Source organism: Myxococcus qinghaiensis, assembly GCF_024198215.1.
GTDB lineage: Bacteria > Myxococcota > Myxococcia > Myxococcales > Myxococcaceae > Myxococcus > Myxococcus qinghaiensis.
In genome coordinates this window covers 1-56,170 of sequence record NZ_JAKCFA010000026.1, presented here as the reverse complement: position 1 = coordinate 56,170, position 56,170 = coordinate 1, and the positions used below count along the sequence as shown (strand labels likewise).

Here is a 56,170-nt window from a genome sequence, read left to right as displayed (position 1 = left end):
CCGGCGGCCGTGGCGCGCGCGTGTCCGTCCACGTCGACGTAGCCCATGACGACGAAGGAGGACACCGCGAGCAGCCGGACGCAGTGCTCATCCAGCGCGTCCCGCGACTTCATCATCACCCCGAGCGGGCGCGAGCCGACGAGCTGCTCCAATGCCTCGACAGTCTGGACCTGGGACATGGCGCCAGTATGTCACCCTGAGATTGATTTGCAACTTCACTGGCTACCAGGGGCTGGGGGCAACCAGGCCCGTGTTCGCGGAGACCTTGGCGACATCGTCCCAGTCGATGAGGAGGTTGCCATTGATGTCGCGAGCGTCATTCGCGCTCACCGGGGTGGGAGGCTCCGTCACGCAGGGCCCCACGAGCGAGACGTCGTTCCAGTCGACGTCATTGTCTCCGTCCAGGTCTCCCGCGAGCAGCGTCACCGGGGGCACGTAGGTGTTGGAGGCCAGGGCGACATTGAAGCTCTCTCGCTGGGCATACAGGTGCTGGGGACCGGTGGCGGTGATGGAGATGGCGCCCGGAGTCACATCGAACGTGTAGTTCCCCAAGGCATCCGTCGTGGTCGTGGCCAGCACGGTGCTTCCTCGCAGGGCCCGCACGGTGAGGCCACCATGCGCCGGCTTGTGCTGGCGTCGCACCACGCCGCGCACGTTGGCCGTGCCGACGCTGAACTTGCGACACGCGTCATAGGGGGTGGGCGGAAGGCCGGTGCCACCCCACGGGGGCCCTGAGTCCACCAAGGTGTACGGCAGGTTGTTGAGCTGGATTCGGATGTTCGTGCCCGGCGGCAGGTTGTAGAGGGCATACGGCCCGGGCGTGGTGATGGGCGCGGAGATGACCTGGTTGGGCGCGCTCGCCACATTCATGCCCAGGGTCACGAAGCCTCCGAGCGTGTTGTAGAAGTACGTGGGCTCGAAGCTCAGTTTGATGCAGGCCGCCACTCCCGGTGACAGGACGAGGTTGAAGTCCCACGCCGAGTTCACGGCGAGGCTTCCCACCAGCGCGGCGCCGGTGTTCCTGTCGGTCAGCCTTCCCGTGAAGCGCTGGGGCTGCTGGGCCACTGCGGCGGAGCCAAGGCCCAGACACAGGGCGACGACGAGCGCGGGAAGGCTCCCGAGAGAGTGCTTCAAGGTCTGCGATTTCATGTGCGTCCCGGAGACAATCAAAAGGAGCTGCCTCATGGCGTGAAAACGGCGGGCACCTCTGGACGGCGACACTTCCTGTCGTGAGGCGACGCTTCGAGACCAGGGGGCGGCGTCAACATGTCGGAGTGGCACGTCGAGCAGCTGTCCCCGAGGAAGAGCTTGAAGTCGCCGCATTGGGTTCCATAGCTGTCGACGATGATCTGCACCACCTGCCCCTGGGTGAGGTTGAGATTCAGCCTGGAATCATGCGTTCCGAGACTGTGGTCGTCATTGCAGCCCAGGGACTGGGTCGTGCTGTTGTAGGGGCGGACCTCCAACACGGTATCGAAGTTGGGGCTTGCCGCCGTAAGGGTATACATGGTGGTGCGAGGGGCGGTCCAAAGGTAGACGAGGTCTGGCGCGGGGGGACCCAGGGCGCAGCTCGGCCTGTAGTCACTGGTCTTCCCACAGGTGCTACCCGTCGCGATGGGGTCTCCGACTCTTTGACCCAGGTCGCCTCCATACGCCGCCTGCGCGAGGCTCTTCAGCCCGAGCCCGTCCTCCTCATCACCCGCGTCCGAGGCGCGACCACAGGCTGCCAGCGCCAGGGCACCGCAGGTCAGCAGGCTCGCCAGCAGGAGCGCACGAGAAGGCCACATTGTTTCCTCGATGTCTGGTTGGGAGTTCATGCGGCGGACCTTCGAGAAGGCGAAGGGCCTCATGGGGTGATGGCGGTGGGCATGTCTGGACGGGGCCCGCGCCTGCCTTGCAAGGATGCGTGCGGAGGCGTGCCGTCGGAAGGCATGGCCATCACGGTGGGATGGCAGAGGTTGCAGTTCTTCCCGAAGGTGAGCATGTAGTTCCCGCACTGGCTTCCGTAGCTGTCGACGATGATCTGCACCACCTGTCCGCTCGTGAGAGGGACATCCACCACGGACTGCTGGTTTCCAGGCCCGATGTCGTCATTGCAGGCCAGGGACTGGGTCGTGCTGTTGTAGGGGCGGACCTCCAGCACGGTATCGAAGTTGGCTCCGAGCGTGGTGAAGCTGAACATACCGGTGCTGGGGGCTCTCCAGAGATACACCATGTCTGGCGCGGCGGGGCCAAAGGCGCAGCTCGGGCTGTAGTCGCTGGTCTTCCCACAGGTGTTGCCTGTCGCGAGCGCCTTTTCGGTACTTCGTCCCAGGTCACCCGCATACGTGGCCTGCTCGACGCCTCCCAGCGTGGGCCCGTCCTCCTCGTCACCCGCGCCCGAGGGGTGACCACAGGCCGACAGCGTCAGGGAACCGCATATCACCATGCACGTCCACATCGCCGCGCGCGAAAGCCACATCTGTCCCTCGATGCCTGGATGGTTTTTCAATGGTCTGGATTTCAAGAGTGGGGAGATGCCGCGCGTGGCCGGAGCTGCCATCCCGGCCACGCGCTCACTTCACTTCAACGGCGGCTACCAGATACGGGGGCCGACAAACCCACCGTTGGCGGAGGCCTTGGTGGAGTCATCCCAGTCGATGAAGCCGTTGCCGTTGACGTCACGCGGGTCGTTCGAGCCCACCGCCGTGAGGGGGTTCGTCACCGCCGAGCCGATGGCGTTGATGTCGTTCCAGTCGATGTCGTTGTCGCCGTCCGTGTTGCCGGCGAAGAGCTGCACGGTGGGCAGCTCCATCGTCGCACCCGCGGCGAGACTGAAGGTGGCGCGCTGCGCGGAGAGATAGCCCGACCTGGCCGCGATGACCGACGTCGTCCCGGCGGACACCTGCACGGAGAAGTTGCCAGCGGCGTCCGTCACCACCGAGCCCACCGGCGTGCTTCCACGGTATGCCGTCACCGTGACACCGCCATGACTCGTGCGGTGCTGGCGCAGCACCTTGCCCTTCAAGGTACCCGTCTGCACCGTGGAGGCATTGATGTTGAGCATCTTGCCGTTGCACACGTCATAGGGATACGTCGGGGTCCCCGTCCCGCCCCACGGCGCGCCCGTGTTGACGACTCCGTACGGGACGTTGTTGATGAAGACCTCGACGTTGGTGTGCGGCGGCAGGTTGTAGGTCGCGTGCGGACCGGGCGTCGTGACGGTCCCGCTGCGGCTCTGGGCCGTGCCGACGACGTTGAGGCGGACATTCGCCGAACCGCCCAGCGAGGCGTAGAAGAACGTGGGGTCGATGGCCAGCTTGATGCACGCGGGGGCCGCCAGCTTGATGTCGAAGTTCCACACCGTGAAGTGCCGCACCTGACCGGTGGCGACGCCATCCGTCACGGTGCCCACTCCCTCTTCCACCCACACGCCCCGGGTCTGGTCATACCACCAGAGCGGCACCGCGCCGCTGAACGCGCTGCCTGGATCCGCGCGCAAGCTGATGCCAGCGGAACGGCCACTGGCCAGGTTGTAGAACGTTCCCGCGGAGTCGCGGAACTCCGCCGAGAAGGCACCGACACTCACCAGGGCGACGGGCTGCCCATTGGAGTCGATGGCGCTCATGTCGCCCACCATCTGCTCGTTGCGCAGGTCATAGGTGTACAGCTGGAGCTGCACGGAGGACGGGGCCGGGCGACCCAGGGAGTCCACGAGCGATCCGGCGGGAATGGTGATGCGGGTGCCCCGGCTGTCGGTGACATCGACGTTCTGCGTGGGGTTGATGGCGAATGTCTCCGCCTTCGTCAGCTGTACCTCCAGATGCTCTGGCGGCAGGCTGGTGTGGATGAGGGAGGTGGGGATGTAGCCATTCAGGCTGGCATCCAGGACATAGCGCGCGGCGGTCGGAACGTAGATTTCGAACGAGCCGTTCGAAGTCGTGGCCTTGCGCACGCCGTTGACGCTGATGGTGCTCACCAACGCCGCTCCGGTGTTCTTGTCGGACAGGCGTCCAGCGAAGCGCTGGTACTCCTGTGCCATGACGGACGAGCCAAGGCCCAGACACAGGGCCATCACGAGCGAGGGGAGATTCCTGAGGACGGCCTTTGTCGACAGCATTTGCATACACGCCTCCAAGGCCGCGAGGCGAAGTGCCTCGCGGAGTTTCCTGACGGGGGGTTGGGTTTGCGACGGGGGCTACAGGGGTAACAAAGGTCTGACAGCGCCATGTGTGGCGCCCGGGGCGGAAGGTCCGCGGGCCACGAGCTGCATGCATGCGCATGCGCCCAGCCCGCTCCGAGCTGCTGTTCGTGCGAACCGTGTCATCATCCCCCCCATGCCGCGGGACCGGTAAAAGCTTCCTTCCAAGAATTGACAGCCAGTATGAGTTGTCTGTTCGTTGGCCGTCAATGGGGGGTTGTTGTAAGGGAATACCCTGTGTATGCCTTGGGCGGTGAGAGGTATTGGTCGTGGCGCGTGGAAAAATGCAGTTGGAGCCGGGTGTCGCGGATGACGCGGTCCAGGCCTGGCCGGCCAGGGGCCTCGGTCGACGGGCCTGGACGCGCGGTGAGCCGGTGAACAGGTGACATTGTCGTGTTGTGTTTGGTTGTGATTGACCTCTTCTGGAAACTCGTTCCGTGGAGATCCACACGAAGACCTGCCCCGGGAGGTCAGAGACCGGCCTTCCAGAAAAGACTCTCATCAGGCCTTTCCGCCTGAGAGGTCGTCCACATGAGCAAGCTTTCGGTGTTCGTCGTCGTGGTGGGGTTGGGCCTGAGTGCGTGCAAGGATGACCCCGAGGAGCGGACCCAGGAGCACATGGAGTCGCTGAGGGGGAACCCCACCGCGCTCGCCGCCTTCCTTCGCGACATGCCCAAGGGCGGCGACCTGCACAGCCACACCTCCGGCGCCATCACCACGGAGAAGCTCATCCAGTGGGGCGCCGAGGATGGCGCATGCGTCAACACCACCACCTATGTGGCGAGCAATCCCTGTGAGCAGGGGGCCACGCCCCTGTCCAACACCGCGACGGACCGCACTCTCTATGACGCGGTGATGGGGGCCTGGTCCATGGAAGGCTTCTCCGGTCCGCTGCTCGCCGCCCACCAGCACTTCTTCGATGCCTTCGGCAAGTACGGCGCGGTGCAGACCGATGCCCGCAACGACGACAGCTACGCGGACATCATCTCCCGCGCGGGCCACCACAACCAGGTGTACGTGGAGCTGATGCAGGGCTTCGGCGCCAGCACCGGCGGCCGGCTCGCGGAGCCGCTGTTCTCCCCCACGGATGTCTGGGATGCGCCGACGCTGCTGGCGAAGCGCGAGCTGCTCATCGCCCTGCCGGACTTCCAGGCGGCGCTGGAGCGTCAGGCCGGCAGCATCGCCAACACCCTCTCAGGGAGCAGGCAGCTGCTCCAGTGTGGCACGCCCCAGGCGGACCCGGGCTGTGACGTGGAGGTGCGGCTGCTCGTCTCCGCCAACCGCACGGCGGCGCGGGCCAACGTCTTCGGCCAGTGGGTGTATGCCTTCGAGCTGGCCCAGCGCGTGCCTGAGATTGTCGGCGTCAACCTGGTGTCACCCGAGGAGCACGCGAACTCGCTCGCGTACTACAACGACGAGATGTTCGCCCTGGGCACGCTGGATGACCACAATGACAACACACCCGGCCGCAAGGAGGTCCACGTCTCCCTCCACGCGGGCGAGCTGATTCCGGAGGTGCTCAAGCCCGAGGACCAGGGCCACCTGCGCTTCCACATCCGCAACGCCGTCAAGCTGGCCCACGCGGAGCGGATTGGCCACGGCGTGGACGTGCTGGGCGAGACGGACGGGGAGGGCGTCGAGGCGCTCCTGCGCGACATGCACGAGGCCGGCGTCCTGGTGGAGATCTGCCTGTCCTCCAACAACGTCCTGCTCGGCATCAAGGGCGCCGACCACCCCCTCTCCGCGTACCTCGTGGAGAAGGTGCCCGTGACGCTGGCGACGGATGACTCCGGAATCCTTCGCGGAGACATCACCCAGGAGTACATCGCCGCGGCCACCGTCCAGGGGCTCGACTACAAGACGCTCAAGCAGCTGGCTCGCGCCAGCATGGAGCACGCCTTCGTGGAGGGAGACAGCCTCTGGGCCCGGCGCGATGACTTCTCCCAGCGCGTCGGCGCCTGCGCCCAGGACGTGCCGGGCGGGGCCAACCCGTCCTCCGCCTGCCAGGGCTACCTCGGTGCGCACAAGCGCGCCGCGCTGCAGTGGCGGCTGGAGGGGCAGCTCTCCACCTTCGAGGACCGCTTCGCGGACTGAGTGAGCCAGGCGCACCTGGTCGACGGCCGTCGAGGAGCCCCGTCTCGCACTCACGTGCGGGCTCCTCGACGCCGCCTCAGCCCGCGAAGTCCTTGGGGGCGAGGAAGGTCAACGTGTCGATGCCCGCGGCTTCGATCGCGCGGCGGAGCGTGTCGTGAATCACGATGACATTCACGGCTTCCTCCAGGCGGAACAACAGGGCCCCTGCCGGGTCCGCCTTCGGACGCTTGCCCACCAGATTGAAGGCGACGAAGTCGGTGTGGTCCGTCTCCGTCACCGGGTCTCTCAGGATGGCGGGGTAGGTCGCGAGGTTGTCCACGCCCGCCTGCTTCAGCACCGCATGCAGGCGATGGGACATGACGCAGAGGGGCGTCAGCCACACATCTCCCAGCACCCAGCCCTCCTCGTCCGTCCCGCGCAGCTCCAGGAGGATGGGCGTGGGCGGGGGTGATGCGAAGGCCACGCCGGTCATCCAGCTGCGCGTGGGCTGGTCGCGCTTGTAGTGGAGCCGGGCGCGGGCTCCGTCCTGGGGGTCTTCCACTCGCAGGACGAAATAGGGAGGCGACATGCGGGACGTTCCTTTCGGGGCTCACCGCTCGCAGCGCAGCGCCACCGCGTGAGGGTTCTCCAGGTAGTCCCGCCAGAATTCCCGGCCATATCGCGCGATTCCCTCGGGGGAGCACTCGGGACGCATCCACGTGAGGGTTCGGAAGCCCGCCTCGCGAAGCGCGCGCTCGTACGTGTCCCGGCTCCAATAGGAGAAGTGGATGGTGAAGGGCGTCTTCGTGTGCAGCTCCGCGGAGATCATCTGCCCCTCCCGAGGAGACTCCGGGAAGTCCAACATCGTGATGCCATACGGGGTGCTGTTGGGCCCCAGCGCGCTGAACTCGGGGTTGAACGAATAGGTGACGAAGCTGCCGCCCGGCTTCAGGTGCGCATGGATGTTCCGGCACATTCGCAGCATGTGCTCCGGCGAGTGCGCGTAGTGCAGGAGATAGATGGCCGTCACCACCTCGAACGTGCCCAGGGACGCCAGGTCGGCGACGTCCGACACGTGGTACTCGAGGCCCAGCGGCCGCTCCGCTTCCATTCGCCGGGCGACGCGAATCATCTCCTCGGAGATGTCGACGCCGACCACGCGCCGGGCGCCTCGCTCCTTGAGCTGTCGCGTGTACAGCCCGTCGCCACAGGCCAGGTCCAGGACGTCCTGCCCGGCCACGGGGCCCAAGACCTTGAAGAAGGTGTAGCCCTCGATGTACTCCGAGCGCACCGGCAGCACGTCCCAGTCCGCGACCTTCTCTCCAATCTGGTCATACTGCGCCGACATGGCCCACGACCTTTCCAGGTGACGTTCGAGGCGCCCGAGAGGTGCCGGAGGAGGGGCCGGGCGACCCGGACATCGTGTCACCACACCCCGCGCCGCGTCGATGTGGGAACCCACGCACGAGGCCGGTGAGGGGAAATCCCCGCGACTTTCGTTGATGAGCCGAGGCCGGAGAACGCACGGCGCCACCGCGTGTGCCTCTCCCGCCGTGACAGGCCCACCATCGACACCCCACGCGGGGGGAGAGCAGGACCATGAAGCTCCGGAAGCACACCAGGCAGTGGACGAGCGCGACGCTCGCGGGGGCGCTGCTCCTGCCCGCGGCGGCGCTGGCGAACGAGACCCATGTCTACGGCATCGCGAACTTCAACGGCGCGGCGAGCGGCCAGTGCAATGCCGAGTCGCACTCCGTCCACACGCAGACGGCGGGGGAGTTCGCCAGCTACTTCACCACGCTGATGAGCGCGGGGCTGTGGACGGACGTCCACACGCTCAACAACACCAGCGCGCGCACGGACCTCTGGACGGATGCGTCCAAGGGGAGCGCGGCGAACGCGAAGGACACCCAGGTCAACGCGGGCGTGGACGACGCGGATGTCCTCTACGTCCACACGCACGGCGGCCACAGTGAGACGAACCTCAACAGCTGGCTGGTGATGGGGAGCAACCTGGACGCGTGCTCGGCCATCACGGACACCCACATGCGGCTGGGCAACGGGAAGCTGAACATCGCCGTCATCAAGGCCTGCCAGTCGGGCGACTACCAGGTCTGGAAGCAGGGCGGTTACCGCACGGCGCTCGTGACGAGCACCAGCGGCTTCACCATGTGGAATGCCTTCCACGGGAACTCGTCGTGCGGCAGCTTCGTGAAGGACTACGTGAAGCGCTACGCGTCCCAGTCGCGGTCGGATGGCGTGGGGGAGAACTGGATCGACGAGGCCTACGACAAGGACCCGGGCGCGAACAACGACGACTGCCCCGTGTCCATCGTCTTCGGCGAGACGAAGGCGCAGCGGGTCGCGATGTTCGAGGCGGGCGGCTGGAGGGACCGCAAGAACACCGGCGCCAAGGTCGCCTCCACCATCTTCTACGTGGGCGGTTGTGACCCCTCCGGCGGCCAGCAGCTGCCGGATTGACCCCCGTCTCCTTCGCCCCTGTTCAGAGAGAACGAAACGCCATGAAGACCCAACTCATCCGATTCCTGACCGCCCTCCCACTCGCCGCCGCGCTCGGCTGCGACAGCCCGGTTCCCGTCGTCGACCCCGTGGAGCCCCAGACGCAGGTCGCGTCCGCGACCACCACGGGCTTCGTGTTCGACACCACCCTGATTGCCACTCCGCCCACCGGGGGCATCCCCACCGACCTGCTTCCTCGCACCGCCTTCAACGACTCGGTGCTGCAGGGGGCCCTGGTGGGCTCGACCGAGACCTTCACCACGACGGGGACGCTCGGCTCGCGCAAGGATTTGGAGTCGCGCACCTGGACGCTGGAGAATGACCCGTCCGAGGGGCAGGCGCTGGTGCTCAACAAGCTGGGCAGCGGCCCCGCCGTCCCCCAGGAGCCCGCGGTGATGCAGCGCACCGCCATCGCCCGGCTGCAGCGCTGGGGCATCCCCACCTCGGAGATGGGCCAGGTGCTCCAGGTGAAGTCCTATCTGGAGACGGAGGAGACCGGCGTCACCGCGGTGCCGGAGCTCCACCGCTACAAGACCTTCGTGATGCGCGCCATCAATGGCATCCGCGTCCAGGGCCACCGCGCGGTGGTGTCCCACGGCGTGGATGGCACCTTCCAGCGCGCGCTCATCTCCTGGCCGGCCCTGGCGCGCACGGGCCACCTGCTGCGCACCCGGCTGAGCACGGCGGACATCCAGCAGCGCGCCACGGCCGCCCTGGTCGCCGAAGGGGAGACCACGGGCGCCGTGCGCCTGTCCTGGAAGTACGTGCCCACCCGGCTCGCCACGGGGGACTGGGCGCTGACGCTGGTGGTGGGGGCCTCGATGGCCGCCGGCACCGGCACCACGCACACCGAGGAGCCGCGCGTCATCGACGTGGACGTCAGCCCGGTGCCGTAGTCGTGTGGCGATGGACCCGGGGGTTTTCCCTCGGGTCCTCGCAACCCCTGTCATTGCCTGCCGGCTTGCGCTGGTGGGGGAACTGCCAGGATTTGTCTGTTCGGAATCACAAGGAAATACGGCCGAAGTCGGAGAGGGGCAGTTCTCGCGGATGGGGAATCCCCCTCGTCCGGGACTGGCCAGGTGCCAGGAGGCCTTATGTCCTTGAAGACAAGCGTAGCGCGCTGGATTGCCGTCTTGGGGTTGGGACTCGCGGGCGTGGGACACGCCCAGGGGCAGGTTCCCCTCCCGCCCTCCAACAACTTCCAGTGGGGGCCTCTCATCAACGTGACGGATGTCACGGTGGGGCCGGGGCACCGCACCGTGGCCACCGGTCCGGGGATGCCCGTCGTCGTGGCGACGGACTTCTTCGTGGGGAACGTCGCCGAGCCCTGCATCGACTGCAACACGCAGCTCGTCTTCGGCCTCCCCGAGGGAAGCAACGAGTGCATCTACAGTGGGGTGGGGACGCTTCAGGGCCATGCCGAGTTCAAGCTCACCGCACCCCCCACCCCTGGCATCTACCCGCTGTGGGCCAGCCCCGCGCGGACGCCGGACTGCGAGGTGGCTCGGTCCGTCACGCAAGGTGGGCCCGCGCTGGGGCTGGTGGGCGTCCACGGAGACCCGTGGGTGTGGAGCTGGGGCTCGGTGTCCAAGGTAAAGCTGAACGGCAACACCTCGCACAAGATCAACGTCTTCCCGGGCGCGCCCGTCACCATCACCACGAACTACTCCATCAACGCGGCGGCGGGGGGATGCCCGAGTTGCATCTCCCAGGTCATCTTCGGAGTCGAGCAGGGCTCCAAGGCGTGCCTCTATAGTGGCGGGGGCGTGGTGAACGTCACGGAGCAGTCCTTCACGCTCATCGCCCCGCAGCAGCCGGGCCTCTATCCCGTCTGGGCCGCGGCGCAGTGGACGTTCAGTTGTGACCAGGCCCTCTCGTGGTCCAACGGTGGCGTCCCTGTCGCGTTCATCGAGGTGAAGCTGCCCTGAGGTGACGTGACTTGACGCAATCCATGGGGCGCTTCGGACGGGAGTCCTCCGGAGCGCCTCGTGGCCTCACCCGCGCGACTGCACCACCACCAGGCAGATGGCCAGGAGCGGCAGCGCGCCCTGGACGAGGCTGGCCGTGACGAAGTGACGGTTGCTCGACACGAGCACCAGCGCCGCCAGCACCATGCACGCGCAGCCGAACACGACGGCCGACACTCCGGACGTCACCGCGCCCCTGTTCACCAGCACCACGCCCACCAGCACGCCCAGCGCGAGGAACAGGTTGTAGAAGCCCTGGTTCAGCGCCATCGTCTTCAGCACATCCGCGTCCGCCTGCGACTTCAGCCCGAAGCGCATCCACACCTCCGGCCGCGAGAAGAGGATGCTCTCCATCACGAAGAACAACACGTGGATGAGCGCTGAAATGACCGCGAAGATTTGCGCCAGTGACGACATGATGACTCCCCTCCGGGATTTCGGTATTCTGGACCAGTCGGTTCCGAATCCATATTGAAACGGTCGGTCCAGAATTGTCAAGGAGGGTGACGTGGCGCGGACGCGTGCGTTCGACGAGACGGAGGCGGTGCGCAAGGCGCTGGGGGTGTTCTGGTCTCGGGGCTACGAGGCCACGTCGCTGGCGGACCTGGAGGTGGCCACGGGGCTGAACCGCTCCAGCCTGTACCAGGCGTTCGAGAGCAAGCGCGCGCTGTTCGCGCGGGCGGTGGCGCTGTACCTCCAGGAGGTGATTGCGCCCCGGCTGACGGTCTTCGCCACGGGGCCGGCGGGGCTTGGGCAGGTGACGACGTACTTCGAGTCACTCGCGACGACGATGGGCACCGCGCCGCCGACGCTGACGCGGAGGGGGTGCCTGCTCGTCAACACGGCCACGGAGCTGGCTCCGCATGACGCCGAGGCCCATCGCGCGGTGGAGGACTACCGGGCCCTGCTGCAGGGACACCTGACGCGCGCCCTCGATGCGGCGGCGCGGGCGGGGGTGATTCCCAAGAAGACGGTGGCCCGCCGGGTGGAGCTGCTGGTGGGGTCCGTCATCGGCGTGCTCGTCACCGCGCGGTTGGACCCGGCGGCCGCGGCGAAGCTCGCGCGCGCCGCCGCGGGCGAGGTGGACGCCTGGGCCGAGGGGTAGGGCGCTACCGCTCCGGGCCCGCGCCCGCCTCCCTTCCTTCAGGAGCGCGGGCGCGCGTGGGCCGGCGCGCGAAATGCCGTGGCCCCACGCCGCCCCGCGTGGTAGCCAGCCGGCAGCCACTTGACGCTCCGATGGCGGTCCGACGTTTCGTCGAGACCGTAGGGTGTCCTCGGGTGGCTTTTTCTCTCGAATGGGTGCCGCCCGAGCTTCGACCACGTCGTTGCTGGAGGCCCGCATGCCCGCATCCGAAACTCCCGTGCTGGAGTTCATCCTCACGAACTACAAGAACTTCAACGCGCGCGCGACGCGCGATTCGCTCCTGGCCTACTGGGAGCACATCGCGAAGGGGGGCCGCATGTTCTGGAGCGTCGCGGGCGCCATGTCGTCCGCGCAGCTCGGCATCACCCTCGCGCCCGCCATCCGCGCGGGGCTGATTCATGGCCTGTCCGTGACGGGCGCCAACCTGGAGGAGTCGCTCTTCCGGCTCGTCGCGCATTCCGCGTACAAGGACTTCCCCGAGTACCGCTACTTCACCAAGCAGGACGACACGCGAATCCTGGAGCAGCGGATGCGGCGGGTCACCGACACGAGCATCCCCGAGGACGAGGCGTTCCGGGCCGTGGAGAAAATCGTCGTCCCCATGTGGAAGAACGCGACCGCGCGCGGCGAGCGGCGCTTCTGGCACGAGTACTTCTACGAGTTCATCCAGGCCCTGGACTCCTCTGTGTTCGAGGGGGACCCGGAGGCCTGCTGGCTGCTGGAGGCGGCGCGGCGCAAGCTGCCCATCGTCGTCCCCGGCTACGAGGACTCGACCTTCGGCAACATCTTCGCGTCCTACGTGAAGACGGGCGAGTGCAGCGCCAGCATCGTCAAGTCGGGCATCGAGTACATGGCGGACTTCTATGACCGCTACGAGGAGCTCTCCTCGGGCCACGGGGTCGGCTTCTTCCAGATTGGTGGCGGCATCGCCGGTGACTTCCCCATCTGCGTCGTCCCCTCGACGAAGTACGACCTGCAGAAGCCCGTGAAGCCGTGGGCGTACTTCTGCCAGATCAGCGACTCGACGACGTCCTACGGCTCCTACTCGGGGGCCACGCCCAACGAGAAGATCACCTGGGACAAGCTGACGGAGACGACGCCCATGTTCGTCATCGAGTCGGACGCCACCATCGTCGCCCCGCTGCTCCTCCGCGCCCTGCTCGAATGCCAGGGCCAGCCGGCCGCGGCCGCCGCGCTCATCGCCCGGCACCGGAGCTGAACGGCCTTCCGCCGCGCGCGTCTCCCACGAAACGACGAAGCCCCCGGCCATTTCGGGGCCAGGGGCTTCGGGAGTCACGGGGATGTGTGTGACGGGCGCTACTCGATGGGCATGAAGACCTTGAAGCCCGTGCGACCGCTGTTGGTCGTGTTGCGCTCGATGAAGTCGCTCGCGGAGGAGTGACCGTCGCCGAGGGTGACCGCCGTGTGGCCGTAGATGCTGCCCAGACGCGAGGAGGTGCTCTCCCAGGTGAGGACGAGGCCCGGAATCTTCAGCGCCTCCTCCAGCGTCATGTCCACCTGCTTGAACTTGTCACGCGGCAGGTTGTTATCAATCTGGTTGCCATTGCCCGACACGCCAATCCCCAGCGCGTTGCTGATGGCCCGGCTCACGCCCGTGGCGCAGAGGCCCTGGCTGTTGTAGCCGCCCATGCCCATCGCCGCCGCGCGGGCCGCCTCGGCCAGCCGCTGCATCTTGTTGGACGCGTTGCTGGGGCCCACTCCCGTAGGCCCGCCCACGTCGTTCCCACCGCGCACGCCCTGGTTGCTCCCGCCCGCGTCGAACGTGTCCTTCGTCGAGTGGCCGATGCTCAGGTTGGCGCCCGAGAAGATGAGGTCGGGGTTGGAGATCTTGTTGTCGCGGGCCAGCTTCTCGACAGTGGTGCCGAAGCGGGCCGCCAGGCCGGAGAGGGTGTCGCCAGGACGGATTTTGTAGTTGGACATGGTGGCTCCTTGCGACAATTCTCGGGAGTTCCACGAATGAGTTGCGACGCACTTCCTCGATTCTTGATATTTCTATGAGGCTGTAAGATTCCCCGCGTCAGGTCGGGCCCCGAGCCCCACAAAAAAGGCCCTGCCGGGTGGGCAGGGCCTTCTTTTTCAGCAACTTAGCTGAGTGTTGCGCGGTGCGTCACTCCGAGTAGTCGTACTGCCCCACCACCCGCCAGTTGCGGTTGTAGGTGCGGTTCCGGGTGAACCAGCCGCTGTGGCAGCTGCCCGTGTTGCTGGTGTAGTAGCCGTAGACGAAGCCGTTGTGGAACTTGGCCGACAGCGTGGGCGTGCCGGGGTTCTCGCAGGGCTGGGTGACGCGGACCCACTGGTAGGCGGCCTCGGCGTAGACCTCTTCCTGTCCCTCGAAGTCATACAGGGAGTGGACGCGGGTGTTGGGGTAGGCGGCGAGCTGGCTGGTCTGCTGGGCGTCGGTCTTCGCGAGCATGGCCTGGATGTCGGCCAGCGTCGCGGCCTCGGAGGTGATGCTCCCGGTGAGGCGGTGCACGGCGCCGTCCGTGTCGGAGAGCGCGGCGCGGATGGCGGCGATGCCAGCCGAGCCCTGATAGACAGAGGTGTCACCCCACGTGAAGCTCAGGGCGGTCCCCGCGGTGTAGGCGCTGAGCGCGCAGGAGCCGTTGGCCGCCGCGGGCGTTACAAGGATGATCTTCCGCAGCCGGTGCTCGGGGTTCAGCAGGGCGATGCACTCATTGCCAGCGACGCCGTCGTAGTTACCGGCCGTGCGTGAGGACTCGACGATGTTGTAGACGCGGAAGTTGGGGTCCGTGACTTCCTGCTCGGCGGCCTGGAGAACTTCAGTGTCAGTGTCCGTCTCGGGACCGAGACAGCCGACAACGAGGGAAGATGCGAGGACAAGGGAAGAGAGGGAGAGTGTGGTTCGCATGGCGGAGCAGGATAGCACGATTGGTTTGAATGTATTCCAATCATTTCGTCATTGCGGCTCCGATACATATCCGACACATTTGTTGGGTCGGACACGCGTCTCGTGGAGAGGTCATCCAACGAGTCACGGTCGCGGACAGGCTCGCAGGCTCGAAAGAATGCTCACCCGCGCGGGGCCGCCGAAGACGGAGGCAGGCACGCCGAGGACACCTTGTTCCAGGAGCTCCTCGAAGGAGCACCGCGAGGTGGCGAAGTAGCCGACGCAGGAGGAGCCCCGGAGCTCGGGCCGACTGGCGGTGAACGCATCCAGGGCGTGGGCCCGCTCCTCCAGGAGCTCGCTGACCTGTCGAGGTCTTGACGCATGCTCCGTGAGGGCCGCGTAGCCGATGCGCAGCTTTCGTTCGTCTTTCGGCAGGGGCGCGAACACGGCGCGTGCGTCCTGTCGCCAGCGCGAAGGGGTGATGCACAGGCCGACGTGGTCGGGGAGGAGCCAGCCCTTCGAGAGCGAGGCGAGGACGAACGCGAGGTCCTCGTGAATCAGCCGTTGCGTCCACGCCGTCGGAGGTGTCGCGTAGGCGGAGTCGATGAGCAACACACGCCTGTCGGGCTCGGCGCGAACCCAGCGCTCCACCTGCTCGGCTTCTTCGCTCTCCGGCGTGCGCCCCCAGGGCTTGAGCGGCTCGCAGAGGAGGAGCGCGTCGAGTGCGTCGAGCGGGGGGAGTCCCTCTCGCGCCGGGAAGCGGACGACTTCGACTCCTGCGTCCTCGGCGAGCTGGAGGTACACCGGATACACGTCGTCGGGAACTCCGACGCGGGCGTTGCGTGAAGCCAGCCAACCGAACAACGCGCGCAAGGAACGCCGCACGCCGTGACTGACCTGCGTCCGGGACTTGAGCTGGGCATCCAGCCCGAGGTGTGAGAGGAATCGCTCGGCGATGTGACACCGATACGGTGCTTCAGGATGTATCGACGGCTCGATGGCGGCGAACGTCGGTGCGAGGCTGCGGTAGACGTTGAGCTCCGCCAGGTCGACCAGCTCCGGGCGCTTGTCGCGCCACGCGTCACGCAGCGAGAGGAAGGCGTCGTGTTTCATCGGCGCAGCTCCGAGGCCGGGTCTTCCAACGAGGCCAGGCAGGTCCCATCGCTCATGAGGTTCCACGAGCGCACCCGCCGGTGGGTCCGCTCCCAGCCGACGGAGGGCTCGGTGTAGGCCGCGACGCGCAGCACGCGTCCGGCGACCTCGCCCTCGAACACCGGGCTGCCCCACGGCAACTCGGTGACCTTCGTGAAGCCGCCCGCGTCCATCGCGCGGAGCACCACCTCGAGCGGCACCTGGTTCGCTTCGCAGTACCGGTTCACCGCGCTGGGCGCCCAGGCGTTCTCGGAGAGGCTGGAGACGTAGAGCTCCTTGAAGCAGACCTCGTGGAACCCTTCGCGCGCGCTGCGCTCCAGGTAGGCGTGGACCTTGGCCACGTCATCGACTCCGCCGCGCTGGAGCACGCAGATGGCCCGGCTGCGAAGGCCAAAGGCGCGCGCGAGCGCCCCCGAGTCGACGGACAGGCCCATGATGCGCGCGTCGTCCTCCCGGGTGACGCCGTGCCGACTGACGGCCAGCGTGGCGAGGCCCGCGTCGCGCAAGGCGTGCAGCTGCTCGGCGTCCAGCCGCGCGCCGTTGGTGATCAACAGCGTCTTCGAGAAGCGCTCGGCGAGGCCCTGGACCAGGGCGCGCAGCTGGCTTGGCGGCAGCAGGGTGGGCTCGCCGCCGCCGGTGATGACGGCGCGCTCCGCCCCCCGTGCTCGCGCGAGGTCCGCCCAGTGCAACTGCTCCTGGAGCGAGGCGCCGCGCTGCCGCGCGAGGTCGGAGGCGCTGGCCTTCGAGAAGCAGAACGCGCACTTCGCCTGACAGGCCTTCGCCACGGGCAGCACGGAGAAGGTGCGAGGCCGACACTCGGCCCAGGGCGACAGGCCCGTGTCGTCGAGCAGGAAGGCCTGGGCGGTGACCTCCTCGTGAAGGGTGGGCCGCAGCGTGCCGGCGTCGTCGACCCAGGCCACGCCGCTCAGCGGCACGTCGGGCGCGGGCCAGCGCCAGCCGATTCCCGTGCCGGTGGTGTCGTTGGGGCGCATCGCCCGCGCCCCGGACGTCGGCAGCCGCGCGCGCAGCGCGACGACGCGGTCCTTCGCGCGACCGAGCTTCGCCACCAGCCGCCGCGCCTTGTCGAGCCCGGGCGTCCAGGGCTCGTCCTCCCTCAACATGTAGAACGCGTCCGGGAAGGTCGACTCGGAGATGGACGCCTTCGAGTACCGCATGCGGTAGCGATCGAATCCACGCAGCCAGTTCGAGAGCGGGATGAAGGCGACGAAGGCAGTGTCCATGGCGAAGCCAGTGTCGCAAGCGCCCAGCTTCGTGTCAATAGTACACCTAGCTCCGGGTGGGCTGGCTCAGTGTCGCGCCTTCTTCTGTCCCGCGTTGGTGGCATCCGCGAGGAGGCACATCACCGAGTAGAGGTTCATGGTGTAGAGGTTGTTCTCCGGCTCCAGGTCGGCCGCCTTCTGGAACAGGGCGGTGGCGCGCGCGTAGTCGCGGTGGTGGTTGACGACAATCATCCCCAGCCGGTTGTAGAGCGGGGCGGGTGAGGGCAGCAGGCCGATGCCCCGCTCCAGCAGCTCCATGGCCTCCGACCACCGGCCTTCCTGCTCCATCCGGATGACGCGCTGGAGCAGGTCCTCGTTCGCATCCTCCGCGCGAGGGACGGGGGCCTGGGTCACCGGCCGCGGCGCGGGCCGTGCCGTCGGCGGAGCGACCTCGTAGAGCTGGGTGACACCTCGCTCCTCCAGGGACGCGAAGAGCGCGCGCAGCTCCACCTCCGCGAGCTGGGTGATGAGCGACAGGTCCGCCAGGGACGTGTGTCCGTCCACCAGCGACAGCACATAGGCCTCGAAGGGACTGAGCTTCAGGTTCGCGATCTTCAGGCCTCCGACGAGGAAGGGCCGTGCGTTGGCGCCTCCGGTGGGGGCATCGAACGCCGAGGCGCGGGTGGCCTCCGTCTGGGGGGCTCGGGGCGTCCCGGAGGTGCCATTGCGCTCGGGCTGGGTCAGCAGGGCGCGCACCAGCGACACGTTGTCGCGAGGCGGCAGGTCCTCGACGTGGCGCACCAGCAGCAGCTCGCAGCGCGGACACTGGAAGTCCTTGGGGAGCGTGGGCGCGCCGCAGTGGGGACAGGCGTCGTCTTCCGGTGGGTGCTCGAAGGCGTCCGCCACCGCGTAGTAGTGCTTGCGGATGGCCGCGCGGATGGACCTGCGAATCGCGACGAAGGGCAGCACCTGGGTTGCGCCCACCGTGCGCGCAATCTCCTCCAGCGCGCGCTGCCGCTGGGGCTCCGCGATGGCCACGCTGAGCACGCCCTGCGTCAGCCGCAGCGGCATGAAGTCGAAGCCCTCCGCCAGCCGCACCGGCACCTGCTCCAGCAGGGCGGGGCCCACCGTCGCCTGGGCCAGCTTCTCCGTGGAGACGAAGCGCGTCTGGAGCTCCCGCGCCAGCATGCGCAGGATGGGCGTCTCGTCCACGCCCAGCCGCACCAGGCACTCACCCAGCTTCTGCCCGGTCTCCTGCTGATGGGCGAGCGCCCGGGACAACAGCTCCGGCGTCAGCACGCCCTCCAGCACCAACCGCTCCCCGAATCTGCGCGTCATGGGCTGATTCAAGGCGGTGTCCCGCCTCCGCGTCCACTGGAAGCAAACGCCAGGACTCCCGGAGCCGGCCCGTGGACGGCCCGGGGCGGGGCTCAGTGAATCCTGACTCACCCTTCAACTTGGGCGACTCCCTGTGGTCCCGTGTGTTGTCGGCGACGACACGACGGGCTCTTTGGGGGCGCGCTGCTTCTCAGAGGCGGTAGCCGCCCGTGACTTCGATGCGCTGGCCGGTGACCCAGCCGGTTTCAGGGGCGAGCAGCATCGCGATGACGCCCGCCACGTCGTCGGGTTGGCCCACTCGCCCGAGCGGAGTCTCCGCCGCGACGGTCTTCTGGAGCGTGGGGTCTCGCATGACGCCGCCTCCGAAGTCCGTGTCGATTCCTCCCGGCGCGACGACGTTCACCGCGATGCGGCGCGGGCCCAGCTCCACGGCGAGCACCCGGGTGAGCACCTCGACGGCGCCCTTGACGGCGGAGTAGGTCGAGAGGCCCGGGTACGCGTAGCGCGCGAGCCCGCTCGACATGTTGACGATGCGCCCGCCGTCCGCCATCAGGGGCAGGAGCTTCTGCGTCAGGAAGAACGTGCCCTTGAAGTGCACCGCGACCAGCTCGTCGAAGCTGGCCTCTGACGTCTCGATGAAGGGCGAGTAGCCGCCGATGCCCGCGTTGTTGACCAGGGAGTCGAAGCGCTCGCGAGACCAGGTCTGCTTCAGCGCGTCGCGGACCTCGGTGGCGAACGCCTCGAAGGTGCCCGCCTTGCCCACGTCGAGCTGAAGGGCGACGGCCAGGCGGCCCTTGGCTCGGATGGCCGTGACGACGGCGTTCGCCTCGTCGCGCCCCGTGCGCCAGGTGAGGATGACGTCCATCCCCCGGTCGGCGAGCGCCAGCGCCGTGGCCCGGCCAAGGCCTCGGCTTCCTCCGGTGATGAGGGCAATCGGGGTGGGAGAAGGCTTCGTGCCAACAGACATGGGAATTCCTTTCGGGAGTCGCGTGATTTCTGGCACGAAGTGTTCCTACGCTCCCGGGTCGCGACTACAGACAAGTTCACCCCATACGGACGTCTTCGTTCCCTGGGCACCTGGAGGTAACCATGCCGATCATGAAGGAGCTCCCGCTGGTTCCGGCGGAGCGCGCGCTGAAGGTGATTGGTGGGCGCTGGAAGGTCTTCGTCCTGTACTTCCTCTTCGAGGGCCCCAAGCGGCTCTCGGAGCTGCGGCGCGTGATTCCAGGCGTGAGCCAGAAGGTCCTGGTGCAGCAGCTCCGCGAGATGGAGACGCACGGAATCGTGAGCCGCGAGGTGTTCGCCGAGGTGCCGCCGCGCGTCGTCTATACGGCCACCGCGCTCGGGCTCAGCCTGCGCCCCATCGTGGGCGCGCTCTGTGACTGGGGCCGGCTCCACGCCGCCGAGCTCAGCGCGCTCGACGAGCCCGTGACGTCCACCACGAGTCGCGCTCGAAAGACGGGGCCTCATGCTCGCGCGAGCGCGGAGCCGCGGCAGTGAACATCCAATATCAAGGCCTGGACCTCAGGACTTCTGTCCAGGTGGCAATGAATGACATCCGGACAAAAACATCCTGGGTCAATTCCTTCCGGAGCTGTGGTCTCTTCCTCGGGCACCGATGGGGGTGCGGCATTCGAGCGAAGCCACAGGAGCGCGAAGATGACTTCCAGCCGTCAGACGAAAATCGCGGTGATTGGCAGTGGGCTGATGGGAACGGCGCTGGCGCGAGCCTTTGCCGCGGCGGGTCACGAGGTCGCGGTCTGGAACCGGACGGCGAGCAAGGCCAGGGCCGTGGGTGGTGGCACCCTGGCGTTCGAGTCGCTGACCGAGGCCGTCGCGGGACGCGAGCTGGTGGTCGCCTCGCTGTCGAACTACGCGGCCTGCGCGGAGCTGTTCTCCTCGAAGGACGTCGCGGCGGCGCTCACCGGGACGACGCTCGTGCAGCTCACCAGCGGCTCACCCGCGGACGCGCGGAGCGGACTGGAGTGGGCGAGGGCGCACGGCGTGGACTACCTGGATGCCGCCATCCTCGCCTATCCCGCCTTCGTGGCCACCGACTACGCCACCGTCTTCTACGCCGGGTCTCGCGCGGTCTTCGACCGGCACCATCCGACACTCCAGGCGATCGCCAAGAACTCCGTCTACGTCGACGAGAAGATTGGCGCCGCCGCGACGCTCGACTGCGCGATCCTGGAGGCCTATTACGGAGGCTCCCTGGCGGTCCTCCACGCGGCGGCGATGTGCAAGGCCGAGGGCTTGGACCCCCAGGCCTTCTTCGCCCAGAAGAACTCATTCCTGGGGCTCATCTCCGTCACGGCCGACGCCGCTCAGGACATGATTGCGCGCGACGACTTCTCGGGGGCCCAGTGCAGCCTGAACACCCACGTCGCGGCCATCGAGCACATCGTCCGGCTGAGCGGGGACGCGCGCATCAGCACGCGCTTCCCCCGGGAGCTCCTGGAGAACTACCGGCGGGCCGTGGGCGCGGGCCTGGGTGAGCAGGAGCTGCCCGCCGTGTTCCGCACCTTGAAGGACTAAGGCTGCGGGGGCAGCGTGCCTTCATAGAGGACGGTGAGGGAGATGATGCCGTCGGGGCCAATGGAGCCGACGATGGGCTCCTCCTGGTGTTTGGGGCTCATGTAGAACGAGGCGAGGCCCACCTGACTCTCGACCGGCGCCGCCACCTCGGCGGTGATGTCGAACGGGCGGTCGCCCATGAGCTGGCGCACCTGGTCCAGCGTCATCTGCACCGTGTTCCCGGAGGAGTCCTTGACGATGATGGGGGGCCCCCCCGCCGCGAGTTGCTGTGAGCGCAGCAACTCGAACTGCTGCGGCGTGAAGTACTCGGCGCGTGTGGGCCTTGGCCTCGACAACGTGAACTTCGTGAAGTCCATCCAGGACACCTCGCCCTGCGCGTTCACCGGCGTTTCACGCGCCCAGGCCTCCGCGAGGTTCGGATTGCGAGTGAGCATCACCACATGCTCACCCACCGTCCCCTGCTTCCCCGCGGACTCCTGCACCGCCATCCAGAAGCGCTGGAAGAAGGGCATGTTTTCGATGGCCCCTTCCTCCAACTGCCCCGTGCGCACCGTCCGCGGGTGGAGCCCCGTGGTGATGATGTTCTCCAGGTCGTCGATGCCGATGTCGCGCATGCCCCGGTAGCCGTGGACCCGCGAGCCGGCGGCGGAAGCCCCGAAGCGAGGCATGGGCGTGAAGACACCCACGCCGTCCAGCACGATGTTTCCCGGACGGGGCTGCGTGTCCACGCCGGGCAGGTCCATCAGGCTGCTCAGCACGAAGGACGAGCCGAAGCTCACGCCACCCTGGAGCGCGGCGGTGTTCACGAACTGGGGGTCTCCCTTGAAGATGCCCTCCAGCGCGCCCGGCGTTCCCAACGCATAGGCGCCCACTCCGCCCAACCCGTCCAAGGTGGCGCCGCGCAGGACGGTGCCCAGGCCGCTCTGCCCGCGCGCCGCCGCGACGATGGACATGCGCATGCCGAAGTACGTGGTGAGCCCATCCACCACGCCTCCCGCCACCGCGTTGCCCAGGTGCAGCTCGCCCGTGGCGTCGTATTGATTGCCGGCGTTGAGGGCGGTGCTCACCAGGGTGCTGGTGAGGCCCGCCGCGCCCGCCTGCAGCGTGGCGGTGCCCAGGGTGACGCCGCCCACGGCGAGCGTGGTGGTCGCGGGAATCGCCGCCGCGGCGAGGATGGGCGCCGCCATCGACGCCACCATGCCCACTCCGGCGATGATGAGGCGGCGCCGGCCCTGCACGCTCTCCCCCATGGCGGCGATGGAGTCGCCGTAGCCTGGCAGGCTGGCGCGGAAGGTCGCGTCCTGCGCGCCCGCCGCCGTCATCGCCTGGGCGACGTAGGCCGGGTCATCGGAGGCGCGCACCAGGTCCGCCAGGGCCGACAGGCTGTCGGCGTTGAGGGCGGCGTACTCGTTGAGCCGGGACTTCTCGATGGGATTGCCGCCATTGAGCACGTGGATGACGCCGGCGGTGAGTCCATCCGCGCCGTAGCGTCCCATGTCCGGGTTGGCGAGGTTGCTCGACAGGCCCGCCAGGTCATCCAGGTAGTCCGCTGCCTGCGCGGGCGTGAGCTGCCCGGATTGGACCGCCAGCGCCACCGTCCCGGCCGACAGCGGGTCGCCGAGCGCGGCCACGGCGGGGTGCCGTGCCAGCACGTCCGGAGGCGGCGCGGGAATCACCGCGTCGGGGAGGATGAGCGGCAGGCCATCGGGTCCCATGGGGACCTGACCGTCGGGACCGAAGGCCCCCGTGAGGCCCTCCGTGACGGATTCGAGCTGGATGAAGGCGACGGCGGTGGCGAGGTTGCCGTTGTGGTGGTCCACCAGCTCCGCGGTGAGCTGGCGGTTGTCGAGGAACGCCACCAGCAGCCCGTCGCGCTGCTCGGGGGTGGCGCTCTGGAGCAGGTCGCCGACGTGGCCATTGCGGAGCAGCTCGCCCATGCGGGCGGACTCGGTGCGGGCCAGCGCCGCATCACCCATCGCGTAGACGGTGCCCAGGCCCTTGCCGAGCGCCTCGCGGAAGTCCGCGTTTTCGAGCGGGCGCGGCCCCGCCTGTCTCGCGACGGTGAGGAAGAAGCTGGCCTGCACCCCATTGGGGACGCCCTCGGTGCCGGGCATTCCGGAGGCCACGTTCATGAAGCCGTTGAGCGCCAGCATGCGGCTGCCGCTGTTGAGGAAGGTGGCGTCACTGGAGTCCGTCGGGTTGAGGCCCAGCGACGCGACGAACGACTCCATCCGGTCGGGGCCCACGGTGTCGAGCACGGCCTGGGCGGCGTCCGGTGTGGTGGCGGATTGCAGGGCAAAGGCCGCGATTTCGCCCGTGTGGAGTCCCCGCGTCGCGAGGGCCGGGTCCAACGCCGCGCTCGCGACGGCCGCGGACATCTCCGGCGTGAAGCCACCGGCCGCGGTGGACAGTTGCTGCATGGCCGTGGAGAAGCCCAGGAGGTCCGCCTGGGGGCCTCGTGGCGGCGCATAGCGCGACACCATGGCGGTGGTGAGCGCCGCGAGCGCCTGGGGATTCTGCTCACCGGAGTCCAGCCAGAACGCGTCCTGGTCGTCGATGATGGCGCCGATGTCCTGCGCGGTGGGGTTGGGCGGGAGAGCCTGGACGGCCTCGTCGAGGGCGGCTTGCTGCTGGGCGGTGAGGGGGCGTCCCTCCTTCGTGTCGGCCACGAGCATGTTCTGCACCGCGGCGGGGATGCGGGCCGCGTCGAGGGCCTGCTGTCGCTCGGGGGAGCCCGCGGGCGTGCTGAGCACGCGCTGCATGGCCGAGCCGCTCGTGGTGTGGACGAGCTGGTAGTGGCCCGCGGCGTTGAACTCCTTGAAGTTCGCGTAGCTGCGGCCGGTGGACGGGTCGAAGATGGACTCGCCCTGACGGATGACGGCGTGGCCCGTCGTTCCCTCCGCGCCGGAGCGGGTGTCGCGCAGGATGAGCACCTCACTGCGCGCGCGAAGCTGTGGCGTGGCCAGGGCCAGCCAGTCGCCCACCGCGTCCAGGCAGTTGCGCTGTGCGTCGCGGGTGTTCTCGGTCAGCAGGGTGGTGGCGGGAGCCGTCGTGGAGGGAGCCACCACGCCATCCATGGCGAGCAGCTGGCTTGGGGGCTTCCGCGAGGTGTTCCCCTGCGTGGACAACGACAGGGTGTCGGCGCCGAAGAACCCGCCGCGCTGAACCGTGGGGGCGGGAGGCGGCGGAGGAGGCGGGGGAGGCTTCGCCTCCGCCTTGGGCTTGGGAGGTGGTGGTGGTGGAAGCGGCAGTGGCTGCGGGTCGCGCTTGATGGTGCTCATGGTCATCCCCCTCGTGAAGGCCTGGCTCGGAGGGGTGGTCTCGACTGCGTCCCTTCCGTGCCTCGATGACCCAGGCTCCTTCGGAGCGCCCCTGGCTTCCAAGGGGCGCCCCGGAGATTTAACTCGATTTAATCGGGCCCCGAGGGGACGGCCGCTCGGCCCATCCCCTCGGGTGGGGTGCGGCGCTACGGCGTGAGCAGGAGTCCGGTGACGCGGGAGTTGTTGTCCTCACGCAGCTCGGACAGGGCCTCTTCCGCGTCGGCATAGGCACCCAGGAAGTAGGCCCCGGGCATTCCCATGGCGCGCGGAGGCAAGTCGGCCGAAACGGTCAGCGACTGGCTGAAGCAGCCCCCGGGATTCATCGCGCCGACCATCGCGACGCCAATCAGGCGCTGGTCCTGAGGGTTTGGCCCCCCGGACAGCGGCGACTCCGCGGTGAGGACCGCGTTGAGCGAGGTGTAGAGGAACACCGAGCTCGCGCTGCTGGGCTGGGTGCCCTGGTTGCACACCTGCACCGTCGCGCTGAAGGAGGCTCCCACCTGGACGGAGGGAACGCTCGTCAGCGCGGTGACCACGAGGTCCGACCTGAGCCCCACTCCAATCGGGGTCTTCGCGAAGGAGTTGTTGTCCTCGCGCAGCTCGTGCACCTGGTTCGAGTCGTCGATGATGGCGCCCAGGAAGTATCTGCCATCCCCTTGCGCATCGGGGGGCAGCATCGCGGGGCCGCTCAACACCTGCGTCAGGCACTGACCTGCTCCCAGCGCGGGGAGGCTCGTGCCCGTCAGCTCCAGCTGATCCCTCACCGGATATCCGACGGAGGGAGAAGAGAGCTCGTCATCCAGCGACAGGAAGAGCTGGACCAGGGTCGGTGAACTGGGCTGGGTGCCCTGGTTGCAGGTCTTCACGGTGACGGCGAGCGGTTGACCCGGCGCCACGCTCGCGGGCGCGGACAGCTCCCGGATGACGAGGTCCGGTCGATTCCCGATGCCGATGAGGCCCTTCACGAAGACATTGTTGTCCTCGCGCAGCTCGTGCTCCCACGACGCGCCATCGATGATGGCGCCGATGTAATACACCCCATCTCCCTGCGCGTCCGGAGGCAGGGTGGCCGTGGCCGTGGTCGAAACCGCCTCGCACTGGCCGGGGGCCAGCGCGGACACGGAGACCTGTCCGATGAGCGTCTGGTCCCTCAGGGGAAAGCTCGGGCTGGTCCACGTTGGCGTCAACGCGGTGTCGATGGACAGGTAGAGCTGCGCTTCGGTCGGTCCGCTGGGCTGGGTGCCCTGGTTGCACGCCCTGGCCGAGAGGGTGAAAGCCTGGCTCGGTGCCACGCTCGTCGGGATGCTCATGGCGGTGATGACGAGGTCCGGGCCGTCGCCAACGCCGACGAGGCCGTGGATGAAGACGTTGTTGTCCTCGCGCAGCTCTTGAACCGAAGACTGCTCATCGATGATGGCGCCGACGTAGTACGCGCCATGCACGTTCTGGGCATCCGGAGGCAAGGTGGGCCAGAAGTTCGTGGACACCGTGGCGCAGCGACCCGGAAACAGGTCAGGCACCTGGACCATGCCCAGCGGGGCCTGGTCCGTCACGGGATAGCCCGGACCGCCGAGGCCCATGGGGGTCAGCTCATCATCCATGGACACATACAGCTGTGCCTGTGTCTGAGGACTGTAGTCCGTGCCCTGATTGCACACCGTCACGGAAGCCGTCACGGTCGCCGACGAAGGGAAGGGGTTGGGGCGGAAGCTCGGGGGACGCGCATCGCCGTGATGACGAGGTCGGGCCCCTCATCCAGGCGATTCGTCCTCGCTCCCAGGTCGGGCTCCTGGGAGGTCATTCCCCCGTCCGAACAGCCGGTGCCTCCTCCGACAAGCAATCCCAGCATCAGCCAGCCGGTGGCTGTCGCTCTCCACGCTGCTCTCTTCATGGTGTCTCCTGTTGCCGTGGCGTGTGGAGCACCACCCAGCGAACACCGGGCCTGGCTCCAGAGGCGCAGGCTAAGTGTGGAACAGGGATTCAGAAAAACAGGAAAAACGAGATAATCAAGCCCGCGGGCTCGCATCAGGAATTCGGGCACTTGGGAGCCCCCACGCTAGAAGTCCCGAATCGAATCCATCACGGAGACCAGGGCGTCTCGGTTCAGGGGCTCGGCGGGAGTCGCTCCGGTGGACCGGCGCTTCTCGTCCACCGCGTCGAAGATGCCCATGAGCGCGACATAGATGTGCTCGCGCTCCTCGGTGAAGAGGAAGGGCTTGCGAGCATCCAGCTTGTTGAAGCCCTCCGTGTAGGTCGTGACGATGGGCGTGAGCGCGGCCACGAGGGCATCGGCGCGAAGCTCTTCGGACGCGGCCTTGAGCGCCGCGGACCGGGCCTGTCGGTACAGCGCCGCCGCCTTCTTGGCCTGGGCCGCGCTGATGTTGTCAGCCCCGTCCCAGATGCGAAAGGGATTGTCCAGGTTCTCCGCCAGCCATTCGGCCTTGCGTGGCTGACGCACGGACAGGTCCAAGCCGTCGCGAGCCGCGTTCTTGTAGGCCTTCTTCACATGGGCGGCGAGTTCGGCGGGGATGCTCGTCAACCACAGCCTCCCCAGGTCAGGGAAGTGTTCAGGGCCAGGGAACTCGTCAGGCGTGATTCCAAACATGTCGCTCAGCGTCAGCGTGTCCAGGGCGGGCAGCGCCGCCAGCTCCGCCGTGTTTCGCAGGGAGCCGGGGGCACCCCAGATTCGCAGCCCGGTCAATTTCGGAAACCGTCTCACGATGCCAAGGGCATCCACTTCCCGGGCGGAATTCACATGCAGTTCGCCCAGGGCGTCCAGGCCGGACCAGACCATGGCCGGGTTGTTCGTGATGAGGGTCAGCCAGCGGCCGTCGGCCTCGGCGTGAATCTTCAGCTCCGGACTGGCCTGACCGAACAAGGACAGGTGCTCCAGCCCTTCGTTGAGGAAGACCTCGTGGACGCCTGTCACCTCCAGGGTGAGCCGCGACAGATTGGCGCCACGCAGGTCGACGCGGCGCTCGCCGTGGTTGCGCACGTCCGACTCATAGACAAACGGCCGACGGCGGATGAAGTCGAACAGGCCCGGGATGGGGGCGTCGGCGTTGACGGACGTCAGGATGGGCAGTGCCTCGAACACCTTCAGGTCGGGTACCGCCGCGAGCCTGTCCGCGTCGAGCCGCTGCGTGGACCGACGCACCTCCAGGTCGCCCAGCTTGAGCACCGCGCTCTTGTCGGGGTTGGCGTCCATCTGCTTGAAGAGGTCGCGCTCGGCCTGGGGAATGGCTTCCCAGCGCCGCTGACTGTACAGGGCGCTGCCGGAGGGCCAGCCGCTGTAGCTGTTGACGTCCTCGACGACGAGGGGCGGTCGGTGTCCCACGAGCGTGTAGCCGCGAGGGACTTCGGCGGACACCCAGACGTGGATGCTGTGGTCCTTCCAGAAGAAGAAGTTGAAGGTGGCGGGTGCCATGGTCGCCACCGCCGTGGTGTCGGGCAGGGCGGGGCCCACCCAATCCAGGGCCAACACGCACGCCAGCTCGCTCTTCCCTTCGACCTTCAGGGCCGTCACCTGGACGGCGGTGTAGGCGCCGAGCCGAGGGGTGTAGACGGCGAAGATGTCTCCAGGTGTGGGCTTCATGTTCGAGCAGGTCCGTGGGCGATGTGAGAAGGGACCCAGTCTACGCTGCGGCCCCCATGTCACCCTCTCGAATTGGGGGCCGCGGCGGGACGCCCTGGTCATTGGCGTCCTGCTCCACCTGCGCCACGCCAGCCTCGCGGTGTCCCGTGGAGGCTCGGTCCGCGCTCAGCAGCCGTAGAGGTATTTCAACGCGATGATATCGGTGCTGGTGAACTCACCGGTCGTGCTCGGCGGGTAGCAGGCGTTCATCAGCGAGCCTCCCGGGTAGGAGGTGCTGGGCGTTCCGGGGATGAGGATGGCACCCACGCCGGCGGCTCCTTCGTTGACCCCGCTGCCGCAGCTGCTGGCCTGGTTGAAGAAGTCCGAGTGGCGCAATCCCAGCGCATGTCCCAGCTCGTGGGTGATGACGTGCTCGACCACGTCCAGGCTGGCGGTGTTCAGCCCGGTGCCGATGCGGATGGTGTTGTAGGGCCTGCCACCCGAGGGAAATCCGGACGAGCCGCCGGTGCCGGCCATCGTCGTCACGTTGATGGTCGCGTTGCAGCTCGTGTTCGGTCCCCGCACCATGGAGAAACAGAGCCCCAGGGCGTTGTAGTTGATGATGGCCTGGTCCAGGCCCTGGTTGAGCCGGGTGTAGCTGGTGAACGTGGCCGTGGGGTTGAGGCAGATGCGCGTCACGGCGCCCGTGTTGACCAGGTTGGTCGTCCGGTATTGCTCCGCGCTGCCCTCGGTCTGGAGCATCTCGCGCGAGGCCTGGAGGCTCACGTGCGCATCGCCTCCCACGTACACGTCATCCCCGAGGACCTGGATGTCGCGCGCCGGAAAGCCGGCCTCGACCAGGTTGGAGATGAGCTCCTCTTCGTCTCCCGGCGAGTCCTGCCCACAGCCGGCCAGCAGCGCACCACAGCTCATCACGAGAACTGCCGCTCTCTTGAACATGGTCGTTTCCCCTCGCGTCCCACAGCGGTCCGCGCGCCCCCGGAACGGGAGCGCCGATGGGCAACAAATCACGTAAAATCAGGATTAATCAATAAAGCCCGTTTCCGCCCGGGCCCTGGCACGAGCGCGCTACACCCACTCGATGCGCAAGCGCTTGCCGCCCGCCGTGCCGGGCTCTGCCTCGACCAGGGCATGACCCGCCTCGTCGAATCACCGCGCGATGCGAGGGAACAAATCATCCAGGCGCGGCTGCTCCGGCTGCCGTGGCCCTGCCTTGCCTTTGCGGGTGAAGCGCTCACGCAGGAGCTGGATGAAGTCGGTCAGCGGCGCGGGGCGCTGGCGTGATGCGAGGGTGACGGCGCTCCAGCGGCGTCGGATTCCCCGAGGGGTGAGCCGGACCGTGTGCAGCCCTTGGCGCTGGGCTGGCAGCATCCATTCAGGCAGCGCCGTCACGCCGATACCGCCACGCACCAGCTCTATCAACGCCTCGGTGAGGGGCACGGGGGAGACCCGCCTTGGTTCCAGGCCCGCGGGCCAGAACACGCGCGTGAAGATGTCGAGCTGCTCCCGGGGCGCGGCATAGGTGAGCAGCTGCTCCGACACCAGGTCCTGCGCGGTGACGTGACTCCGTCGCGCCAGCGGGTGGTGCTCGGGGACGACCAGCCGGAGCTCGTCCGTGAAGAGCGCGGTCTGCGCGAGCCGCGCCTGCCGAGGGACGTCCGTGGTCAACGCCAGGTCCAGCTCGCCGTTCAGCAGTGCCCCGAGCGGCTGACGCGTGGCCTCCAGGACGATGCGCAGCTCGACGCGCGGGTGCTCGGCCTGCCACCGCCCCAGGATGGGCGGCAACCAGCCGTACACCGTGTAGCAGCCCGTGCTGAGTCGGAGCAGGTCGTCCTGCGGATTCTTGCGGCAGACGGCCTCGGCGTGGGCCACCTCGCTCAGGACGCGCCGCGCGGAGAGGAGCAGCGTCTCCCCCGAGCCGGTCAACAAGAGCCGTCGCTGCCGGCGTTGGAAGAGCTGCACGCCCAGTCGCTCCTCGGCGTCGCGGAGCTGGTGGCTCAGCGCCGAGGACGTGAGGTGGAGCTGCCGGCTCGCCGAGGCCAGGCTCCCGGTGTCCGCGACCGCGGCGATCAGCTTGAAGTGACGGAGCTCGAGCATGCCGGGCAGCTTCACATGAACGCGGCTCAGCATCATCGCGAAATCGTTTCGCTGCACTCATGGAGCCCGTCTCCTTAACGTGGACCTCCCACTGCAAGGAGCGCGGACGGATGCCCCACCCAGACAGCTTCCCGAGGACGCAGCACCCCGTCGTACCCCTCATGTCGTCCGTGCGAATCGACGACGTCGAGCCCGTGGTCGTGGGCCCCGGCTGCCTGCGAAGGGACCTGCCGAGCACCCATGACGTGAGGGTCTGGGTGGTGGACATGGCGCCCGGGAGTCAGTGGCCCCGCGTGGACGTCCACGACACGGGTGAGGAGGTCTTCGTGGTGAGCGGTGAGCTCATCGAAGGCGAGCAGCGCCTGGGGCCAGGCACCTACCTGTTCTTCCCGCCGATGAGTCAGCATCAGCCGAGGACGGAGACGGGCGTGCGCCTCTTCGGTATCAACCTCGTGGCCTCCCCGGTGGCTCGATGAGCCGGGACGCTTTGGACCTCGAGAGCGGGGACACCCTGGCTCGGCCCTCGCGGACGGGGCGTCGGGACTTCCTGCGCGCGGCGGTCTCCCTCTCCGCGGGCGCTGTCCTGTTCTCCCCGGGCACGGGGGGCGCGACGAAGCCCGCCGACAGCGCGGTGCTGCGCGCCCAGCGGCTGGCGTGGGCCGGCGTGCGGCTGCGGCTGGGACAGGACACGCTCTTCATGGACCCGTTGAGCGACTCCACGGTGTGGGGGGCCGCGCTGAAGGACCCGCTGGTCCCGATGGACGTGGGGGAGGGTGGGCGCTTCGTGCTGGTGACGCATCGCCATCCCGACCACTTCGACCGGATGGCCGTGCGTCAGGCGCTGGGGGATACCGGCACGCTGGTGTGCCCCCCGGACATGGCCGCCGCCGCGGCCGCGTCGGGCTTCCGTGTGCGGCCCGCTCCGCTCTACGAGCCCATCCTCCTCAATGACTTCACCGCCACCGCCGTTCCCGCGGCGGACGGTTATGGAGATACTCAGGTGTCGTGGGTCGTCTCCGGCGGAGGCCGCCGTGTCATCCACTGCGGCGACACGTTGTGGCACGGCTCCTGGTGGCACATCGGCCGTCAGTTCGGTCCCTTCGACGCGGCCTTCCTCCCCATCAACGGGGCGCGCTTCGGCTGGCGCAAGCCCGTCAGTGACGTGCATGGCGTCCTGACACCCGAGCAGGCGGTCGCCGCGGCCGTGGTGCTGGGCGCGCGGCTCCTCGTGCCCATCCACTACGGTGTCGCGCCCTCCGAGGACTACCAGGAGGTTCCAGGCGCGGAAGCACTGCTCCTGGCGACGGCGCGGAAGCGGAAGGTGAACGTGGAGCTGGCGCGTCCAGGGGAGTGGCTCACCTGGCAGGCCCGGACCTGAGTCTTCACCGAGTGCGTCACGCACTCCCTGTTGTTGACATGTGCACGGAGGGGGCGGAAGGACTCCGAGTTCGGTTCTCATCGCCGCGCTCGTGAGCTTGCCTTGTCGTTTCGACAGCCGCTCCTGTCTGCTCGACAACCGCTCCCTGGTAAAGGCCTTGCCCCACCCGCGAGCGTGCGCTCCAAGCTTGAGGAGCACACGTCGCTCGGGCGTGTGGTCTTCCAAGATGGCGGTTTCCATGGTGTCTGTTCGTTCTGTCGCGCTCTCCTGTCTCGTGGTGCTCGGCTTCGTCGCCGCGTGTGGCAAGGACTCCCCTCCTCGCCCTGACGATCCACCCGACGCGTCCGTGCCGGAGCAGTGCGACGGCGGCGGTGCCGCGCGGTGCGGCGGCGCCTGTGTGAACACCGAGGTCGACCCGGCGCACTGTGGTGGTTGCGACAATGCCTGTGCGAGTGGTCAGACGTGTGAGGGCGGTGTCTGCATCGCGCGCTGTCAGATTGACGGCCAGCAGGTCGAATCCGGGGCGGTGAACGCGGCGAACGCGTGTGAGCAGTGCGTGCCGGCGACCTCCGCGACCACGTGGACGCCACGCGCGGATGGGACGCAGTGCGCCTCGGGACAGGTCTGCTCGGCGGGTGTGTGCGGCCCGAAGTGCTTCATCGACGGCACCCTCTACGCCGAAGGCGAGCCGAATCCGGCGAACGCTTGTGAGGTGTGCACGCCGGCGACGTCGACGACGCAGTGGTCGGCGCGGAGGAGCATTCCCCTGCTGGTCGGCGGTGCCGATATCACCGCGCAAGGGTGGAGGACGGCCGTCCAGGGGCCGAACACGCTCACGTACGGCGCGGACTACGTTCGCCTGGAGACGTCGACGACCCCCGGCGGAAGGACGGGCGGACAGCTGCTCCTCTGGCGGGCGAATGCCGTCGACGCAACGAAACCCTTCAAGCTCGAGGTGACGCTGCAAGTCGAGTCAGCGAGCCGCCACAACTCGCTCGACAGCGGCGCCGCCATCCTGGGGAGCTTCACGCCGACAGTCGGCGACAGCGTGGACCGTTCGCAGATGATCTACCTCGAAAGCGCGGCGATCGGCTGGGCGGACGACACGCAGTCCGCGGCGTTCCCCGTGATTGACGGCGCGTACCATGTCTACGAGCTCGCGGTGGACGCGGCGAAGGTGGCCACGGTGAGCATCGACGGCGTCGCGAAGCTCACGCGGAACAACTTCACGGTGGACGGGAACATCGCCATCGGGGACCAGACCAACGACCCGACCGTCGATGGCGTGATGCGCATCAAGTCCGTCGAGCTGCTCTGTCCCTGACGCGCAGGTCGTGAGCCCATCGGTGCCAGCGATGGCACCGCGTGCCCTGGCGACACGCGGTGCTACTGCACATATCGATAAGGGAGGTTGTGCATCACGCCGCCGAGCGTGAGCCTGACGTTCACCACCCCCGCGGCGTGCGGGGGCGCGCGCGCGGTGAGCACGGTGGAGCTGTGCACCGTGATGTCGTGCGCGGCCACCGCGATTCCGTCGAACGAGACGGCGGTGTTCGCCTTGAAGCCCGTGCCGGTGATGACCACGACGTTGCCTCCGTCGTGTGAGCCGATCGCGGGGGTGAGCGTGGCGAAGGCGAAGTCCTGGTGGGTGAAGGCGGCCGGGAGCTCCACGAAGACGCCGCGCGCATCCGTGATGCGCACGTCCACGACGCCCGGGGCGTGGTCGGGGGGCGTGACGGTGAGGGTGGTGGCATTCACGCGGATGCAGTGGGCGGCTGGGACCGCCACTCCACCGAAGTGCACGGTGACGTTGTTCGGAAAGTTCTGTCCCGTGAGAGTGACCTGCTCGCAGCCCGCGGTCGCACCCGTGGCCGGCGTCACGGAGAACAACGTGAGGGTGGTGTTGATGGAGTTCTGTACGGCTGCCGGGTTGGCGAAGTTCGCCGCCAGCGCGAGATTGTGGGCCGCGATGATGGCGGCCGAGACACCTGCGTCGGGGTGCCACCTGCCGTTGGGCGTGTTGGGCGCCAGCAGATTGCTGGTGTAGTTGTTGATGGGCCGGTGCATCGTGACATCCAGGACCTGGTGGATGGTGTGCCGGGGGTGGGCGTGCCGGTTGAACAGCAGCCCCCCTACGCCGCCCGCGATGTGGTTGTGGTAGCTCCTCCCTGGCATCTGGGCCGCCGAGGCACCGTCCCGAGCGTCGAGCACGCCGGTGTTGTGCATCTGCAGGAGCTGTCCGGTCAGGCTCGCATCGTTCGCACCGGCGGCCCGGATGGAGTGGAAGTCCTGGCCGGGCGCGTAGACCACCACGTTCATCGCGGGCCGCTCCGCCTCGTAGGTGTAGCCATGGGCCAGCTGCGAGGAGTGGTTGCCCTGGTCGCGAGCGATGACGTCCACCGGGTGGGCGTTGTCATTGGGGTGAGGCACGGCTGGCGTCTGGGGGACGATCAACTCCCCCTCGTGCACGAACACCGTGTTCACCTGCTGGCCCGCGAAGAAGGCCACCATCGGGTGGGTGAAGCCCATGCCGAGCAGGCCCACCTGGGTGTTGCCGCCGCGGGCTCCTGACGAAAGCGTCATCGCCACGAGCGTCACGGGCGCGGTGTAGGTGAAGGCGTCCACGAGCGTGTCGGTCTGGGCTCCGCCGCCACTGGTCGCGACGACATCACAGAGCGCGGCGCCTGGAGTCGGGAGCGCGGGCGCGGTGCAGTCGATTCGCGTGGGGGAGATGACCGCGAGGCCGCCCACCGGCATGCCGCCGATGGTGACGGTGGTGCCCGCGTCGAACCCCCTGCCTCGGAGGGTGAGGGGGACTCCGCCCGCGGACGGCGCGCTGGCGGGCAGCACCTCATCGAGCCGCAGCGGCTCATAGGTGTAGCTCGTGTTGAGGCGTCCACGGGCCTGGTCGTTCCCGTTCACCACGTCGATGTTGAGACCCTGCGCGATGGGGGTCGGCGCCTGGCGGGCCGGGATGTCGGCGTCCACGGTCTGCTCGTCGACGCGGTTGACGTTGGCGGCCGGGCGTCCGGCGACGAGCACGCTCACGTTGGGGGCGAAGTACCTGCCGGTGATGCGGACCCGGTTGTTGCCCAGGAGGGGCCCCATGGGGGGCGCTATCGCCAGCACCTGGGGTTGCATGTACGTGAACGCGTGCGGGGCGACGGCGAACTGCCCGTCGTTGTTGTTGGTCACTCGCACGTCGACCGCGCCAACGACATGCGGCGGCGTGTCGACGTCGATTTGCAGGGCGGTGGCGATGACCCCGTTGGCGACGACGTTGTCGAAGCGCACCGTCACGTTGCCGGGCGAGAAGTTCGTGCCCGTGATGCGCACCCGCGTCCCGCCGCCGGTGGTTCCCTGCTGGGGGAGGACGGCGCTGATGGTCGGCGCGGGTTGCACCACGACCGCGGGCTGCACGACCGGCTGGGGAGGGGGCTGGGGGGGGCCCCACCGGGGCGTTGACCGGCGCGCCAGCCAAGGCGCAGCCCTGCACGGCGTTGTTATTGAGCCGCGCGCCCTGTCCGCGCGCGCGGAAGCAACAAACATAGAGGGTCGACGCGGTCACCGTGAGGACCGTCCCCGCGAAGGTGAGGAACACGAGCTCGGTCATGAGTGCTCCCCGCCTTGCGCCCCCAGCCTGGCGAGCACCTCATCCAGGACCTTCCGCGCCCGCTCCGGGTCCTTGGAGCGAAGCAGCATGTCTGCCCATGAGTAAGCGGGCTGGGTGTGGAAGTGTTCGCCGCAGCAGAGCACGGTGCAGACGTAGTCGGTGATTGCCCCCAACGTGCGCAGCCCGAAGCCCTCCGCCTGGGTGATGGCCTCCAGAACCACCTTGTCGAAGGCGGGCCGCCCCAGCGTCGTCACGTGCACGGTGAAGTCGCTGGCCATGATTTCGGTGAGCTGCTCGGTGAATCGCTGGCGGGCCTCGTCCCCGAAAGGGACGAGTTGAGCGTCGCGGATGAGCAACATGGGCCTGGCATTGCATAGACTCCCAGAATTGGAGTCAAGCGATGGGCAGGCAGGCGCATCCCGCTCAATCCAGCCGGGTCCGCCCGACAATGCGCCACGCGCGGCGCCTTTGTTTCGTGCCCGCCTGCGCGCACGGAGAGGCTCGTGCCGGGGGGCCAGCAGCGGGAACGAGCAGTCGGTGTCCATCAACACGGAGCGCGAATACCTCATCGAGCGGATGGAGGCTGAGCCCCGTGGGCGGACCGGAGAGGCAGGGACGGGCAGGTTGAAGGCGCCAAGGGCCGGAACTGCGATAGGATGCGGCCCTCCGCAGTCGAGCGTCAGGAGCAATACCGTGCCCAAGGGTCAAGAGAAGGCGAAGAAGGACAACAAGCCGAAGCTGTCGACGAAGGAGAAGCAGAAGAAGAAGAAGGAGAAGGCCGACAAGAAGAAGTAGTCCGGACGGCCTTCCAGAGCGCGCGAGCCTGGCCGCACCCGCTGCGAGCGGACGGGCCGCGCGACTCTGGAGCCCCGCTCCGACTCCGCCGGATGTTCTCGGTGACATGCCCCAGCGCGCCTGTGCGACAGTGGCTGGCATGTCTCGACTCGGAGGGCTGACCAGTCCGCGCACCAGCGCCGTGCTCATGGTGCTGCTCGGGATGAGCTCCATCCAGGTGGGCGCCTCGCTGGCCAAGCGGCTGTTTCCTGTCGTCGGTGCACAGGGGACGACGGCGCTCCGGCTCTTCTTCGCCAGCCTGATTCTGCTGGCCGTGTGGCGTCCCTGGCGCAAGCGCCTCACCCGCGCGGAGGTGCGCCCCATCCTCATCTATGGGGCAGCGCTCGGGGTGATGAACCTCTCCTTCTACCTGGCGCTGGAGCGAATCCCCCTGGGCATCGCCGTCGCCATCGAGTTCACCGGTCCGCTCGCCGTGGCGCTCCTGTCGACCCGGAAGGCCGTCGATTTCATCTGGGCGCTGTTGGCCGTGGCGGGCGTCGTGATGATCCTCCCACTCACGGGGACCGCGGCGGCGCTCGACTGGGTGGGGGTCGGCTGGGCGCTGGTGGCGGGCCTCTGCTGGGCGCTGTACATCCTGTTCGGCCAGAAGGCGGGCGCGGCCGTGCACGGAGGGACGGCGACGACGCTGGGGATGCTCACCGCGGCCCTGCTCGTCGTTCCCTTTGGCGTGGCGAAGGCGGGCACCGCGTTGCTGGACGTGTCGCTGCTGCCCTTCGTGCTGGGCATCGCCGTGCTGTCGAGCGCGCTGCCCTATTCCCTGGAGATGGTGGCGCTCAAGCAGATTCCCACGCGGACCTTCGGCATCCTGATGAGCTTGGAGCCCGCGCTCGGCGCGCTCGCGGGGCTGTTGTTCCTGGGCGAGCGCCTCTCGCTGGTGCAGGGCCTGGCCATTGGCTTCATCGTCCTGGCATCGGCGGGCAGTGCCCTCTCGTCGAAGCAGAGCCCGGTGACGTCGGAAGGGGTGGCCTGAAGGTCGCGACCCGGTCCTGCTAGCGTGACCTCTACGGGAGGGGCCCATGAGAAGGTCATCCGTGGTGGCAATCGCCTTCGGGGTGCTCGCGCTTGGCTTCGCCGGAGCGCTCCTGCTCTTCCGGACTCCTGTCGCCGAGCGGGCCGCGCCCGCGGTTCACGAGTCTCCGGCGCGGAAGTCGCTGGCGGTGCCGCTCGACGCGGAGCAGGCCCCGGCCACCCGGGTGACAGGCCGGGTGCGCGATTCGGCAGGCCAGCCCATCGCGAGCGCGGAGGTGCGGCTGGCGCCCCTGGAGGAAGACGGCACCTCCGAACACGCCGTCACCCAGGCGGATGGGAGCTTCGTGCTGGAGACGACGGCGCCGGGCGCTCGTGTCTTTTCGGTGTCCGCCGTCGGCTACCTGGACATCCTGTCCCAGGCCCACGAGGTGCCGCGTGAGGGCATGACCCTGGACTTCACGCTCGTGCCGGCCGTCCTCCTGGAGGGCATCGTCGTCGACGAGGCGGGCAAGCCGCTGGAGGCGGCAGCGGTGGCGGCGATGACTCCGCCCCGGCAGTTGGAAGACACGTCCCGACCTTCCGCCGAGTCGCTCGCCGTGGAGCAGGCTGGGGGGACCATCCACCGGCTGGGGACCTATGAGTCAGCCCGGTTCGAAACGGAGACGGACGGGTCAGGGCGCTTCGTGCTCGAGCTGCCCAAGGGAGGCCCCCATTTCCTGGTCGCCGTCGCGGAGGGCTTCGTCATCACGAGGGTGGACGTGGAGGCGCCGGCTCAAGGCCTTCGACTGGTGCTGCGCGCGGGTGGGAAGGTGGAGGGCACCGTGGTGGGCAACACCGGTGAGCCGCTCTGGGAAGTGGACCTCTCCCTGAAGGCGGACGGAACGCAGACCGGCGCCTTCAGCGATACGAGCAATGAGCAGGGCCGCTTCGACTTTCGCACCGTGGAGCCCGGTCGATACACCCTCACGGCGGCCTTCTCCATGGGGGGCCCTCATCGGGCCTCGCAGGTCGTCACGGTGCGGCCCGGGGAGTCCTCGATGGTGACCTTGCGGATGGACACCGGGCTGACGGTGTCCGGCATCGTCGTGGACGAGGCGGGACAGCCCGTGTCCGACGTCGAGGTGAGGGCCCACTCCCACCGGGACACCTATGCCGCGCTGGAGAAGCAGGAGCGCAGCATCCGGGTCAATGACTCATACGTGAGGACGGACGCCTCGGGCCGCTTCTCCGTCTCGCACCTGTTGCCCGGCAAGAGTGTCCTGAGCATCGACAAGCAGGGCTACGTCCTGCGCGGGGATGCCGCCGAGGGAGGCGCTTCATCCGAGACGTCCACCGAAGCGGTCGTCACCGCGGGCGCGAAGGACGTGCGGCTCGTGCTGCGCTATCAGGGCAGCCTTCGTGGAAGGCTCCGGCGTCCGGACGGCACGCCCATCACCCGCTTCATCGTCAATGACACGCCCTTTCAAGACGAGGCTGGCGCCTTCCGGCTTCTTGTCGAGGCGCCAGGCGTGATGTGGCTGACGCTCGATGTCCCCGGGCTCACGCGCACGGTCCGCGAGGTCCAGGTGGAGCCTGGCCAGGATGTGGACCTGGGCGACCTCGTCCTCGAGGCCGGGCGGCGAGTGCGCGGAAGGGTGGTGGACGCGACGACCTCCGCCCCCGTCGCGGGGGCCCGGGTGAGCGTTCGACTCACGCGGCCCGCACGAGTCGCCGGGTCGGAAGGGGGAGGGGTCCCCGAACTGGCGAGCATCCAGACGGACCCGTCGGGTACCTTTGAGTTCGAGTCGGTGGAGTCCGGCCCGCTGTCCCTGGACGTCGCCCATTCGGGCTACCTGCCGCTTCAACAACAGCTGGGTTCGGGTGACGCGCCGCTGGAGCTGCGACTCTCGTCGGGGGCTCGTTTGGAGGGCACCGTGAAGGACCGCGACGGGCGGCCCGCGAACGTGGTGCTGCGAGTCATTCCCATGGACGAGCAGAAGCGTCCCTCCGCGGGCCTCCGGCACGTCAAGGACGGGGCCTTCGAGGTGGGAGGGCTCGAGCCCGGGGAGTACGTCCTCAAGGTCGTCACCCAGTACGACTTCCTGGGGAACCCCTGGTCGGAGACCCGCTCCGGTCGGTACGTCCCGCGCAGGGTGACGCTCGCGCCCGACGAGCGGCGGGTGCTCCAGCTCCAGGAGCAGGAGGGGCGCGCCACGCTGCGACTGCGCAGGCCTCGCTTCACGGGCATTCCTCCGGAGAACATCGCCCTCGACCTGGCGGTGCTCATTCCAGGGGCGGTGCCACAGGTGCGCACCTACGGGAGGGTGGAGGGGCTCGGACGTGACCTGGGGGTTCCCAGCCCGACGCCCCTGACCTCTCCCGAGGTCGTGTACGACGCGCTCCCCGCGGGCCGCTACACGTACCTGCTCGTGGGCAGGAATCCCCAGGGCGGCCCCTACGTGGTGCATTCAGAAGCGCTGGTGGTTCCGGAGGAGGGGGTCCTGGTGCGCGACATCCAGCCTGTCTGGGTGCCCATCACGCGAATCATCCTCTGACGGCCGAGGTGCCCTGGGGGGCCCCTTGAGAAGCGATGCCTCGCACCCCACCTTCCGCCCCCGTGGGGTGGAGGTGCGGAACATGCGTGTCATGAATCGTGGTGCCCTGATGTTGCTGGGGCTGCTGGTAGCGGGATGCGGGGGCCTCCAGCAGGACCCCGGTGAGGAGGTGAAGGCCCAGGCCTGTCCCGCTGGGGTGGCGTCTCGGACCAAGGTCGTCAATGCCCCGGGCGCTTCTCCCTATACATGGCTGGAAGGCCTCACCGACGTCCAGGGGGCGCTCTACTTCACCGTCACCCCCGTGGAGACGGGGGGCACGGTGTTGTGGCGCAGCAATGGCACGGAGGGGGGCACCGTCCAGGTGAAGGTGTTTCCAGCGGGAGTCTTCGCGGAGGGAGACGCGGTGGCGGTGGGCAACAAGCTCTTCTTCCAACTCGTCGAGCAGGGCACGGGGATGGTTCAGCTCTGGGTCAGCGATGGGACGGCCAGCGGAACCCAGTTTGTCAGGGCCTTCACCCCGGACTTCAACGGGCCCTCGCTGCGCAGCGCCACCGCCATCAACGGTCGGCTGGTCTTCTTCCACCTGACCCAGTCGGCGACGACGGAGCTGTGGAGCTCGGACGGGACGAGCGCGGGCACGGTGCTGGTGGCGAACCTCACCGGTGTCCTCGCCCTCTACTTCAACCAGACATTGCAGGTGGGCAACGGCCTGCTCTTCTTCCGCACGCAAGGCGGGGGCACGGCGCTGTGGCGCACCGACGGCACGCCCGCGGGGACCACGTTCCTCAAGCAACTGGACGCGGGAGCGGTGAGCATCGCGCAGGTGGGCCAGGCAGGGGACCAGGGCTTGTTCGTCCTGCGGGATGGGACGAACCAGGAGGTGTGGAAGACGAATGGCACGGCCGCGGGCACCCTGCGGCTGGACACGTTCGGTCAGCCCGTCCGCCTCATCGGCGGACTGGGCTCGAAGGTCTACCTTGCCAGGGGTGCGCAGCTCTACAGCCTCTCGCTGAGTGGCGGGGACAAGACGTTCATCACCACGCTGTCGCGCGACACCGCGGACCAGACGCACTATGTCCAGCGGGCGGTGGCCTCCGGGGGCGCCCTCTACTTTTCGGTGGCTCTCCTGGGCCTGAGCCCCCAACCCGACGACGTGCGGCTGTGGGTGACGAATGGAACGGCCAGCGGGACTCGCGAGCTCTTCCGCTCGCTTGCTCGAAGTGACGACTCTTCCTCGCCCGTGTTCGCCACCGGGGCGGGTGCCGTCCTCTTCACCGGCTCACCCGACGGTACGCGCACCAGGCCCTGGTTCACACGCGGCACGGTGGCGACGACGGGACGGCTCGCGAACGTCAACGTCCCGGTGGTGATCAAGCTGGATCCACAGCCCTTCGTCCGCGCGGGCAGTCGCGTGTTCTTCCCCGCCACCGATGAGACCGGCCTGGAACAGCTCTGGTCCGTGCCGGCGTCGTTCTCCTGCCCGCCGGGAGTCGCCGCGCCGATGTAACCAATGCCCAGGTCTTCCGAATCACCGGCTCCCAGGGTCGGGGCGATGCACTCGGGCTGGAAGAGTGTGCGCGGTGTTCAACCCGCGTCCATTCTCGCGGCAGAATTGCGCGGGGCCGTGCACGGACAGCGCGTGGTGGATGTGTGGCTTGCGGTGATGCGGGAGAGGCATGTTAGCGGTGGGCCGTTCATGCGGCCCGCCGTCGCGCGGTGCCCACACCCCGAGGTCCACATCGTGAAGACACTGTTCTCGAAGACGTTGCGCCTGGCGGCCCTGGGCGGCCTGACGTGGGTCGGCGCGCCGGCCATGGCGCAGACCGTGCCCTTCTCTCCCTTCGTGCCCTTCGAGTTGAGGGTGAACTTCCAGCCCGCCAGCGTGGCGGTGCCAGCGGGCTTCGTCGCGGACTCGGGGCAGGTGTTCGGGAGCCGGGGCAATGGCTACACGTATGGATGGAGCGCTGACAACACGGCCAACGCGAGAGACCGCGATGACGCGAACACGCCCTCCCAGGCCTACGACACCGTCATCCGCACGCAGAACGGCGGCAACTTCACCTGGGAGCTGGCCGTCCCCAACGGCTACTACCAGGTGCGGCTGGTGGCGGGAGACCCGAGCTTCTTCGACAGCGACTACATCTTCAGCGTCGAGTACTACGGCCACGTGCTGAAGGGCACGCCCACCACCGACAAGCGCTTCGTCGAGGCGGTGAGGACGGTCGACGTGAATGACGGCCGGCTGACGATTCGCAATGACAGCGCAGCGGTGAACAACAAGCTGGCCTTCGTGGAGGTGAAGCGGAAGTTCGGGGTGGACATCAACTTCCAGCCGGCCTCGGCCTCGCCCGTGGAGATCTACGCGATGCTCACCGACTACGGGCAGGTATACGGGAGCCGGGCCTACGGCTTCAGCTATGGCTGGAACGTGGACAACACGGCCAACATGGTGGACGCGGGCCATGACATCGACATCCTCGCGCAGCGCCACGCGCGCATGCAGCAGGGCGGCGACCGCGTCTGGGAGATTGCGGTGCCCAACGGCGTCTACGAGGTGGACCTCATGGCGGGAGACCCGAGCACGAAGAACGGCTCATACCGCATCCAGGTGGAGGACTCGGTGCTGCTGAGCGGCATGCCGACGGGGTACGGCTTCACCAACGGCTCGGGTGTGGTGGCGGTGTCGGACGGACGGCTCACCGTGCGCAGCGCGCCGGGCGCCGCCAACAACAAGCTCAACTTCATCCGCATCCACCAGAAGTAGCCACGCAGGCCTCTGGATCCGGGTGACTTCCCGTCGTCGCCATGAAGTAGGGTGCGCGCCCCATGAGCAAATACTTCGCGAAGCTGAAGCCGCCCAAAGGTGTGACTGTTCCTCCGTTGCTCGTGCGTTTCGCCAAGTGGGTCGCGACGCAGAAATACGGAACCTTCGGAACGTTCGAGCTCATGACCTCGGAGGTTCCGGGTGACTTGAGCGGAGCGTGGTGCTTCCTCTCGCTGCCCGACGGCTCGCTGCTCGCGCTTGTGTCGACCGTGGAGCCGCGGCCGGTCGTGCTGTTCGATTCGGAATCGGACGTGCTGAAGGTCGTCGCTCCCAGCCTGGAGGCGTTCCTGCTCAAGCTCGGCGCGGGCAAGACGCGCTTGAATGACCTGGATGAGGGGGATGCGCGCGAGGCGCTGCAGGCGTGGCTCGCGAAGGAGAAGGTCAAGGCGCCGAAGCCCGCGAAGTTCAGCGTGAAGGCGTACCAGCGTGATGCCGCGCCCGCTCCCGTGGAGAGCGAGGGCGTGAAGAAGCTGGCGCCCCTTCCGCGAGGGCTGGTGTCACTGCTCGGCATGTCGGTGAAAGACGCCACGCTCCCCGCGGCGCTGAAGAAGCTGAAGCTGCCGACCAAACCACTGAAGGCCGGTGGCGCGCTCAAGGACAAGAAGCGCGGCATCACGGTCCGTATCGGCCGCAACGGGGTGATCTCCGAAGTGCACCTCGGCGAAAAGTATGACGGGCCGCTCGCGTTCAAGCTGCCTTCGGGCGTGAACGACTTCACCGCGAAGAAGTTCCTCGGCAAGCCGACAGGCGTGCTCAAGAAGAAGGACGGCGGCAGCGTCTGGGAGAAGGTGCTCGATGCCGGACGTGGCATCTACTTCGAGCGAAGCCGAGGCCACTTCGACTGGTGGTCCGAGCACCGCTTCTTCATCAAGAAGGTGAAGTAGGGCGACGAGGTGCTTCAACCGCGTCCCATGCCCCCGGCGCCTCCTGGGCTCCGGGGGGCATCGAACGCTCGCTACTGCCCGAGCACGACGCGGAAGATCCGCTCGTTGCTGTTGTCGGGGATGCTGTCCTTGTCGCCCTGGTTGGTGGTGGTCATCCAGAGGTTGCCATCGAGGGTCGGCTCGACGGTGCGCAGCCGGCCGTAGGTGCCGACGAAGAACTGCTGCACGTTGGTCAGCTCGGTGCCGCTGATGACCTCTCGGTAGAGCCGCGTCCCACGGGCGCAGGCCACGTAGAGGACATCGCGGACCACCGCGATGCCGGAGCAGGAGCCTTCCGCCGTGGAGTAGGTCCGCTTCGGAGCGATGTACCCGGCCGTCGCGCAGCCCGAGCCGCCCTGGGACACCGTTCCTTCGCAGTTCGGCCAGCCGTAGTTCCCACCCCGCTGGATGAGGTTCGTCTCATCCATCACCGAGTTGCCGAACTCCTGCTCCCACAGGCGGCCCTGGGAGTCGAACGCCAGGCCCTGCGGGTTGCGGTGGCCGTAGCTCCACACGTAGTTGCCGAACGGGTTGTCGGACGGGATGGTGCCGTCGGCATTGAGGCGCAGCACCTTGCCCGCCAGGTTGTTGAGGTCCTGCGCGTAGGCGGCGTTCTGGGCATCACCCGTCGACGCGTAGAGCTTCCCGTCCGGTCCGAAGCGCAGGCGCCCGCCGTTGTGGAACTTGTTGCGGCCAATGCCCGAGAGCAGCACCTGGAGCGAGGACGTGGTGAGGGCGCCATTCTCATACCTGATGCGCACGATGCGGTTGTCCGTCGGAGACGTGTGCATCACGTACAGCCAGCGGTCGGTGGAGAAGGTGGGGGAAAGGGCCAAGCCCATCAGCCCGCCCTCGCCGTCGGTGCTCTGCACGTTGGGAACGGTTCCCACCGACGTCTTCTGGCCCGTCGCCGGGTCCAGGCGAACGATGTTCTGCGCGTCCCGGCGGCCGTAGAGGACCGTCCCGTCCGGCAGGTTCACCAGCCCCCACGGGATGTCCGTGTCGGTGGCGACCTGGGAGACGGAGCAGACGGCGTTCGTGCAGGCCTGGCCGGTGGTGACCGTGGCGGACGTGCTCTGGGCCGAAGCATTCGCCTGGGCGTCACGCGCGAGCACGGTGTAGGCGTAGGTCGTGTTCGGGGAGAGGCCGCTGTCGACGAGGGTCGTCCCCGGCGGCGAGCCGGACACCGTTCCAATCTTCACGCCCCCTCGGAACACGTCGTAGGCGCTCACCCCCACGTTGTCGGTCGACGCCGTCCAGCTCACCGTCACGCTGGTGCCCAGCGCGGTGGCGGTGACGCCCGTCGGAATGCTGGGGGCCTGGGTATCCACCTGGCACTGCGGTGGGGTGATGGTGAGCGTGGCGCTGCCTTGCGAGACGTTGCCCGCGGCGTCCCGCGCATTGACATACAGGCCCCACGTCGCCCCGGGGACCACCGTCAGCCCGGTGGACACCACGGCGGCGGAGACGGACTTCATGAGCTGGCCGTCGTGGTAGACGTCATAGAAGGCGACGCCCTCGTTGTCCGTGGACGGCGACCACGTGAGCGTGGCCGAGTTGCACGTCACGTTGGACAGGGTGAGTCCCGTGGGCACGGTGGGAGGCTGCGTGTCGGCCGGCAGCGACCACTGCTGGTTCGTCTGGCCGTTGCAGTTCCAGACCACCACCGGAGAGCTGTTGGCCGTGGCCTGTCCGGACACATCGAGGCACAGCGAGGTCGCCGTGTGGACCACCGCGCCGTTGGAGTTGCGGACCCACCGCTGGTTCGCCGCGCCGGTGCAGGCGCTGATGACGGCTCGGGCTCCCGCGCTGGTGGTCGCGGGCTGGACGCACCAGGCGCCGTCGAACACGCGCAGCTCGCCCTCGGGCGTGAACAGGAACCGCTGGTTCGCCTGCGCGTGGCAGTCGTAGATGTTGAGCCCTTGCCCTGACGTCTGGCTGTTCTGGGACACGTCGAGGCAGCGGCCGGACTGCACACCGATGAGTCGGGTGCCCGAGGTGACCGCGGCGGTCTGCGTGGAGAGTTCGGAGTCGCCTTCCGTCTTCACGTCGCAGGCAGCGGCGGTGACGAAGAGCAGGGCGAGTGTGGAGAGGCGAGCTGCGAAAGGCAGGTGACGAAGGTGCATTGACACGCTCCTGGGTGTTCCGTCTCCTTCCAGGTATTCCGGATTTGGCTCAAGTGAACTTTCTGAGTCGGCACCCACGGATGTTGAAACTCAATCAGCAGGAGCCCGAGAGAACTCGGCACCCCGCAGCCAGTTCGCACCTTTTCGTCAGGAGCGGATCTGCTTCGGTGAGGAGTGGGTGTTTTCCCCATAAATATACGACGAGGACATACGGCAATATGGAGGCATTCGCCATGCCATGGCGAAACTGGGACATGGCGTGTTTCAATTCCTCTCCAGCGTTGCCTCCAATGGATGGGGGCGGATTCCAGAGGGTGGCCCGATGATTTCGTTGAAGCGTGCGGCGTATTTCGCGCTGGCGGCAGCAGGGCTCGTGGCGTGCGGACCGATGGAGCCTCAAGAGCAGGGGCTCGCCCAAGCGGAGAACGACCTGCAGACGTGTCAAGTCTTCGACGCGCTGTCCTACGTCTCTCAAGAAGATGCCTGCGCTCTGGCCCTGTCTCAAGGAACTCAGTTCTGCGCGAGCCTGGGCGGCGTCGAATACGTGGGGCCCTGCTTTCACTCCGCCTTCTCGAACCCCTGGCGCGGTGGCCACGGCATCTGCTGCAACCAGTAACCCCTGTCGAAGGAGAAGCGTGTCATGAAGCAATACCTTGGTGTTCTCGCTGCATTCGTCGTCTCGACCCTGACGGCCTGTGGCGGCACCGCGCCCGCCGAAGCGCCCGAGCCGCTCGGGCAGGAGTCGAGCGCCCTCGTCTCATGTTCCACGGCGTGCTCGACGGGCCCGTCGCTCTCCTGTTGGGGCAACTCGTGCTCGGCGTCCAACAACAACTACGTCCAGTGTGACGGCGTCTATCAATACTGCCCCACCACGCCCCCGCCTGCCATCGACTGCAGTTGGTCGAGCGAAGCTTGTGTGAACCTCTTGGACACCGGCTGCATGACGCCGGGCTCCCGACGCAAGTGCTGCATCGGGGACGAGCCTTTTGGCAACTGCCAGTGCACCACCAACCACGTCTGGACGTGCACCGTCCCCGACGAGGACCCGTAGCCATACGAGGGCTTGCGGGTGACGTCCCCGTGGGCCCCGGCCCCCTCCCGACGAGAGTCGCGGCCCATTACGTTCCTGGGGGGATGATTGCCATCAACGGGGGCAGCGCACCGAGATGACGAAGGCGGCGCGCTCGTTCATGGACGCGTTTCCCGACATCCAGGTGTTCATGGACGACGTCATCGTGAAGGCCGAGACCGTCGAGTTCCACTGGACCCTCACCGGTACGAACACCGGGCCTGGTGGCACCGGGAAGTTCGTCCGCATCTCTGGCTTCGAGGAGTGGACGCTCGCGGATGACGGGCGCGTCATCGAGGCGACGGGGAGCTACGACGCGAACGAATACGACCGCCAGCTCAAGCAGGGCGCGGCGGCGGCCTCGTAGCCCTGGCGCCGCGACAGTCCCCGCGCGAAGAGCGCCTCCGCGCGAGGACCACCCGGTGTTCTGCCGGGCTCAGAGGGTGGGGTAGTCGATGTAGCCCTTGGCGCCACCGCCGTAGAGCGTCGTCTTGTCGAGCCGGGCCAGGGGCGCGTTCTCTCGCAACCGGCGCACGAGGTCCGGGTTGGAGATGTACAGCTGGCCGAAGGAGACCAGGTCCGCTCCCGCCTCGACGGCCTTGCGCGCGAGCTCACCGTCGTAGCCGTTGTTGACCATCCACGCGCCCTTGCCGCCCGCGTCGCGGTACGCCTTGGTCAGCGCGACGTAGTCGAACGGGCGGTCCTCCAGCTCTCGCGGCCCTCCGGTGGCACCCTCGATGACATGGATGAAGGCGAGACCGAGCTTCGCCAGCTCCCGCACGACGTACTCGAAGAGCGGCTGCGGGTCGGCGTCGAACGCGTCATTGGCGTTGGTGACGGGGGACAGGCGGATGCCCGTGCGTCCGGCACCCACGGCGTCAATCACCGCGCGCGTGACTTCCAGCAGCAGGCGCGCCCGGTTCTCGATGCTTCCGCCGTAGTCGTCCGTGCGCTGGTTGGAGCCCGTCTTGAGGAACTGGTCGAGCAGGTAGCCGTTGGCGCCATGAAGCTCGACCCCATCGAAGCCCGCGACCTCCACGGCGTCGCGCGCGGCCCGGGCGTAGTCACGAATGATGCCGGGGAGTTCCGCTGCCTCCAGCGCACGAGGAACGGAGGTGGGCTCGAACGTGGGGACTCCGTCCCGGAACAGCACGGTCCGCGTCTTGGCGACGATGGCCGAGGGCGCGACGGGCGCCCCATTGCCCGGCTGCAGCTCCGTGTGGGACACGCGTCCGACATGCCAGAGCTGGGTGACGATGCGGCCACCGGCCTCGTGCACGGCGCTGGTGACGTTCTTCCACGCGGAGAGCTGCTCGGGGGCATACAGGCCCGGCACGTCGGCGTAGCCCTGCGCCTGATGACTGATGGCGGTGGCCTCGCTGATGAGCAGCCCGGCGGAGGCGCGCTGGGCGTAGTAGGTGGCGGCGATGTCCGGAGGGATGGCGTTGGGTGAGCGGTTGCGCGTCAGCGGCGCCATCACGATGCGATTGGCGAGGCGCAGGTCACCCGCGGTGGTCGGGTCGAAGAGGGTAGGCATGGGCGTGTCGTGACTCGAGGGGGAGAGGCTGCCCACCGTAACGAGCCGCCCTCCGCGCTACCAGACAAGTGCGCCGGGATTCGTCACGACCCGGCCCCGCAAGGGCGAGTCGGAGGGGCGCGGGGCTCCGTGCCCGCCGGTTCTCGACAGCACTCCGCTCCGGGTCCTGTTCATCGCGGGCCCGTCGTACGAGAAGGGAAGCTTCATCAGGGCTTCCACTCGCGCTGACATGCAAGGGAGGAGGTCCGCCGACTCCTGGAGATTCCTTGCATCCGCTCGACTTCAAGTCCCTCACCCTCGCGCTGTCCCTGATGGCCGCACCCGGGCTCGCGCAGGACCTCCCGCCGACTTCCGCCGGGCCAGAAGGCGTCGTCTTCGTGACGGATGACCTGCTGGTGCCCATCGATGCCCACGGGGTGCCCCAGGTCGCCGAGCGCGACACGCGGATTCGCGACGAGGCAGGGGACGTGCACTACCTCATCGACCTGCGCGCGGGCTCGGAGGCCGCCTTCGCGAAGCTCGCGCCGCCGATGGATGGCTTTGCGTCATGGCAGAAGACCCCCGTCCGCCACCTCGTCCGGGAGCTGGAGCGCACGCATGGCCTCCGCGCGACGTCGATGACGAGCTGGGCGGGGCTGGGCTTCTCGGCCTACCTCACCCCTGACCAGGTGAAGGCCCTGAGCGAGGACCCACGCGTCGAACGCCTCACGCCCGACACCGAGCTGGCCCTCAGTGGGCCGCTGTGGACCGACAGCACCTCGGGAGGGGAGACCAAGAGCTGGGGCAAGCGCGCCGTGGCCGTCAGCACGCCCGTGAGCGGCGGCGCCGTCAGGGTCTACGTGCTCGACACCGGTATCGGCTACCACGAGGACCTCAATGTCGTGCAGCGCGTGTGGCCCCTGGGCAACAACGCTCCGGAGGGAATCGTGGGCTGCTACCCGCACTCCAACCACGTCGCGGGCATCATCGGGGCTCGTCAGAACGCCAAGGGCACCGTCGGTATCTCCCCGGGGGCCGCGCTGGTGTCCGTCTCCGTCCTGGGGACCGGCAACCTGGATGCGGTGAACGGCTGCAACAAGGGAGGCGTGACTGGCGGCTCGACCGCCGCGGGCTTCATCGCCGCGCTCGACTGGGTGATGATGGATATCACCCAGCGGGGACGGGTGGGCATCGTCAACCTCTCCTTCAATGCGGGCTCATCGGCGGACAACATCTTCGCGGCGACGGGCACCGCCGGCTCGCGCATGAAGGTCGTCGCCAAGAGCGTCGGCACGTACAAGGGCGCATTCATCTCTCAGTCCGCGGGCAACAATTTCCAGAATGCCTGTGGGTATGCCTATGGCCCGGCGGCCATCACGGACGGCATCATGGTGACGGGCGCCCTCGATGACCGGGGCCAACCCCTGACGCCCATGCACTGCGACACCTGGCCGACCGTCGCCTGCATCGCGGGCATCCGCAACCTCAGCACCGTGGCCCAGTCCCAGCCGGGCTCCAACTACGGCGCCTGCGTGGAGGCCTGGGCACCTGGGTACAAGATTGCGTCGACCTTCGGCGCCTATCCCCAGTCTGGAACGACGGTGTCCACCCTCTACGCCCCCATGTCTGGGACTTCCATGGCCGCGCCGTTCGTGGCGGGGCTGGCGGCCCATCTCGCGGAGTCGCTGGGGCTGACGACGTCCTTGGACATCGAACTCGCCGTCCGGAACAAGCTGTACCCGCTCCAGTCCAAGGACCGTGTCAACCAGGACATCTTCCTGCCGACCCTCAATCCACCCGGCAATGGCCAGGGATACGCCTTCGCGCGGGCGGAGTTCGCCATCCGCCAGCGCATCACGCCCCGGGTGTTCTTCCTGGAGCACGTCGGGGCGACGCTGCAGCTCCCGACGAACGGGCGGTTCAACTTGAGCTTCGACTCGGTGGGGGCGCCCGCGAGCGGTTGTGTGATTACCCGGTACAATTACGCCACGCCGGCGTACCCCATGCCGACGCACTTCGCGACGACGGTCCGCGACATCTGGATGGACCTCTATCTCCCGCCAGTGGGAGGGCCGCCGATGACGTCAATCTCCTACAAGTTCTTCGCGAGCTGCGATTCGGATGCCAGCGCTGGACTCTTCGTCGCGCCCTGATGTGTAACACCCGTGAACCTCCCACTGGAGCAACGCCATGACCTGGAAACCTTCCACTGTGATTCGGTCCCTTGTCGTCTCCCTGTTGGCATGGGGGACGTCCGCGTCCGCTCAAGACTTCTCCCTGACGCCTCCCTGCGCGCCGGGCCTGTGTGGTGCGTCGCAGCTCGGCATCAGGGCCACGAAGCCGGCGGACGCCGTCCGGGAGTCGCAGTACATCGAAGTCGACATCTCGGCGACGACGCTGCTGCAGAACAGCAATGAGCACATCGCCATCAGCGCCTTCGCGAACGGGGCACCGTTTGGCACGAGCGGGGCCTTCAGCACCACGGCGCCGAATGGCGGTATCGGCATCGCGCTGGGGAGAATCGACACCGCCTCGCATCCGAGCTGTCCCCTGGACTCCTCCAACACGAACGTCGAGTTCGCCATCGAGCAGTTCGCGTGGAGCGACATCTACGGCTCCCAGATTCTCCACTGCGTGTCGTTCAACAAGTCCGCGCTGACGGGCGTGTGGAAGATCCGGGTCTCTGTCTTCGTCGAGTGCACGGGGGCGACGTGCAGGGCGTCCGCGACGGTGGAGAATCCCGTCACCTTCGCGCTGCTCGGCTCGGTTACCAGTACGGGCATTCCGCTCGCGAACCCCACCACGGTGCGACGGCCCTGGTACGCGGTGACCAACTTCTCGGACGAGCCGTACAACTACAGCGCCAGCTTCTGGAAGCGCACCGAGATGTACACCCCGTACTTCTGAGCAGGGTCTCTTCCGAAGAGGTTTGAACCCTGACGGAGAGTATGTCGCTTCATGTGGGAATGCGGTGGTTTGTGGCTCGGGGCTGTACTCGACGGCCCCCGGCTACGCCGACACCGTCGTGCGCTGGCTGGACGCGTCATCACGGCGCATCGGCTGGGCCTTCCCATACGTCAGTGACCGCCACACCCACTCCACGGGGCCGAAGCGGAACCGCGACAGCCACAGGTGGCTCCACACCACCTGCACGGAGAAGATGGCCAGGCAGTACGCCACGCACGCCGCGGGGCCCAGCTTCGTGATGAAGCCCAGGCCGTACCCGTAGAAGAACAGCGCGCTGATGACCGACTGGGACAGGTAGTTCGTCAGCGCCATGCGCCCCACCGGCGCGAGCAGGCCGAGGAAGCGCTGCCAGGTGGCGCGCTGGAAGAGGAGGGTGATGGCGCAGATGTAGACGGCCGCGAAGCCCAGCTCTCCGAGGTTCCGGAGCGGCGCGGTGACGAAGGGCACCCACGTCGGCAGTGTCTCCGGGGTGAAGACCTTCTTCACCAGGAGCTGCTGCAGCACCAGGCCGCTGCCGCTGCCAATCACCCCGGCCACGAACCCCCACCTGAGGAGCCGGCGGAACAGCCGCAGGTGTTGGGGCACGTCGTGGAAGATGCGGCGGCGCCCCGCCAGCAGGCCCAGCAGGAACCGGCCAAACGTCGAGAGGGTGATGGCGAGAAGCAGCGGCAGGTAGTCGCGGAAGAAGAAGTGGCTGGTCGCCTTCGTCACGTCCAGCCAGCTCCCGCTCATGAAGGCCGCAAGCGTCTGTGCCTTGATGGCCGCGGATTTCTCGGTGGCCGCCTTGGCGATGGCCGCGCCGGCCTCCGGCGTGTCCGCCATCAACTGCGGAAACCTGAGGATGACCACTCCGACGATGGACCACCCCAGGGCGAGCACCAGGGCGCTGATGAGCAGCGTCCGGTCCGAGCGTCCCCGGAACAGGAACAGGCCGAAGCCCAGCACCGCGTACGTGCTGAGGATGTCGCCGTACCAGATGAGGAACAGGTGGGCGAGCCCCATCACCAGCATCACCCCCAGGCGCCTGACATAGAGAGGGGTGATGGAAGTCCCTCGGGCCTCGGCGCGGCCCATCTGCACCGCGAAGCCGAGGCCGAACAGGAACGAGAAGAGGGTGATGAACTTCCCGGCCACCAAGAGCGAGAACGCCTGCCAGGTGACGCGGTCGACGAGGGGCGCGTTGTTCAGCGTCGCGAGGACCTGCTCTCGCGGCAGGAACGCCCAGCCGCTGAACCACACCACCACATTGGAGATGAACACACCGCACAGGGCGAAGCCGCGCAGCGTGTCGAGGAGCGCCAGTCGCTCGCTGGAGTCCACGGGACGGGCCTCGGCGCTGGGGGCGGAGGGCTCGGAAGGGGAGGGCGTCATGTCTGGAGAAACCGTGGGCAACCTGAGCCCGCCTGCCCGTATTCCTCAGCCGAGCAACTTGCGACGGCTCGTGTCGAGGATCTCCTTGGAGAGACGGGGGTTCGACTCGGCGACCGCGCGCGCGAGCACCACCGCGCCCACCACCTCGCTCCAGAGCCTGACGGCCTGCTCGCGTCGCGCGGCGGGGGTCGCGTCGGGCGTCGTCTGGGCCAGGTGGTCCGTGATGATGCCGAGCACCTCCTCGAGCCCGCACGTGAAGCTCGCCTTCACCTCCGGGCCCTGTCGGGACGCATCCGCCGCCAGCGCCGCGACGGTGCACCCGCTCGCCGGGTCATCCCGGTGCTCAAGAGACAGGTAGTGCTCGATGAAGCGCTTCCAGGCCCGGGCCCGGGACTGCCGCAGCTCCTCGGCGAGCGCGGCGTTGGCGCTCCCGAGCGCACCCGAGATGACCTCCGCCGCCAGGGCCTCCTTGGAGTCGAAGTGGTTGTAGAAGCCGCCGTGGGTGAACCCCGCCTCCTTCATCAAGTCCGCGACGCCCACCCCGTCGAAGCCTCGCTCACGGAAGAGCCTCCCAGCGGTCTCCAGGATGTGCCGCCGGTTCTCGGCCGCCTGTTCCTTCGTGAGTCGCATCTTCCACTCCTTCCAGCCCCACGGGTCCGTGGCAGGTCCACTTGACGCGTTGGATGCCGCTCATTACTCATCGTCTCGAATCAATGATGGTCGTCATTATTGTGGCCGACGGGCAAGGGTCTCCGCAAGCAGCGGGCGGCCCGTCGGGCCCGTGGAAGACGGCTTTCCTTCCCAGCAACTCTCTTGGAAGAAGTGGAGACGGGGCATGAGCAAGCACTCTGGAAAAGTCGCGGTCGTCACGGGCGGTACCTCGGGCATTGGGCTCGCCGCGGCGCAGCGGCTGGCCAACGAGGGGGCGCACGTGTTCATCACGGGGCGTCGGCAGGGAGAGCTCGACGCGGCGGTGAAGCAGATTGGGAAGAACGTGACGGGCGTGCGGGGCGATGTCGCGAAGCTCGACGACCTGGACCGGCTCTACGACACGGTGAAGCGCGAGAAGGGCCACCTGGACATCGTCTTCGCCAACGCGGGTGGAGGGGAGTTCGCGCCCCTGGGCTCCATCACAGAGGAGCACTTCGACAAGACCTTCAACTCCAACGTGAAGGGGCTCTTGTTCACCGTGCAGAAGGCGCTGCCGCTCATGCGCGAAGGCGGCTCCATCATCCTCAACGCGTCCACCACGTCGACGATGGGGACCCCCGCCTTCAGCGTGTACAGCGCGACGAAGGCGGCGGTGCGCTCGTTCGCACGCAACTGGGTGCTCGATTTGAAGGGCCGCAAGCTGCGCGTCAACGCCATCAGCCCCGGGCCCATCGACACGCCGGGGCTCAGCGGACTGGCGCCAGGGCCGGAGCAGGGCGCGAAAATGCTGGAGGAGATGGCCAGCGGAATCCCGCTGGGCCGGCTGGGGCGCCCGGATGAGGTCGCCCAGGTCGTGTCCTTCCTCGCCTCGGATGAGAGCAGCTTCGTCAACGGCGTCGAGCTGTTCGTCGACGGAGGCATCGCGCAGATCTGACCTGGATGGGGATGCGCACCGTCCAGGGACTCGCCGCACGGGGTTGAATCCCAGCCCGCCTCGCGGCCGGGACATGCCCGGAGCCGCGAGGCCAGGAGGAACAGACCTCAGTAGTTGAGGTTGACGGCGAAGTGGAACGTGTCACCGGACGCGTCGTCCACGTCCGCGCGGTAGTCGAAGTTGGTGCCGCTGCGGTAGTACCAGAGGTAGCCGCCCGCGCCGACGTTGCGGATGACCTGGTTCTTGATGTTGAGCGTCACGTTGCCGGAGGTCGGGCACACGGCGGTCTTGTGGTAGTCCACGTCGCCGCGCTGGGCGTAGGCGCCACCACCCCAGTTGGTCAGGCACATCTTCCAGTCGTAGGCCGCGTTGCAGAAGTTGTCCTGGAACCAGGTGATGTCGCACGGGCCGTAGGCCGCGGCGCTCGTGTTGCCGGAGGCCACGCCGTCCTTCACGATGGACTCACCGCGCTCGGACGCACCCTCGGCGTCGCGGGGGGCGGGGGTCGTGTGCATCAGCTCGTAGCGCTGCTGGGCGATGCCGAGCGCCTGGGGCACGTCGCTGCGGCCGGTCAGCTTGCTCCACGCCGCCGCGGGGCCAACGCCGTCGATGGCCGCCGGAGGGTTCGGGTAGATGCCGGCCTCCATGACCATGACTTCACCGTCCGCCAGCTCCAGGAACTCGACCACGTTGCCGTTGTCGCGCTCCACGCGCGCCAGCACCGACGCGGGCGTCTGGGCCTTCTCCGCGGTGGTGGTGTCGGCGTCCTCGGTGCCGCAGCCGGCGGCGAGGACCATCATCATGACTCCAGGGACGAAACGCTTCATGGGACTTCTCCCGAGCAACGCTCCTGGCGCTGCTCCAGTGATTGGGGTGGATGCATTCGCGCGCCGCGAGACCCGCTTCAGACCGCGTCGGCGTGCTCCCAGGCCATGAGCAACGGCCGTGCCGCGCGAGCTCCAGAGGGAGTGCGAGGAATCAGGGGCACTCAAGGACAAAGACGGCCGGCAAGTCCTGCCGTGTCACAGGCCGCTCTTGCCGTCGCCTCGCGCTCCACCAGGAATGCAATGGCGGACATGTGCTGGCCCCCAGGCGGTCACACGTCGGGCGGCCGGGAGGGAAGTAGGGCAGACTCGGTGGATGAGGGCCTCGGCGCCACGGATGGCGCGGTGGGTGGACGGGCAGTGCCCGTACCAGGGGCCAGGAGCCAAGCCTATGAAGCACAAGGAAGCCAGGATGGTGTCTGTCGATGGGCCGGCGGGTCGGCTGATGGCGACAGTCGAAGGCGACGGTGGCATCCCCACCCTCCTGCTGCACGATGTCGCGGGGGACCGGACGCACTGGGCCGAGACGCAAGCGGGCCTCGCGACGCGCACCGTGGCCTTCGACCTTCGCGGGCTGGGGGAGAGCAGCGGCTCTCATGGCCCCTTCGGCGTGGAGGCGGCGGTGGAGGACATCGTCGCGGTCGCCGATGCGCTGGCTCCCGAGAAGTTCGTCCTGGCGGGGCATGGCTTCGGCGCCGCGGTGGCCGGCGCCTTCGCCGCGTACTACCCCGAGCGGCTGGCCGGCCTCCTGTATGTCGAAGCGCCGGGAGACCTGCGCCGCCTGCCGAAGGCCGAGGCGGAGGCCTGGCTCGACAACTTCAGCGCCGCGAAGTACGGCGCCTTCCACGAGCACTGGCTCACGCCCCAGCTCCTCGCCGCGAAGGACTCCACGCGCGTGCTGGTGATGAAGACGATGCGCACCTCGCGTCGCGAGGCCATCGCGGGGAACCTGGAGTCCCTGCTCGTCCATGACCCGGACGCGGCCTTCGAGCAGTTCAAGGGCCCCACGCACGCGCTGGTGGCGGCCACCGGCCCGGAGACGCTGGTGGGCCAGCGTCCCGACCTGTCCCGCTCCGTGGCACCGCACGCGAGTCACTGGCTGATGCTCGACTCGGCGAAGTGGTTCCACGCCGAAATCGTCCGCTTCCTCGGCCAGTGCCGGCACCACCCCTGAGCGGCGCCGACACCTCGCTTCACGCGTCAGGGCAGCGGCGCCAGCTCCGGCACCATGGGCACGCGGCGCGCGCCGGGCCCGTTGGGCGTGGCCGCGCTGTTGTTCGTCACCCGCCGCATCACCGCGCGCAGCTTCGGCGCATCCCTGCGGAGGTTGGACGCGAAGGATGAGGGCGCGGTGGGCTCCACGTAGAAGGCCACGGTGCCGCCCGTCGCGTCCGTCACGTAGGCGCCGAAGTCCTGGAGCGCCTGCGCCACCATCTTCCCCTCCGCCGTCAGCCCCAGCGTGTTGATGTCCACGGACTGCGTGTACCGGGGCAAGGTGAGCACCGATTCCAGGCCAAGCCGAGCAGCGATTCCGGAGCAAGGTGAGCAGCAGTTCCGGGGATGCCGAGCAGGCATTCCGGGCATGTCGAGCACCGATTCCGGG

General features: G+C 68.0%; 49 protein-coding genes and 1 pseudogene (1 of these 50 cut by a window edge). 23 read left to right on the top strand and 27 right to left on the bottom strand.

Going from position 1 to position 56,170, the window contains the following annotated elements:
• The 5 genes from LZ199_RS37085 to LZ199_RS37065 form a co-directional block, all read right to left on the bottom strand.
• Window positions 1–179, bottom strand: the 5' portion of a protein-coding gene (locus LZ199_RS37085) for a pyridoxamine 5'-phosphate oxidase family protein (RefSeq protein ID WP_253998522.1). The gene continues 853 nt to the left of window position 1, outside the view; 179 of the gene's 1,032 nt are visible here — the first part of the coding sequence; the start codon lies at window positions 177–179; its stop codon lies off the left edge, out of view.
• 43 nt (window positions 180–222) lie between these two features.
• Complete coding sequence (locus LZ199_RS37080) at window positions 223–1,134, bottom strand: hypothetical protein (protein ID WP_253998521.1); 912 nt, start codon at window positions 1,132–1,134, stop codon at window positions 223–225.
• 47 nt (window positions 1,135–1,181) lie between these two features.
• A complete protein-coding gene (locus tag LZ199_RS37075) occupies window positions 1,182–1,817 on the bottom strand; it encodes a hypothetical protein (RefSeq protein WP_253998520.1) in 636 nt (211 codons plus the stop codon).
• 29 nt (window positions 1,818–1,846) lie between these two features.
• Entirely contained in the window at window positions 1,847–2,461 is a 615-nt protein-coding gene (locus tag LZ199_RS37070) for a hypothetical protein (protein WP_253998519.1), read from the bottom strand.
• Window positions 2,462–2,575: 114 nt separating this feature from the next.
• Window positions 2,576–4,099, bottom strand: a complete 1,524-nt coding sequence (locus LZ199_RS37065) for a carboxypeptidase-like regulatory domain-containing protein (protein WP_253998518.1) — start codon at window positions 4,097–4,099, stop codon at window positions 2,576–2,578.
• Window positions 4,100–4,711: 612 nt separating this feature from the next.
• On the opposite strand from LZ199_RS37065, the gene LZ199_RS37060 reads away from it, so the two are divergent.
• Window positions 4,712–6,274, top strand: coding sequence for an amidohydrolase family protein (locus tag LZ199_RS37060; protein ID WP_253998517.1), 1,563 nt, complete (start codon window positions 4,712–4,714; stop codon window positions 6,272–6,274).
• 76 nt (window positions 6,275–6,350) lie between these two features.
• Here the strand turns inward: LZ199_RS37060 and LZ199_RS37055 are convergent, their stop codons facing one another.
• A complete protein-coding gene (locus LZ199_RS37055) occupies window positions 6,351–6,842 on the bottom strand; it encodes a hypothetical protein (protein WP_253998516.1) in 492 nt (163 codons plus the stop codon).
• 21 nt (window positions 6,843–6,863) lie between these two features.
• Window positions 6,864–7,601 carry a class I SAM-dependent methyltransferase gene (locus LZ199_RS37050; protein ID WP_253998515.1) on the bottom strand — a complete coding sequence of 246 codons (738 nt, stop codon included), beginning with the start codon at window positions 7,599–7,601 and terminating at the stop codon, window positions 6,864–6,866.
• Between the two features lie 251 nt (window positions 7,602–7,852).
• Here LZ199_RS37050 and LZ199_RS37045 point away from each other — a divergent pair, with 251 nt between their 5' ends.
• The 3 genes from LZ199_RS37045 to LZ199_RS37035 all read left to right on the top strand — a co-directional run bounded on the left by LZ199_RS37045 (window position 7,853) and on the right by LZ199_RS37035 (window position 10,701).
• Window positions 7,853–8,734 carry a DUF6345 domain-containing protein gene (locus LZ199_RS37045; RefSeq protein ID WP_253998514.1) on the top strand — a complete coding sequence of 294 codons (882 nt, stop codon included), beginning with the start codon at window positions 7,853–7,855 and terminating at the stop codon, window positions 8,732–8,734.
• Window positions 8,735–8,775: 41 nt separating this feature from the next.
• Window positions 8,776–9,669, top strand: coding sequence for a hypothetical protein (locus LZ199_RS37040; protein WP_253998513.1), 894 nt, complete (start codon window positions 8,776–8,778; stop codon window positions 9,667–9,669).
• Window positions 9,670–9,873: 204 nt separating this feature from the next.
• Window positions 9,874–10,701 carry a hypothetical protein gene (locus LZ199_RS37035; RefSeq protein ID WP_253998512.1) on the top strand — a complete coding sequence of 276 codons (828 nt, stop codon included), beginning with the start codon at window positions 9,874–9,876 and terminating at the stop codon, window positions 10,699–10,701.
• A 66-nt stretch (window positions 10,702–10,767) separates the two neighbouring features.
• On the opposite strand, the gene LZ199_RS37030 is transcribed toward LZ199_RS37035, so the two are convergent.
• Window positions 10,768–11,157: a DUF1304 domain-containing protein gene (locus LZ199_RS37030; protein ID WP_253998511.1), complete on the bottom strand. Its 390-nt coding sequence runs from the start codon at window positions 11,155–11,157 to the stop codon at window positions 10,768–10,770.
• A 91-nt stretch (window positions 11,158–11,248) separates the two neighbouring features.
• Here LZ199_RS37030 and LZ199_RS37025 point away from each other — a divergent pair, with 91 nt between their 5' ends.
• Window positions 11,249–11,845 (top strand): TetR/AcrR family transcriptional regulator, encoded by a 597-nt coding sequence (locus LZ199_RS37025; protein ID WP_253998510.1) that lies wholly within the window; start codon window positions 11,249–11,251, stop codon window positions 11,843–11,845.
• 235 nt (window positions 11,846–12,080) lie between these two features.
• Complete coding sequence (locus LZ199_RS37020) at window positions 12,081–13,103, top strand: deoxyhypusine synthase family protein (RefSeq protein ID WP_253998509.1); 1,023 nt, start codon at window positions 12,081–12,083, stop codon at window positions 13,101–13,103.
• Window positions 13,104–13,201: 98 nt separating this feature from the next.
• On the opposite strand, the gene LZ199_RS37015 is transcribed toward LZ199_RS37020, so the two are convergent.
• From LZ199_RS37015 to LZ199_RS36990, 6 genes are all read right to left on the bottom strand, one after another.
• Window positions 13,202–13,825 (bottom strand): LysM peptidoglycan-binding domain-containing protein, encoded by a 624-nt coding sequence (locus tag LZ199_RS37015; protein ID WP_253998508.1) that lies wholly within the window; start codon window positions 13,823–13,825, stop codon window positions 13,202–13,204.
• Between the two features lie 187 nt (window positions 13,826–14,012).
• Window positions 14,013–14,774, bottom strand: a complete 762-nt coding sequence (locus LZ199_RS37010; protein ID WP_253998507.1) for a hypothetical protein — start codon at window positions 14,772–14,774, stop codon at window positions 14,013–14,015.
• A 123-nt stretch (window positions 14,775–14,897) separates the two neighbouring features.
• On the bottom strand, window positions 14,898–15,866 hold the full coding sequence (locus tag LZ199_RS37005; protein ID WP_253998506.1) for an aminotransferase class I/II-fold pyridoxal phosphate-dependent enzyme: 969 nt from the start codon (window positions 15,864–15,866) through the stop codon (window positions 14,898–14,900).
• Entirely contained in the window at window positions 15,863–17,146 is a 1,284-nt protein-coding gene (locus LZ199_RS37000; RefSeq protein WP_253998505.1) for a radical SAM protein, read from the bottom strand. The genes LZ199_RS37005 and LZ199_RS37000 overlap by 4 nt, the downstream gene beginning before the upstream one ends.
• Before the next feature lie 66 nt (window positions 17,147–17,212).
• Window positions 17,213–18,463, bottom strand: coding sequence for a GspE/PulE/PilB domain-containing protein (locus tag LZ199_RS36995; RefSeq protein ID WP_253998504.1), 1,251 nt, complete (start codon window positions 18,461–18,463; stop codon window positions 17,213–17,215).
• A gap of 190 nt (window positions 18,464–18,653) precedes the next feature.
• Window positions 18,654–19,430, bottom strand: a complete 777-nt coding sequence (locus LZ199_RS36990; protein ID WP_253998503.1) for an SDR family NAD(P)-dependent oxidoreductase — start codon at window positions 19,428–19,430, stop codon at window positions 18,654–18,656.
• Window positions 19,431–19,552: 122 nt separating this feature from the next.
• On the opposite strand from LZ199_RS36990, the gene LZ199_RS36985 reads away from it, so the two are divergent.
• Window positions 19,553–19,963, top strand: coding sequence for a winged helix-turn-helix transcriptional regulator (locus LZ199_RS36985; protein WP_253998502.1), 411 nt, complete (start codon window positions 19,553–19,555; stop codon window positions 19,961–19,963).
• Between the two features lie 51 nt (window positions 19,964–20,014).
• Window positions 20,015–21,001, top strand: a complete 987-nt coding sequence (locus tag LZ199_RS36980) for an NAD(P)-dependent oxidoreductase (RefSeq protein WP_256569717.1) — start codon at window positions 20,015–20,017, stop codon at window positions 20,999–21,001.
• Here LZ199_RS36980 and LZ199_RS36975 read toward each other — a convergent pair.
• From LZ199_RS36975 to LZ199_RS36955, 5 genes are all read right to left on the bottom strand, one after another.
• Complete coding sequence (locus tag LZ199_RS36975) at window positions 20,998–24,282, bottom strand: hypothetical protein (protein ID WP_253998500.1); 3,285 nt, start codon at window positions 24,280–24,282, stop codon at window positions 20,998–21,000. The genes LZ199_RS36980 and LZ199_RS36975 overlap by 4 nt on opposite strands.
• Before the next feature lie 185 nt (window positions 24,283–24,467).
• The gene (locus LZ199_RS36970; RefSeq protein WP_253998499.1) at window positions 24,468–25,997 is read right to left on the bottom strand and encodes a CARDB domain-containing protein; all 1,530 of its coding nucleotides are present in this window, start codon (window positions 25,995–25,997) and stop codon (window positions 24,468–24,470) included.
• 380 nt (window positions 25,998–26,377) lie between these two features.
• Window positions 26,378–27,916: a gliding motility protein gene (locus tag LZ199_RS36965; protein WP_253998498.1), complete on the bottom strand. Its 1,539-nt coding sequence runs from the start codon at window positions 27,914–27,916 to the stop codon at window positions 26,378–26,380.
• Window positions 27,917–28,081: 165 nt separating this feature from the next.
• Window positions 28,082–28,855, bottom strand: a complete 774-nt coding sequence (locus LZ199_RS36960; protein WP_253998497.1) for a M57 family metalloprotease — start codon at window positions 28,853–28,855, stop codon at window positions 28,082–28,084.
• Window positions 28,856–29,065: 210 nt separating this feature from the next.
• Window positions 29,066–30,070, bottom strand: a complete 1,005-nt coding sequence (locus tag LZ199_RS36955) for a LysR substrate-binding domain-containing protein (RefSeq protein ID WP_253998496.1) — start codon at window positions 30,068–30,070, stop codon at window positions 29,066–29,068.
• A 53-nt stretch (window positions 30,071–30,123) separates the two neighbouring features.
• Here LZ199_RS36955 and LZ199_RS36950 point away from each other — a divergent pair, with 53 nt between their 5' ends.
• The 3 genes from LZ199_RS36950 to LZ199_RS36940 all read left to right on the top strand — a co-directional run bounded on the left by LZ199_RS36950 (window position 30,124) and on the right by LZ199_RS36940 (window position 32,715).
• Entirely contained in the window at window positions 30,124–30,489 is a 366-nt protein-coding gene (locus tag LZ199_RS36950; protein ID WP_253998495.1) for a cupin domain-containing protein, read from the top strand.
• Window positions 30,486–31,391 carry an MBL fold metallo-hydrolase gene (locus tag LZ199_RS36945; protein WP_253998494.1) on the top strand — a complete coding sequence of 302 codons (906 nt, stop codon included), beginning with the start codon at window positions 30,486–30,488 and terminating at the stop codon, window positions 31,389–31,391. Before LZ199_RS36950 ends, LZ199_RS36945 begins: the two co-directional genes overlap by 4 nt.
• Window positions 31,392–31,629: 238 nt before the next feature.
• The gene (locus LZ199_RS36940; RefSeq protein WP_253998493.1) at window positions 31,630–32,715 is read left to right on the top strand and encodes a hypothetical protein; all 1,086 of its coding nucleotides are present in this window, start codon (window positions 31,630–31,632) and stop codon (window positions 32,713–32,715) included.
• Between the two features lie 62 nt (window positions 32,716–32,777).
• Here LZ199_RS36940 and LZ199_RS36935 read toward each other — a convergent pair whose 3' ends face one another.
• Both LZ199_RS36935 and LZ199_RS36930 read right to left on the bottom strand, forming a co-directional pair.
• Window positions 32,778–34,811 carry an IPT/TIG domain-containing protein gene (locus LZ199_RS36935; protein WP_253998492.1) on the bottom strand — a complete coding sequence of 678 codons (2,034 nt, stop codon included), beginning with the start codon at window positions 34,809–34,811 and terminating at the stop codon, window positions 32,778–32,780.
• A gap of 189 nt (window positions 34,812–35,000) precedes the next feature.
• Window positions 35,001–35,363, bottom strand: coding sequence for a hypothetical protein (locus LZ199_RS36930; RefSeq protein WP_253998491.1), 363 nt, complete (start codon window positions 35,361–35,363; stop codon window positions 35,001–35,003).
• 575 nt (window positions 35,364–35,938) lie between these two features.
• Here LZ199_RS36930 and LZ199_RS36925 point away from each other — a divergent pair.
• The 5 genes from LZ199_RS36925 to LZ199_RS36905 all read left to right on the top strand — a co-directional run bounded on the left by LZ199_RS36925 (window position 35,939) and on the right by LZ199_RS36905 (window position 43,070).
• A complete protein-coding gene (locus tag LZ199_RS36925) occupies window positions 35,939–36,829 on the top strand; it encodes an EamA family transporter (protein ID WP_253998490.1) in 891 nt (296 codons plus the stop codon).
• A 46-nt stretch (window positions 36,830–36,875) separates the two neighbouring features.
• Window positions 36,876–39,362, top strand: coding sequence for a carboxypeptidase-like regulatory domain-containing protein (locus LZ199_RS36920; protein WP_253998489.1), 2,487 nt, complete (start codon window positions 36,876–36,878; stop codon window positions 39,360–39,362).
• Between the two features lie 82 nt (window positions 39,363–39,444).
• A complete protein-coding gene (locus LZ199_RS36915; RefSeq protein WP_253998488.1) occupies window positions 39,445–40,869 on the top strand; it encodes a hypothetical protein in 1,425 nt (474 codons plus the stop codon).
• A 234-nt stretch (window positions 40,870–41,103) separates the two neighbouring features.
• Window positions 41,104–42,126 (top strand): hypothetical protein, encoded by a 1,023-nt coding sequence (locus LZ199_RS36910; RefSeq protein WP_253998487.1) that lies wholly within the window; start codon window positions 41,104–41,106, stop codon window positions 42,124–42,126.
• A gap of 62 nt (window positions 42,127–42,188) precedes the next feature.
• Complete coding sequence (locus LZ199_RS36905) at window positions 42,189–43,070, top strand: SMI1/KNR4 family protein (protein WP_253998486.1); 882 nt, start codon at window positions 42,189–42,191, stop codon at window positions 43,068–43,070.
• Between the two features lie 71 nt (window positions 43,071–43,141).
• Here the strand turns inward: LZ199_RS36905 and LZ199_RS36900 are convergent, their stop codons facing one another.
• Window positions 43,142–45,235: a PQQ-dependent sugar dehydrogenase gene (locus LZ199_RS36900; protein WP_253998485.1), complete on the bottom strand. Its 2,094-nt coding sequence runs from the start codon at window positions 45,233–45,235 to the stop codon at window positions 43,142–43,144.
• Between the two features lie 238 nt (window positions 45,236–45,473).
• On the opposite strand from LZ199_RS36900, the gene LZ199_RS36895 reads away from it, so the two are divergent.
• The 3 genes and pseudogenes from LZ199_RS36895 to LZ199_RS36885 all read left to right on the top strand — a co-directional run.
• Window positions 45,474–45,851 carry a hypothetical protein gene (locus LZ199_RS36895; RefSeq protein WP_253998484.1) on the top strand — a complete coding sequence of 126 codons (378 nt, stop codon included), beginning with the start codon at window positions 45,474–45,476 and terminating at the stop codon, window positions 45,849–45,851.
• A 24-nt stretch (window positions 45,852–45,875) separates the two neighbouring features.
• Complete coding sequence (locus LZ199_RS36890) at window positions 45,876–46,286, top strand: hypothetical protein (RefSeq protein WP_253998483.1); 411 nt, start codon at window positions 45,876–45,878, stop codon at window positions 46,284–46,286.
• A 112-nt stretch (window positions 46,287–46,398) separates the two neighbouring features.
• Window positions 46,399–46,671: pseudogene (locus tag LZ199_RS36885) on the top strand (ester cyclase); the annotation flags it as partial.
• Window positions 46,672–46,740: 69 nt separating this feature from the next.
• On the opposite strand, the gene LZ199_RS36880 reads toward LZ199_RS36885, so the two are convergent.
• On the bottom strand, window positions 46,741–47,841 hold the full coding sequence (locus tag LZ199_RS36880) for an alkene reductase (RefSeq protein ID WP_253998481.1): 1,101 nt from the start codon (window positions 47,839–47,841) through the stop codon (window positions 46,741–46,743).
• A gap of 266 nt (window positions 47,842–48,107) precedes the next feature.
• Between LZ199_RS36880 and LZ199_RS36875 the strand changes: the two genes are divergently transcribed.
• Together LZ199_RS36875 and LZ199_RS36870 are read left to right on the top strand one after the other, a co-directional pair.
• Window positions 48,108–49,973: a S8 family serine peptidase gene (locus LZ199_RS36875; RefSeq protein ID WP_253998480.1), complete on the top strand. Its 1,866-nt coding sequence runs from the start codon at window positions 48,108–48,110 to the stop codon at window positions 49,971–49,973.
• A gap of 58 nt (window positions 49,974–50,031) precedes the next feature.
• Window positions 50,032–50,727, top strand: coding sequence for a hypothetical protein (locus LZ199_RS36870; RefSeq protein WP_253998479.1), 696 nt, complete (start codon window positions 50,032–50,034; stop codon window positions 50,725–50,727).
• A gap of 102 nt (window positions 50,728–50,829) precedes the next feature.
• Here LZ199_RS36870 and LZ199_RS36865 read toward each other — a convergent pair whose 3' ends face one another.
• Both LZ199_RS36865 and LZ199_RS36860 read right to left on the bottom strand, forming a co-directional pair.
• Complete coding sequence (locus LZ199_RS36865) at window positions 50,830–52,158, bottom strand: DUF418 domain-containing protein (RefSeq protein ID WP_253998478.1); 1,329 nt, start codon at window positions 52,156–52,158, stop codon at window positions 50,830–50,832.
• 45 nt (window positions 52,159–52,203) lie between these two features.
• Window positions 52,204–52,788 carry a TetR/AcrR family transcriptional regulator gene (locus tag LZ199_RS36860; RefSeq protein ID WP_253998477.1) on the bottom strand — a complete coding sequence of 195 codons (585 nt, stop codon included), beginning with the start codon at window positions 52,786–52,788 and terminating at the stop codon, window positions 52,204–52,206.
• A gap of 205 nt (window positions 52,789–52,993) precedes the next feature.
• Here LZ199_RS36860 and LZ199_RS36855 point away from each other — a divergent pair, with 205 nt between their 5' ends.
• Window positions 52,994–53,743, top strand: coding sequence for an SDR family NAD(P)-dependent oxidoreductase (locus tag LZ199_RS36855; RefSeq protein ID WP_253998476.1), 750 nt, complete (start codon window positions 52,994–52,996; stop codon window positions 53,741–53,743).
• A 107-nt stretch (window positions 53,744–53,850) separates the two neighbouring features.
• On the opposite strand, the gene LZ199_RS36850 is transcribed toward LZ199_RS36855, so the two are convergent.
• Window positions 53,851–54,570, bottom strand: a complete 720-nt coding sequence (locus tag LZ199_RS36850) for a hypothetical protein (RefSeq protein WP_253998475.1) — start codon at window positions 54,568–54,570, stop codon at window positions 53,851–53,853.
• A gap of 388 nt (window positions 54,571–54,958) precedes the next feature.
• On the opposite strand from LZ199_RS36850, the gene LZ199_RS36845 reads away from it, so the two are divergent.
• Entirely contained in the window at window positions 54,959–55,741 is a 783-nt protein-coding gene (locus LZ199_RS36845; RefSeq protein WP_253998474.1) for an alpha/beta fold hydrolase, read from the top strand.
• Window positions 55,742–55,767: 26 nt separating this feature from the next.
• On the opposite strand, the gene LZ199_RS36840 is transcribed toward LZ199_RS36845, so the two are convergent.
• The coding region (locus tag LZ199_RS36840) for a hypothetical protein (protein ID WP_253998473.1) at window positions 55,768–56,170 on the bottom strand (403 nt) is incomplete at its 5' end.

What these genes read in the sequence shown, in the direction of transcription:
- LZ199_RS37075 (WP_253998520.1), bottom strand. Translation starts at nt 1,817, where the DNA reads ATGAACTCCCAACCAGACATCGAGGAAACAATGTGGCCTTCTCGTGCG.
- LZ199_RS37070 (WP_253998519.1), bottom strand. Translation starts at nt 2,461, where the DNA reads ATGTGGCTTTCGCGCGCGGCGATGTGGACGTGCATGGTGATATGCGGT.
- LZ199_RS37065 (WP_253998518.1), bottom strand. Translation starts at nt 4,099, where the DNA reads ATGCTGTCGACAAAGGCCGTCCTCAGGAATCTCCCCTCGCTCGTGATG.
- LZ199_RS37060 (WP_253998517.1), top strand. Translation starts at nt 4,712, where the DNA reads ATGAGCAAGCTTTCGGTGTTCGTCGTCGTGGTGGGGTTGGGCCTGAGT.
- LZ199_RS37055 (WP_253998516.1), bottom strand. Translation starts at nt 6,842, where the DNA reads ATGTCGCCTCCCTATTTCGTCCTGCGAGTGGAAGACCCCCAGGACGGA.
- LZ199_RS37050 (WP_253998515.1), bottom strand. Translation starts at nt 7,601, where the DNA reads ATGTCGGCGCAGTATGACCAGATTGGAGAGAAGGTCGCGGACTGGGAC.
- LZ199_RS37045 (WP_253998514.1), top strand. Translation starts at nt 7,853, where the DNA reads ATGAAGCTCCGGAAGCACACCAGGCAGTGGACGAGCGCGACGCTCGCG.
- LZ199_RS37040 (WP_253998513.1), top strand. Translation starts at nt 8,776, where the DNA reads ATGAAGACCCAACTCATCCGATTCCTGACCGCCCTCCCACTCGCCGCC.
- LZ199_RS37030 (WP_253998511.1), bottom strand. Translation starts at nt 11,157, where the DNA reads ATGTCGTCACTGGCGCAAATCTTCGCGGTCATTTCAGCGCTCATCCAC.
- LZ199_RS37020 (WP_253998509.1), top strand. Translation starts at nt 12,081, where the DNA reads ATGCCCGCATCCGAAACTCCCGTGCTGGAGTTCATCCTCACGAACTAC.
- LZ199_RS37015 (WP_253998508.1), bottom strand. Translation starts at nt 13,825, where the DNA reads ATGTCCAACTACAAAATCCGTCCTGGCGACACCCTCTCCGGCCTGGCG.
- LZ199_RS37010 (WP_253998507.1), bottom strand. Translation starts at nt 14,774, where the DNA reads ATGCGAACCACACTCTCCCTCTCTTCCCTTGTCCTCGCATCTTCCCTC.
- LZ199_RS37005 (WP_253998506.1), bottom strand. Translation starts at nt 15,866, where the DNA reads ATGAAACACGACGCCTTCCTCTCGCTGCGTGACGCGTGGCGCGACAAG.
- LZ199_RS37000 (WP_253998505.1), bottom strand. Translation starts at nt 17,146, where the DNA reads ATGGACACTGCCTTCGTCGCCTTCATCCCGCTCTCGAACTGGCTGCGT.
- LZ199_RS36995 (WP_253998504.1), bottom strand. Translation starts at nt 18,463, where the DNA reads ATGACGCGCAGATTCGGGGAGCGGTTGGTGCTGGAGGGCGTGCTGACG.
- LZ199_RS36990 (WP_253998503.1), bottom strand. Translation starts at nt 19,430, where the DNA reads ATGTCTGTTGGCACGAAGCCTTCTCCCACCCCGATTGCCCTCATCACC.
- LZ199_RS36985 (WP_253998502.1), top strand. Translation starts at nt 19,553, where the DNA reads ATGCCGATCATGAAGGAGCTCCCGCTGGTTCCGGCGGAGCGCGCGCTG.
- LZ199_RS36980 (WP_256569717.1), top strand. Translation starts at nt 20,015, where the DNA reads ATGACATCCGGACAAAAACATCCTGGGTCAATTCCTTCCGGAGCTGTG.
- LZ199_RS36975 (WP_253998500.1), bottom strand. Translation starts at nt 24,282, where the DNA reads ATGAGCACCATCAAGCGCGACCCGCAGCCACTGCCGCTTCCACCACCA.
- LZ199_RS36965 (WP_253998498.1), bottom strand. Translation starts at nt 27,916, where the DNA reads ATGAAGCCCACACCTGGAGACATCTTCGCCGTCTACACCCCTCGGCTC.
- LZ199_RS36960 (WP_253998497.1), bottom strand. Translation starts at nt 28,855, where the DNA reads ATGTTCAAGAGAGCGGCAGTTCTCGTGATGAGCTGTGGTGCGCTGCTG.
- LZ199_RS36950 (WP_253998495.1), top strand. Translation starts at nt 30,124, where the DNA reads ATGCCCCACCCAGACAGCTTCCCGAGGACGCAGCACCCCGTCGTACCC.
- LZ199_RS36945 (WP_253998494.1), top strand. Translation starts at nt 30,486, where the DNA reads ATGAGCCGGGACGCTTTGGACCTCGAGAGCGGGGACACCCTGGCTCGG.
- LZ199_RS36940 (WP_253998493.1), top strand. Translation starts at nt 31,630, where the DNA reads ATGGTGTCTGTTCGTTCTGTCGCGCTCTCCTGTCTCGTGGTGCTCGGC.
- LZ199_RS36930 (WP_253998491.1), bottom strand. Translation starts at nt 35,363, where the DNA reads ATGTTGCTCATCCGCGACGCTCAACTCGTCCCTTTCGGGGACGAGGCC.
- LZ199_RS36925 (WP_253998490.1), top strand. Translation starts at nt 35,939, where the DNA reads ATGTCTCGACTCGGAGGGCTGACCAGTCCGCGCACCAGCGCCGTGCTC.
- LZ199_RS36920 (WP_253998489.1), top strand. Translation starts at nt 36,876, where the DNA reads ATGAGAAGGTCATCCGTGGTGGCAATCGCCTTCGGGGTGCTCGCGCTT.
- LZ199_RS36915 (WP_253998488.1), top strand. Translation starts at nt 39,445, where the DNA reads ATGCGTGTCATGAATCGTGGTGCCCTGATGTTGCTGGGGCTGCTGGTA.
- LZ199_RS36905 (WP_253998486.1), top strand. Translation starts at nt 42,189, where the DNA reads ATGAGCAAATACTTCGCGAAGCTGAAGCCGCCCAAAGGTGTGACTGTT.
- LZ199_RS36900 (WP_253998485.1), bottom strand. Translation starts at nt 45,235, where the DNA reads ATGCACCTTCGTCACCTGCCTTTCGCAGCTCGCCTCTCCACACTCGCC.
- LZ199_RS36895 (WP_253998484.1), top strand. Translation starts at nt 45,474, where the DNA reads ATGGCGAAACTGGGACATGGCGTGTTTCAATTCCTCTCCAGCGTTGCC.
- LZ199_RS36890 (WP_253998483.1), top strand. Translation starts at nt 45,876, where the DNA reads ATGAAGCAATACCTTGGTGTTCTCGCTGCATTCGTCGTCTCGACCCTG.
- LZ199_RS36880 (WP_253998481.1), bottom strand. Translation starts at nt 47,841, where the DNA reads ATGCCTACCCTCTTCGACCCGACCACCGCGGGTGACCTGCGCCTCGCC.
- LZ199_RS36865 (WP_253998478.1), bottom strand. Translation starts at nt 52,158, where the DNA reads ATGACGCCCTCCCCTTCCGAGCCCTCCGCCCCCAGCGCCGAGGCCCGT.
- LZ199_RS36860 (WP_253998477.1), bottom strand. Translation starts at nt 52,788, where the DNA reads ATGCGACTCACGAAGGAACAGGCGGCCGAGAACCGGCGGCACATCCTG.
- LZ199_RS36855 (WP_253998476.1), top strand. Translation starts at nt 52,994, where the DNA reads ATGAGCAAGCACTCTGGAAAAGTCGCGGTCGTCACGGGCGGTACCTCG.
- LZ199_RS36850 (WP_253998475.1), bottom strand. Translation starts at nt 54,570, where the DNA reads ATGAAGCGTTTCGTCCCTGGAGTCATGATGATGGTCCTCGCCGCCGGC.
- LZ199_RS36845 (WP_253998474.1), top strand. Translation starts at nt 54,959, where the DNA reads ATGAAGCACAAGGAAGCCAGGATGGTGTCTGTCGATGGGCCGGCGGGT.